Source organism: Bradyrhizobium sp. UFLA05-112 (assembly GCF_053572325.1).
On record NZ_JBANBK010000010.1, the window covers coordinates 57165 to 113845 of the forward strand.

At 64.1% G+C, this 56681-nt stretch carries 55 protein-coding genes (2 of these 55 cut by a window edge); 26 read left to right on the forward strand and 29 right to left on the reverse strand.

Going from position 1 to position 56681, the window contains the following annotated elements:
* From SO180_RS08255 to SO180_RS08275, 5 genes are all read right to left on the reverse strand, one after another.
* Window positions 1–637, reverse strand: partial view of an ABC transporter ATP-binding protein gene (locus SO180_RS08255; RefSeq protein ID WP_449378315.1) — the 5' portion only. The gene continues 236 nt to the left of window position 1, outside the view; 637 of the gene's 873 nt are visible here — the first part of the coding sequence; the start codon lies at window positions 635–637; the stop codon falls past the left edge of the window.
* Window positions 634–1500, reverse strand: coding sequence for an ABC transporter permease (locus tag SO180_RS08260; RefSeq protein ID WP_449378396.1), 867 nt, complete (start codon window positions 1498–1500; stop codon window positions 634–636). The genes SO180_RS08255 and SO180_RS08260 overlap by 4 nt, the downstream gene beginning before the upstream one ends.
* A 38-nt stretch (window positions 1501–1538) precedes the next feature.
* Window positions 1539–2960 (reverse strand): ABC transporter substrate-binding protein, encoded by a 1422-nt coding sequence (locus tag SO180_RS08265; protein ID WP_449378316.1) that lies wholly within the window; start codon window positions 2958–2960, stop codon window positions 1539–1541.
* Window positions 2961–3125: 165 nt separating this feature from the next.
* Window positions 3126–3899, reverse strand: coding sequence for a Crp/Fnr family transcriptional regulator (locus tag SO180_RS08270; protein WP_449378317.1), 774 nt, complete (start codon window positions 3897–3899; stop codon window positions 3126–3128).
* Window positions 3900–4195: 296 nt separating this feature from the next.
* Window positions 4196–4501 (reverse strand): gamma-butyrobetaine hydroxylase-like domain-containing protein, encoded by a 306-nt coding sequence (locus SO180_RS08275; protein ID WP_449378318.1) that lies wholly within the window; start codon window positions 4499–4501, stop codon window positions 4196–4198.
* A gap of 219 nt (window positions 4502–4720) precedes the next feature.
* Here SO180_RS08275 and SO180_RS08280 point away from each other — a divergent pair, with 219 nt between their 5' ends.
* From SO180_RS08280 to SO180_RS08295, 4 genes are all read left to right on the forward strand, one after another.
* A complete protein-coding gene (locus tag SO180_RS08280; RefSeq protein WP_449378319.1) occupies window positions 4721–5494 on the forward strand; it encodes a ferredoxin--NADP reductase in 774 nt (257 codons plus the stop codon).
* 104 nt (window positions 5495–5598) lie between these two features.
* Window positions 5599–7341 carry a fumarate reductase/succinate dehydrogenase flavoprotein subunit gene (locus SO180_RS08285; protein ID WP_449378320.1) on the forward strand — a complete coding sequence of 581 codons (1743 nt, stop codon included), beginning with the start codon at window positions 5599–5601 and terminating at the stop codon, window positions 7339–7341.
* Between the two features lie 34 nt (window positions 7342–7375).
* A complete protein-coding gene (locus SO180_RS08290; RefSeq protein WP_008141081.1) occupies window positions 7376–7609 on the forward strand; it encodes a 4Fe-4S dicluster domain-containing protein in 234 nt (77 codons plus the stop codon).
* Window positions 7610–7611: 2 nt separating this feature from the next.
* Window positions 7612–8589, forward strand: a complete 978-nt coding sequence (locus tag SO180_RS08295; protein ID WP_449378321.1) for a HEAT repeat domain-containing protein — start codon at window positions 7612–7614, stop codon at window positions 8587–8589.
* Between the two features lie 94 nt (window positions 8590–8683).
* Here the strand turns inward: SO180_RS08295 and SO180_RS08300 are convergent, their stop codons facing one another.
* The 20 genes from SO180_RS08300 to SO180_RS08395 form a co-directional block, all read right to left on the reverse strand.
* Window positions 8684–9310, reverse strand: a complete 627-nt coding sequence (locus SO180_RS08300) for an FMN-dependent NADH-azoreductase (protein ID WP_449378322.1) — start codon at window positions 9308–9310, stop codon at window positions 8684–8686.
* A gap of 3 nt (window positions 9311–9313) precedes the next feature.
* Complete coding sequence (locus tag SO180_RS08305; protein WP_449378323.1) at window positions 9314–10882, reverse strand: isochorismatase family protein; 1569 nt, start codon at window positions 10880–10882, stop codon at window positions 9314–9316.
* Window positions 10883–10955: 73 nt separating this feature from the next.
* Window positions 10956–11804 (reverse strand): MBL fold metallo-hydrolase, encoded by an 849-nt coding sequence (locus SO180_RS08310; RefSeq protein WP_449378324.1) that lies wholly within the window; start codon window positions 11802–11804, stop codon window positions 10956–10958.
* A gap of 40 nt (window positions 11805–11844) precedes the next feature.
* Complete coding sequence (locus SO180_RS08315) at window positions 11845–12729, reverse strand: amidohydrolase family protein (RefSeq protein WP_449378325.1); 885 nt, start codon at window positions 12727–12729, stop codon at window positions 11845–11847.
* Entirely contained in the window at window positions 12726–13847 is a 1122-nt protein-coding gene (locus SO180_RS08320; RefSeq protein ID WP_449378326.1) for a vWA domain-containing protein, read from the reverse strand. The genes SO180_RS08315 and SO180_RS08320 overlap by 4 nt, the downstream gene beginning before the upstream one ends.
* Entirely contained in the window at window positions 13844–14725 is an 882-nt protein-coding gene (locus tag SO180_RS08325; RefSeq protein WP_449378327.1) for an AAA family ATPase, read from the reverse strand. The genes SO180_RS08320 and SO180_RS08325 overlap by 4 nt, the downstream gene beginning before the upstream one ends.
* 8 nt (window positions 14726–14733) lie before the next feature.
* Window positions 14734–15756 carry a xanthine dehydrogenase family protein molybdopterin-binding subunit gene (locus SO180_RS08330; protein WP_449378328.1) on the reverse strand — a complete coding sequence of 341 codons (1023 nt, stop codon included), beginning with the start codon at window positions 15754–15756 and terminating at the stop codon, window positions 14734–14736.
* Entirely contained in the window at window positions 15757–17346 is a 1590-nt protein-coding gene (locus SO180_RS08335; protein WP_449378329.1) for a xanthine dehydrogenase family protein molybdopterin-binding subunit, read from the reverse strand. It lies immediately after the preceding gene.
* An 11-nt stretch (window positions 17347–17357) separates the two neighbouring features.
* Complete coding sequence (locus tag SO180_RS08340) at window positions 17358–17834, reverse strand: (2Fe-2S)-binding protein (protein ID WP_449378330.1); 477 nt, start codon at window positions 17832–17834, stop codon at window positions 17358–17360.
* Between the two features lie 6 nt (window positions 17835–17840).
* Window positions 17841–18659 carry an FAD binding domain-containing protein gene (locus tag SO180_RS08345; RefSeq protein WP_449378331.1) on the reverse strand — a complete coding sequence of 273 codons (819 nt, stop codon included), beginning with the start codon at window positions 18657–18659 and terminating at the stop codon, window positions 17841–17843.
* 2 nt (window positions 18660–18661) lie between these two features.
* Window positions 18662–19105: an SRPBCC family protein gene (locus SO180_RS08350; RefSeq protein WP_449378332.1), complete on the reverse strand. Its 444-nt coding sequence runs from the start codon at window positions 19103–19105 to the stop codon at window positions 18662–18664.
* Window positions 19106–19110: 5 nt separating this feature from the next.
* A complete protein-coding gene (locus SO180_RS08355) occupies window positions 19111–19548 on the reverse strand; it encodes an SRPBCC family protein (RefSeq protein WP_449378333.1) in 438 nt (145 codons plus the stop codon).
* A gap of 9 nt (window positions 19549–19557) precedes the next feature.
* A complete protein-coding gene (locus SO180_RS08360) occupies window positions 19558–22467 on the reverse strand; it encodes a flotillin family protein (RefSeq protein ID WP_449378334.1) in 2910 nt (969 codons plus the stop codon).
* 26 nt (window positions 22468–22493) lie between these two features.
* Complete coding sequence (locus SO180_RS08365; RefSeq protein ID WP_449378335.1) at window positions 22494–23327, reverse strand: phosphoenolpyruvate hydrolase family protein; 834 nt, start codon at window positions 23325–23327, stop codon at window positions 22494–22496.
* Between the two features lie 3 nt (window positions 23328–23330).
* Window positions 23331–25547 carry an ABC transporter permease gene (locus SO180_RS08370; RefSeq protein ID WP_449378336.1) on the reverse strand — a complete coding sequence of 739 codons (2217 nt, stop codon included), beginning with the start codon at window positions 25545–25547 and terminating at the stop codon, window positions 23331–23333.
* The gene (locus tag SO180_RS08375; protein ID WP_449378337.1) at window positions 25540–26322 is read right to left on the reverse strand and encodes an ABC transporter ATP-binding protein; all 783 of its coding nucleotides are present in this window, start codon (window positions 26320–26322) and stop codon (window positions 25540–25542) included. The genes SO180_RS08370 and SO180_RS08375 overlap by 8 nt, the downstream gene beginning before the upstream one ends.
* The gene (locus SO180_RS08380) at window positions 26315–27418 is read right to left on the reverse strand and encodes a branched-chain amino acid ABC transporter permease (RefSeq protein ID WP_449378338.1); all 1104 of its coding nucleotides are present in this window, start codon (window positions 27416–27418) and stop codon (window positions 26315–26317) included. Before SO180_RS08380 ends, SO180_RS08375 begins: the two co-directional genes overlap by 8 nt.
* A gap of 1 nt (window position 27419) precedes the next feature.
* Window positions 27420–28430, reverse strand: a complete 1011-nt coding sequence (locus tag SO180_RS08385; RefSeq protein WP_449378339.1) for a branched-chain amino acid ABC transporter permease — start codon at window positions 28428–28430, stop codon at window positions 27420–27422.
* Between the two features lie 195 nt (window positions 28431–28625).
* Window positions 28626–29453: a helix-turn-helix domain-containing protein gene (locus tag SO180_RS08390; RefSeq protein WP_449378340.1), complete on the reverse strand. Its 828-nt coding sequence runs from the start codon at window positions 29451–29453 to the stop codon at window positions 28626–28628.
* Window positions 29454–29580: 127 nt separating this feature from the next.
* The gene (locus tag SO180_RS08395) at window positions 29581–30831 is read right to left on the reverse strand and encodes an ABC transporter substrate-binding protein (protein WP_449378341.1); all 1251 of its coding nucleotides are present in this window, start codon (window positions 30829–30831) and stop codon (window positions 29581–29583) included.
* Window positions 30832–31171: 340 nt separating this feature from the next.
* Here SO180_RS08395 and SO180_RS08400 point away from each other — a divergent pair, with 340 nt between their 5' ends.
* Window positions 31172–32341, forward strand: coding sequence for a fumarylacetoacetate hydrolase family protein (locus tag SO180_RS08400; protein ID WP_449378342.1), 1170 nt, complete (start codon window positions 31172–31174; stop codon window positions 32339–32341).
* 120 nt (window positions 32342–32461) lie between these two features.
* Here SO180_RS08400 and SO180_RS08405 read toward each other — a convergent pair whose 3' ends face one another.
* Entirely contained in the window at window positions 32462–33601 is a 1140-nt protein-coding gene (locus SO180_RS08405) for an FAD-dependent oxidoreductase (protein WP_449378343.1), read from the reverse strand.
* Window positions 33602–33895: 294 nt separating this feature from the next.
* On the opposite strand from SO180_RS08405, the gene ytfQ reads away from it, so the two are divergent.
* The 11 genes from ytfQ (at window position 33896) to mmsB (ending at window position 46328) form a co-directional block, all read left to right on the forward strand.
* Window positions 33896–34861, forward strand: a complete 966-nt coding sequence (ytfQ, locus tag SO180_RS08410) for a galactofuranose ABC transporter, galactofuranose-binding protein YtfQ (RefSeq protein WP_449378344.1) — start codon at window positions 33896–33898, stop codon at window positions 34859–34861.
* Window positions 34862–35043: 182 nt separating this feature from the next.
* Window positions 35044–36588 (forward strand): sugar ABC transporter ATP-binding protein, encoded by a 1545-nt coding sequence (locus SO180_RS08415; RefSeq protein ID WP_449378345.1) that lies wholly within the window; start codon window positions 35044–35046, stop codon window positions 36586–36588.
* Window positions 36585–37577, forward strand: coding sequence for an ABC transporter permease (locus SO180_RS08420; protein ID WP_449378346.1), 993 nt, complete (start codon window positions 36585–36587; stop codon window positions 37575–37577). The genes SO180_RS08415 and SO180_RS08420 overlap by 4 nt, the downstream gene beginning before the upstream one ends.
* On the forward strand, window positions 37574–38554 hold the full coding sequence (gene yjfF, locus SO180_RS08425; RefSeq protein ID WP_449378347.1) for a galactofuranose ABC transporter, permease protein YjfF: 981 nt from the start codon (window positions 37574–37576) through the stop codon (window positions 38552–38554). Before SO180_RS08420 ends, yjfF begins: the two co-directional genes overlap by 4 nt.
* Window positions 38551–39321, forward strand: a complete 771-nt coding sequence (locus SO180_RS08430) for a FadR/GntR family transcriptional regulator (protein ID WP_449378348.1) — start codon at window positions 38551–38553, stop codon at window positions 39319–39321. The genes yjfF and SO180_RS08430 overlap by 4 nt, the downstream gene beginning before the upstream one ends.
* Before the next feature lie 2 nt (window positions 39322–39323).
* On the forward strand, window positions 39324–40250 hold the full coding sequence (locus tag SO180_RS08435) for a Gfo/Idh/MocA family protein (protein ID WP_449378349.1): 927 nt from the start codon (window positions 39324–39326) through the stop codon (window positions 40248–40250).
* Between the two features lie 2 nt (window positions 40251–40252).
* Complete coding sequence (locus SO180_RS08440; RefSeq protein WP_449378350.1) at window positions 40253–41329, forward strand: aldose epimerase family protein; 1077 nt, start codon at window positions 40253–40255, stop codon at window positions 41327–41329.
* The gene (locus SO180_RS08445) at window positions 41326–42207 is read left to right on the forward strand and encodes an SMP-30/gluconolactonase/LRE family protein (RefSeq protein ID WP_449378351.1); all 882 of its coding nucleotides are present in this window, start codon (window positions 41326–41328) and stop codon (window positions 42205–42207) included. The genes SO180_RS08440 and SO180_RS08445 overlap by 4 nt, the downstream gene beginning before the upstream one ends.
* A 73-nt stretch (window positions 42208–42280) precedes the next feature.
* The gene (gene chvE / locus SO180_RS08450) at window positions 42281–43354 is read left to right on the forward strand and encodes a multiple monosaccharide ABC transporter substrate-binding protein (protein ID WP_449378352.1); all 1074 of its coding nucleotides are present in this window, start codon (window positions 42281–42283) and stop codon (window positions 43352–43354) included.
* Window positions 43355–43563: 209 nt separating this feature from the next.
* A complete protein-coding gene (mmsA, locus tag SO180_RS08455; protein WP_449378353.1) occupies window positions 43564–45141 on the forward strand; it encodes a multiple monosaccharide ABC transporter ATP-binding protein in 1578 nt (525 codons plus the stop codon).
* On the forward strand, window positions 45138–46328 hold the full coding sequence (mmsB, locus tag SO180_RS08460) for a multiple monosaccharide ABC transporter permease (RefSeq protein ID WP_449378354.1): 1191 nt from the start codon (window positions 45138–45140) through the stop codon (window positions 46326–46328). Before mmsA ends, mmsB begins: the two co-directional genes overlap by 4 nt.
* 206 nt (window positions 46329–46534) lie before the next feature.
* Here the strand turns inward: mmsB and SO180_RS08465 are convergent, their stop codons facing one another.
* Together SO180_RS08465 and SO180_RS08470 are read right to left on the reverse strand one after the other, a co-directional pair.
* Window positions 46535–47347: a Crp/Fnr family transcriptional regulator gene (locus SO180_RS08465; RefSeq protein WP_449378355.1), complete on the reverse strand. Its 813-nt coding sequence runs from the start codon at window positions 47345–47347 to the stop codon at window positions 46535–46537.
* A 462-nt stretch (window positions 47348–47809) separates the two neighbouring features.
* The gene (locus SO180_RS08470) at window positions 47810–47965 is read right to left on the reverse strand and encodes a hypothetical protein (protein WP_449378356.1); all 156 of its coding nucleotides are present in this window, start codon (window positions 47963–47965) and stop codon (window positions 47810–47812) included.
* 172 nt (window positions 47966–48137) lie between these two features.
* Between SO180_RS08470 and SO180_RS08475 the strand changes: the two genes are divergently transcribed.
* The 8 genes from SO180_RS08475 (at window position 48138) to SO180_RS08510 (ending at window position 54684) form a co-directional block, all read left to right on the forward strand.
* Complete coding sequence (locus SO180_RS08475) at window positions 48138–48713, forward strand: cytochrome c oxidase subunit 3 family protein (protein ID WP_449378357.1); 576 nt, start codon at window positions 48138–48140, stop codon at window positions 48711–48713.
* The gene (locus SO180_RS08480; protein ID WP_449378358.1) at window positions 48713–48985 is read left to right on the forward strand and encodes a cytochrome C oxidase subunit IV family protein; all 273 of its coding nucleotides are present in this window, start codon (window positions 48713–48715) and stop codon (window positions 48983–48985) included. Before SO180_RS08475 ends, SO180_RS08480 begins: the two co-directional genes overlap by 1 nt.
* Before the next feature lie 101 nt (window positions 48986–49086).
* Window positions 49087–49539 carry a c-type cytochrome gene (locus SO180_RS08485; RefSeq protein ID WP_449378359.1) on the forward strand — a complete coding sequence of 151 codons (453 nt, stop codon included), beginning with the start codon at window positions 49087–49089 and terminating at the stop codon, window positions 49537–49539.
* A gap of 34 nt (window positions 49540–49573) precedes the next feature.
* Window positions 49574–50920: a cbb3-type cytochrome c oxidase subunit I gene (locus tag SO180_RS08490; RefSeq protein WP_449378360.1), complete on the forward strand. Its 1347-nt coding sequence runs from the start codon at window positions 49574–49576 to the stop codon at window positions 50918–50920.
* 58 nt (window positions 50921–50978) lie between these two features.
* Entirely contained in the window at window positions 50979–51791 is an 813-nt protein-coding gene (locus tag SO180_RS08495) for a CbbQ/NirQ/NorQ/GpvN family protein (RefSeq protein ID WP_449378361.1), read from the forward strand.
* Window positions 51792–51801: 10 nt separating this feature from the next.
* On the forward strand, window positions 51802–53715 hold the full coding sequence (locus SO180_RS08500) for a nitric oxide reductase activation protein NorD (RefSeq protein WP_449378362.1): 1914 nt from the start codon (window positions 51802–51804) through the stop codon (window positions 53713–53715).
* 145 nt (window positions 53716–53860) lie between these two features.
* Window positions 53861–54388: a hypothetical protein gene (locus SO180_RS08505; RefSeq protein ID WP_449378363.1), complete on the forward strand. Its 528-nt coding sequence runs from the start codon at window positions 53861–53863 to the stop codon at window positions 54386–54388.
* A 110-nt stretch (window positions 54389–54498) separates the two neighbouring features.
* Window positions 54499–54684, forward strand: coding sequence for a hypothetical protein (locus tag SO180_RS08510; RefSeq protein WP_449378364.1), 186 nt, complete (start codon window positions 54499–54501; stop codon window positions 54682–54684).
* A gap of 163 nt (window positions 54685–54847) precedes the next feature.
* On the opposite strand, the gene SO180_RS08515 is transcribed toward SO180_RS08510, so the two are convergent.
* Window positions 54848–55753, reverse strand: coding sequence for a transglutaminase family protein (locus tag SO180_RS08515; RefSeq protein WP_449378365.1), 906 nt, complete (start codon window positions 55751–55753; stop codon window positions 54848–54850).
* 29 nt (window positions 55754–55782) lie between these two features.
* Here SO180_RS08515 and SO180_RS08520 point away from each other — a divergent pair, with 29 nt between their 5' ends.
* Both SO180_RS08520 and SO180_RS08525 read left to right on the forward strand, forming a co-directional pair.
* Complete coding sequence (locus tag SO180_RS08520; RefSeq protein WP_449378366.1) at window positions 55783–56025, forward strand: hypothetical protein; 243 nt, start codon at window positions 55783–55785, stop codon at window positions 56023–56025.
* 409 nt (window positions 56026–56434) lie between these two features.
* A protein-coding gene (locus tag SO180_RS08525; RefSeq protein ID WP_449378367.1) for a DUF3302 domain-containing protein crosses the window boundary here: on the forward strand, window positions 56435–56681 show its 5' portion. The gene runs 209 nt beyond the window's last position; only the first 247 of its 456 coding nucleotides appear in the window; its start codon is at window positions 56435–56437; its stop codon lies beyond the right edge, outside the window.

The window sequence follows — 56681 nt, forward strand, 5'->3', positions numbered from 1 at the left end:
GGTCGGAGAGAAAGATCGCCTCGTCGATGTCGTGAGTGACGAACAGCACCGAGATCTTCAGCCTCTGCCACATGTTGGTGAGGATCTGCTGCATGATGACGCGCGTCTGTGCATCGAGCGCGCCGAATGGCTCGTCCAGCAACAGCACCTTCGGCCCCGTCGCGAGCGCGCGCACGATGCCGACGCGCTGCTTCATGCCGCCGGAGAGCTTTTCCGGATAGTGCTTCTCGAAAGCCTCGAGGCCCGCGAGCCCAAGCAACGTGCGCGCCGCGCGCTCACGCTGCGAACGCGGCATGCCGCGCATCTTCAGACCGAACTCGACGTTCTCGCGCACCGTCTTCCAGGGAAACAGCGAATATTGCTGAAACACCATGCCACGCTCGGCGCTCGGCCCGCTCACGCGCTGGCCGTCGACCGTGATGGTGCCGGTGGTGGGCTTGAGAAATCCTGCCACCGCGTTCAGGAAGGTCGACTTGCCGCATCCGGAGGGCCCGACGATCGAGACGAACTCGCCCGGCTCGACATGGATATGCGTATTGGTGACGGCCTCCACCGATCCATCGATGGTCTCGTAGCTCAGCGAAAAATTCTTGACCTCGATATGACCCTGCGGGGCGGCGGTCGCGATCTCGCTCATTTCGCCCTCCATGGCATCACCAGTTGTCCGGCGCCGCGGATCAAAAGGCTCGAGCCGAGGCCGAGCACGCCGATCGCGATCATGCCGAGCGCGATGTCGGCATATTGCACCAGCGAATAGGCTTCCCAGGTGAAATAGCCGATGCCGTATTGCCCCGAGATCATCTCGGCCGCAATTAGCGACACCCATGCGACTCCCATGCCGATTGTTAGACCAGTGAAGATATGCGGGAGCGAGGCCGGAAAGTACACGTCGCGGAAGATCGAGCGCTCGCGCGCGCCCAGGCATTGCGCCGCGCGCACCAGCACGGGATCAACCAGCGACATGCCGTGCAGCGTGTTGACCAGGATCGGGAAGAACGAACCGAGGAAGGTGATGAAGACGATGCTCTGCTCGTTGGTCGGCCACAGCATGATCGCCATCGGCACCCAAGCGATCGCCGGGATCGGCCGCAGTACTTCCGCAACCGGGAACACCACCTCATGGACCAGCTTGAAACGGCCCATGATCAGCCCGAGCGGTACGCCGACGATGGCCGCCAGCGAGAAGCCGAAGAAGATGCGCCGGCAGCTCAAGAGGATGTGCAACAGGAATTTGGGATCGTGGATTGCCTTGGTGAAGCTCGCGTAGACCGCAAGCGGCGAGGGCACGTTGGTGAAGCGCACGAAGAAGACGACGCGGTAGGTCGTGAGCAGATGCCAGACGAGCAGGAAGGCGGCGAGCGAGATCACGCCGATTGCGGTCGCACGCAACCTGTCCTGGTTGAGCCGGTACCAGCGCCCTGCCAGGGCGCCGAATGAGGATGGCGCGGAGGGCGGCGTCGTGACGGATGCGGGCTCGGTGACGGCTGCGGCTGCCGGCATGGCGTCCTCCTGATGGCGCAGGATGGCGGGACAGCTGCTCACGTCTTGCCTCCGGCGACCGCCGATTTCACGGCATCATCGAAGCCGAGCACCTTGCCGTTGATCTTGGCCGCATAGGCTTCCGCGTCCTTCTTCAGGAGAAACGGAGCCACATCGCCGTCACCGACCGCGTAGAAAGCCTGGTCGGCGAACAGCTTGATGCCGCGGGTGGTGTCGAAGACATAGGCGACGTTGATTTTCTTGCCCTTGGCCTTGAAATCGGCATAGGCGCCGAGCGTGCAGGCCGCGCTCGCGAACGGCAGGATGCCGGCCTCATCCACCCAGACCTCGCCGGCCTTGCGCGGATCTAAGATCGGCTTCCTGCAGAAGCTGTCCTCGCCGGAGATCTCGTAGTTCGTGGTGCTTGCGAGTTGCGCGTCATAATCGAGCTTCATCTCGGCATAGGCCTTGCGGATGTAGCTATCGTCGACCCACTTCTTCGGATCGAACTCCTTCATGCGGCCAAGGTTTTGCAGCACCTTGACATCTGTGGTCGCAGCCTCGATCAGCGCCGGCTTGATCGTGGGATCGGTGGTCATGTTGCCGCTCGGCCCCAAGAAGATGTAGACGACTTCCCTGCTGATGCCGGTCCACTCCTGGATCTTCTCGGCCGCAAGCTTGGGATTGTCGCGCAGCCACTGGTTGGCGGCGATGATCGCCTTCATGTAGGCGACGACGACCTCCGGATATTTCTCGGCGAAGTCGGTGCGGACGACGATGCCGTGGAAGGTCGGCAAATTGGTCTCGACGCCATCAAAGATCTTGCGCGCGAAGCCGCGGAACGGCAGCAACTCGGCGAAGGGAACAAAGTCGGCATGGGCGTCGATCTTCTTTTCCTGGAGATTGGTCGAGCCGACCTCCGGGCTTTGACTCACGAGCTGGAAGAAGTCGGGCGCATAGCCGCGGTCCTGCATCGCCTTCAGCACCATGCCGTGCGCGGCGGATCCGAAGGGCACGCTGACGAGCTTGCCCTTGAGATCGGCGAGATCGTAATAGGGCGAATCCTTGTGAACGACGATGCCGTTGCCGGAGCCGGAGAGGCTGTAGGCGGCAACGCCGATCAGCCGGCTCTTGCTTTCAGGATTGCTCTCGAAGGTGAAGCCGTTCACGATCAGTGGATAGTCGCCCATCATGCCGATCTGAAGCTTGTTCGCCATCATCGCGTTGGTGACGGGCGGGCCGGACGTGAAATTCTGCCATTCCAGCTCGAACTTGATGTTGGCGTATTTGCCGTCGGTCGGCAGATATTTTTCGAGGAGATGAAGCTGCCGGATGACGACGCCAGCGGTGACCGTATTGGTCGTGGTGTCCTGCGTGCCAATACCGAGGGTGACTGTCTCCGCCCTCGCGGGCTGCACCAGCAGGAGCGCCAGCGAAGTCACCGACATCGCGATCGAGAGCCTGGGAAGATGGCGGACCATTCTCATCCTCATTCGGTTGGATGTGCTGTGGTTGCCATGATTGGGCGAGGGGGCGGGCAGGGCAAATCCGGATTTAGCGCCGCAGTCGATTAGTTGCCGGGAAAGAGCGGTTGCATACTCCTTGGGCAGTTTTGCAGTTGAAAGCCAATTGCATGTGCATCGGTCTTAATCGGACGTCTGCCCGCGCATGTCCTCCAGGATGTCGGGGCGACAGACCACGATCTGCGAACGCTTCGTCTGAACGATTCCCTTCTCCTGCATGCGCTTCAGGCTGATCGTGACCCATTGCCGGGTCGCGCCGACCATGTGGGCGATGTCGGCATGGGTGAACGCGGCCGCGATCACCCGGCCGTCGGCGTCTTCCACGCCATAGAGCTCGACGAGGTGAAGCAAGAGATGCGCAAGGCGCTGGGTGATCGAGCGCGTTCCCAGCATCTGCGCCAGCGCCGAATAGCATTTGCCCTTGAAGGTCAGGCCTTCGATCAGGCCGATGGCGAGGTTGGGGATTTCAGCGGCCAGCGTTCGCAGCTCTTTTCCAGGAAGGTGCACGACGCTGCAATTGCTGGACGCAACGCCCGACCATTGATGCACGGTGCCTTCGAATACTTCGGGCCCGCCGACGAAATTGCCGACATGCCAGTAGGCGAGGGTGATCTCGCGGCCGAGCGGCGAGGTGTAGAAGACGCGGATGCGACCGCTCTCGATCAGCCAGATGCCATCATGCTTGCCGCCCTGGCTGAACAGCGTCTGGCCGCGGTTGAGCACCTTGCGGCGTCCCTGCTTCAGCACCAGTTCCCGCTCGCGCGGGTTCAGCTTGTCCATCAGCGGCGGCGGTCCGCCGATCCACTGCTGGTTCTCGGTGAGCAGCAGCGAGGAGCTTCCGGCAGGCCGGACCGTTGCGGGAACGGTCCCGCGAACCGCATTGGCCGCCTGCAACATCACCTGCCTCCGGATTGTTCAAACCGTTCTAAAGAGGAGCAATGTCCGTGCCAGACGGGAGAGGAAGGGGCGTTCCCACAAAATCTCGAAAACAACCCCATGCAAAGTAGCGCGGCAGCCTGGGGAGACGGTTCCGGGGCGTGCGCTTCGCGTGCGAACGGAGCTTGGGTGGGCGATCCAGTATTCTTGAGGCAGCAAAGGGTACGGATGGGCCGCGGCGTACTGGATTCCCTGCTTTCGCGGGGAATGACAGCGGAATATGTGGTCAGCGTTCACCCATCCTCGACGGAGCGTGATTAACGCTCGGCCAAATTCAGCAAATACGGCTTGGGGTAAATCCCGCGGTTGTGGCCGTCCGAGAACGAGATGTTCAGCCCGTAACCGAGGTCGCCGATCTCGGTGATGGCGATCCCCGGAAAGGCCTGGGGGAAGCGGCCGTCGAAGCGGGCGCGTGTGCAATGGGCGCATTTGCAGGAGAGGCGCAGCAGTTCGGCGGCGAGCGTGACCTCGCCGTCGCGCGTGGTGCGCACGACGAGCGTCGCACGATCGGCGCTTATTGCGTAGTCGGTCACTGTTGGCGCGGCCAGTGCAGTCATGGTCATGGCAAGTCTCCAGTCTGCTTCTAGCCAGCAAAGAATGCGTCGCGATAGCAACTAATTGCCGAGCGGACGTGACAGTCCCGAGGACAGCGTGGCTGCCTCCTCCTCGGTCATTGTCCGCGAAATGTGAAACTAATCGACCGGGAATGGCAGTTCGCCGTTGCGGGAATAGCTCCTCTCCGAAACTTTCCGCAGCATCGGGCAAGCAAGGAGAGACGAACGATGAGCGCTTTTCAGAAGGAGACGGTCCTCTCGGTCAGGCACTGGACCGAATCCCTGTTCAGCTTCACCGCGACACGCGATCCCGGCTTCCGCTTCCAGAACGGCCAGTTCGCCATGATTGGGCTCGAGGTCGACGGTCGGCCGCTGATGCGCGCCTACAGTATGGCAAGCGCCAATCACGAGGAGACGCTCGAGTTCTTCTCGATCAAGGTGCCCGACGGTCCGCTCACGTCGCGGCTCCAGAGGATCAGGGAAGGCGACATCATCCTGGTCGGTCGCAAGCCCACGGGTACCCTGATCACCGGCAATCTCATTCCGGGAAGGCGGCTGCTCCTGCTGTCCACCGGCACCGGGCTTGCGCCCTTCGCAAGCCTGATCAAGGACCCCGAAGTCTACGAGAATTACGAGACCATCGTGCTCGCCCATGGCTGCCGCCAGGTTTCCGAACTCGCCTATGGCGAGCACCTGGTCGACAGCCTGCAGGCCCGCGAATTCTTCGGTCCCCTGATCAGGGACAAGCTGATCTATTACCCGACTGTCACGCGCGAGCCGTTCCGCAATCGCGGTCGCCTCACCGACCTGATTGCGTCGAACCAACTCTTTGAGGATATCGGCCAGTCTGGTCTCGATCGCGACACGGATCGCATCATGCTGTGCGGCAGCCCGGCGATGCTGGAAGAGCTCCACGTGATGTTCAGGGATCGCGGCTTTGCCGAAGGCAGTCACAACCAGCCCGGCCACTTCGTGATCGAGAAGGCGTTCGTGGAGCGGTGAGGGGCAAATCTCTCCCCGACGACAACTAATTGCTATCGCCGGGACCCCCATCTGAACAATCTGATGTAAAGGCGCCGGACCTGCCGGCGAACCAGGAGCAAGCGATGGCACTAGATCAGATCGTCGACGGACTTTCGGAGGTTTCCTGCGATGTGCTGGTCATCGGCGGCGGCACGGCCGGCCCGATGGCGGCGCTGAAGGCGAAGCTCAAGAATCCGAAGGCCAATGTCGTCCTGCTCGAAAAGGCCAACGTGAAGCGCTCCGGCGCAATCTCGATGGGCATGGACGGGCTGAACAACGCCGTCATCCCCGGCCATGCGACGCCGGAGCAGTACACCAAGGAGATCACCATTGCGAACGACGGCATCGTCGATCAGAAGGCGGTCTATAAATACGCGCAGAGCTGTTACAAAATCATCGAGGAGCTCGACAGTTTCGGCATCCGGTTCCTGAAGAATGAGAACGGCGACTACGCCGTCAAGAAGGTGCACCACATCGGCACCTACGTGCTGCCGATGCCAAATGGCGAGACCGTGAAGAAGGCGCTGTACCGCCAGCTCCGCCGTGCCCGTATCCTGATTTCCAATCGCTACATGGCGACGCGATTGCTGAAGTCCGCCGACGGCCGCGTTGCCGGTGCGATAAGCGTCAACACGCGCACCGCCGAAATGCTCGTGATCAAGGCCAAGGCGGTGATCCTGTGCATGGGCGCCGCCGGTCGGCTCGGCCTTCCGACATCAGGCTACTTGTTCGGCACCTACGAGAACGCCGCTAATTCCGGCGACGGCTACGCCATGGCCTATCACGCTGGCGCGGCGCTCGCGAACCTCGAATGCTTCCAGATCAATCCGCTGATCAAGGACTATAACGGACCGGCCTGCGCCTATGTCGCCGGCCCGTTCGGCGCCTACACAGCCAACAATGAGGGCTCCCGTTTCATCGAATGCGATTACTGGTCCGGCCAGATGATGCTGGAGTTCTACAACGAGCTGCTGTCCGGCAAAGGTCCGGTATTCCTCCAACTCAAGCATCTCCATCCCGACACCATCTCGGAGATCGAATCCACGCTGCACAAGGTGGAGCGGCCGACGCGCGGCCTGTTCCAGCAGGGACGCGGCGTCGACTATCGTAGCGAGTCCATCGAGATGCACATCTCCGAGATCGGCTTCTGCTCCGGCCACAGTGCCTCTGGCGTGTTCGTCGACGACAATGCTCGCACCACCGTGCCGGGGCTTTATGCCGCCGGCGACATGGCGAGCGTGCCGCACAACTACATGCTGGGCGCATTCACCAACGGTTCGGTCGCCGGCATCGACGCGATGGAGTTCGCCGACAGCCACGACTTTGCGGAGTTCGATGCGAGCGAGGTGGCGAAGGAGCGCGAGCGGGTGATGGCGCCGACCACGCGCGAGGACGGCATTCCGCCGAACCAGATCGAGTACAAGACGCGGCGTCTCGTGAACGACTATCTCCAGCCGCCCAAGGTCACCCGCAAATACGAGCTCGGCATGCGCCGCCTCGCCGAGGTACGCGAGGACATGCAGGAGCGCATGATCGCCCGCAACGCGCATGAATTGCTCCGCGCGCTGGAGGTGCAGTCGATCATGGATTGCGCGGATATGGCGGCCCACGCCTCGCTCTACCGCGAGGAGAGCCGCTGGGGCCTGTACCACTGGCGCACGGACTTCCCGGAGAAGGACAACGAGAACTGGTTCTGCCACACGCTACTGTCTAAGCAGAACGGCAAGATGACCAGCGAGAAGCGTGCCGTCGAGCCCTATGTCGTGCCGATCGCCGACGAGGAGAAGGACCTCTACGACAAGCAGCGCATCCGGGCGAGCGCCTGAGCCGCCGAACAGCAACGCAACAGGAGATTTGACGATGCCTCTCGCTTCCTATCAGACCTCGGTCCCGGTGGTGGTCGACGACGCCAAATGCATTGCGGACAAGGGCTGCACGGTGTGCGTCGACGTCTGCCCGCTCGACGTGCTGCGTATCAGCGACATGACCGGCAAGGCCTACATGGCCTATGACGAGTGCTGGTACTGCATGCCCTGCGAGGCGGATTGCCCGACCGGCGCCGTTACCGTCAATATTCCCTATCTCCTGAGGTGAGCATGTCGAGCCCGTTCGAATCCTACGACGACCTCGACGACGCCGACGAGCGGCTTCAGGCCGCGGACCCCGCGGAACGCCGCGTCGCCATCATCGCGCTCGGTCATTCCGGGGATCCCGCCGCGGTCGGCCATCTCGCCAACATGGTGTCCGATCCCGATGCCGGCGTACGCCAGCAGGTCGCGATGGCGCTCGGCGAATTCGACGGGCCGGAGGCGGCGAGTGCACTCGTCAAGCTACTGGTCGACCCTGAAAGAATCGTCGCGTCGGCCGCGGCCGACAGCATGGCCGAGTTCAAGGACCCGGCCTGCGCCGACATCATCCTGCCGCTGGTGAGGCATTCCCACGCCTTCGTCCGCATGGGCGCGCTGCGTGCGCTGAAGGAGTTGCGTCGCAAGGACACGCTGAAGCCCGCGCTGGAAGCGCTCCAGGATGCTGATGCTGCCGTGCGCGTGCAGGCGATCGGCGTCATCGGCTTCCTGAAGCTCGAAGAATCGATTCCGGCACTGACCGCGCTGATCCACGATCCCGATGCCCATGTACGACGCGCCGCGGTAAGTGCGCTGGCGTTTTCGCAGATGAAACCGGCGGCCGAGACGATCATTCGCGCGCTGAAGGACGCCGACTGGATGGTCCGCGAGATGGCTGCCGACACCCTGGGTCTCAACGTCAACGGTTCACTCGCCGCCGATCAGCTCATCGCCGCGCTTGCCGACGATTTCTGGCAGGTGCGGCTGAGAGCGATCCGCAGCCTCGGCAAGATGAAGATCGAGCGCGCCGTGCGTCCGATCGGCAATTGCGTCAACCACGAGCAGGCGAATCTGCGCAAGGAAGCAGCGGCCGCACTCGGCGAGATCGCCGATCCCGAAGGGGAGGCGTACCTCGCCGTGATCGCCAACGATCCCGATCCCGACGTACGCAAGAACGCGCGCTGGGCGCTCCAGCAGATCGCGGCGAAGAAGGCGAGAGCCGGCTCGTAAGCATGGGCGTCTTCGATTCACCTCTCCCTACGGGAGAGGTGAACCTCAGTGTCCGGTTTAGTCAATTCTCGCGGCGCTGCAGCTAGAAATGACGTCAAAACCGCTTCGCCAGGTCGGCGAGGCGGCGATGGGCGCCATCGCGGGCGGCGCGGATCGGCTCGGCGGGGCCGGCCGTCGGGCCGATCGGCACGAAGCGCACGTCGTTCACGCCGATGAAGCGCAAGGCCTCGCGCAAATAGGGCGTTGCCATGTCGAGGCGGCCGCGGTTCATCCCGGTCGCATAATCGCTGCCACTCGCCAGGATGACCAGAGTCGGGCGGTCCTTGAGCAGAGGAAAATAGCCCTGCAACGGATCGAAGCGGAACGTCAGCCCCGGCTGGATGATGACGTCGAACCATTGCTTCAGCTTGTAGGGGATGCCGAAATTCCACATCGGCGTCGAGATCAGTACGCGGTCGGCGAGCGAGAAGCGTAACGCCATCCGCTCGGCTTCGGCAAAGCTGTCCCGCTGTGCATCGTTAAAGGCCTGTGCCTTCATGCGCGCATACTTCGCCTCGACGATGGGGCCGACGAACTCCGGCATGCGCTCGCGCCAGAGATCCATTACGTCGACGTCCCAGTCCGGGTGCGCCTGACGAAACCCGTCAAGGAAGACGCGCGCCCCCGCGCTCGACTCGGAGTCGGCGCGCGGCGAGCAGGACAGATGCAGGAGCTTTGCCACTGCTCATCCCAGCGCTCTGATAACGGTCTCGGCCTTGGTGACGACTGCCACGTTCTGCATGGCGAAGTTGACTGAAGCATTGTGCCAGTCGGCGTTCATGGTCGAGCAGCAGTCCTCCGGCACGATCATGAAATAGCCCTTGTCGGCACCGGTTCGCGCGGTGTGCTCGACGGACATGTTGGTCCAGGCGCCGGTGTTGATGATCATGTCACGCCCTGTCGCCTTGAGGATGGTCTCGAGCTTGGTGCCCTCCCAAGCACTCATGCGCATCTTCTCGACCACGAAATCACCGGGCCGCGGCTCGAGGCCGGAGACGGGCGCCGCGCCCCAGCTCCCGCGCACCATCGCTTTGCTGTCGACCAGCCCCTCGAACAATGGCGCGTTCAGCGTGACGCCGGGCGCACCCGGCTCGACCACGAACCAGATATGGATGATGGCAACGCCGCGCCCGCGTGCTGCTTCCGCCAGCCGGCGCACGTTTTCGATCACGTTCTGCTGACGCGCGTGCACGGGGGCGCCGGACTCGGCAAAGGCGCCACCATCCATGACGACGTCGTTCTGAAGATCCTGGATGATCATGGCGCAGCGCTGCGGATCGAGCCGCAGCTCGCCGCTGGTGAGGATCGGTGCTGCTGCCGAAGAGCTGGCACCCGCGCCGCCAGGCTTGCCGCTCATATAAGGCTCGTGCCGCGGCCCCGTTCGGGTCGGGATCGCGTAGACCGAATGAGTTGCGGTGAGATAGAGCGTGCGGAAATCCGGGCCGCCCCAGGCGAGATTGGCCACGAGCTCGGGCACCCGCACCTTGCCGAGCAACTCGCCGCGCGGCGAATAGACCCAGACGCCGCCGGGCGCGGTGACCCAGACATTGCCGTGCTGGTCGCACTTCATGCCATCGGGCAGGCCCGGCTCGAGCTCCGACTTGATGCCGCCTGCGAACACGCGCGCGTTCGACAGGGGGCCGTCTGCGTTGACATCGAACACGCGGATCAGGGCCTGCACGGTGTCATTGACGTAGAGCAGCTTCTCGTCAGGTGAGAAGCAGAGTCCATTCGGCTGATCGAACAGATTGCGCTCGACCACGAGCTGCGGCTCGCCGCCCGGCATGACACGATAGACGCCCTGGAAGCCGAGCTGCCGCGGCCGCTCGACGCCATAGACGGGCATACGTCCATACCAGGGGTCGCTGAAATAGATCGCTCCGGAGGAGTGCACGCAGACGTCGTTGGGGCTGTTGAGCTCCTGGCCCTGAAAATGGGAGGCCAGGACCTCGCGCCGTCCGTCGGCTCGTTCGCGGATCAGCGACGAGGTCGCGTGCTCGCAAACGATCAGGTTCAGCTCGGCATCATAGGTCATGCCGTTGCATTTGTTGGCGGGGCGCTTGACCTCGACGACACCGCGCCGCGCATCCCAGCGCCGGCGCACGTCGCCCGGCATGTCCGAAAACAGCAGGAAGTGATCGGCCGGATGCCAGATCGGTCCTTCCGTGAAATCGAAGCCGGTGCCGACTTGTGCCACCGGCGCGTAGGGGTCGATCAGGTTCTCGAATTCACTTCGCAAGGTGACGTGGGTCATCGGTCAATCCTCAAAGCATGATCCGGAAAAGTGCGAAGCGGTTTTCCGAAAAGATCATGCGCTACTAAGACCATCAGGCGGGGAACCAGTTACGCTGCGGCACCGACTGCACGATCGGTCCGGGCACTTGGTCATGCAGCCGTCCCACGACATTGCCGCCCTCGATCTTGGCGGGGCGGTCGTGCACTGGCAGCAGGTAGCGCGAATTGCTGAGCAGCTTCTTGATGGCCGCCTTCTCGGCGCGCTTGGTCGTGCCGTGATTGCCGGTCGTGCGGGGCTCCCAGTCGTGGATTTCGTGGAAAGGCGTGACGATCTGGTCGTTGAAATCGTAGATCACGTCGCCGCAGATGGTCGCGATGCCGTCGGCTGTGTGGACGATGATGTTCATCGAGCCTTCCGTGTGCGCGTTCGCAGCGTCGCAATAGACGCCGGGCATCAGCTCGATGGGACCGGTAATCTCGAGGTCGAGGAAGCGCAGCGCGCTCTTGGTGTGCAGACGGTCGATCAGATGCTTGATGTCGGGCGCGGGATATTGCGGGTGCATCAGGCCGGAGACCGAATATTCGAGCTCACGGCGGTTGACGACGACCGTCGTGTTCATAGGGAACAAATCGTCCTTGCCGGCGTGATCGATGTGCAGATGGGTGTGGCAGACGAAGCGGACGTCGCCCATGCGCACGCCATGTCGGGCAAGCTGATTCTCGATCATGTGCTCGTGGTACTGCAAGCCACGCATTCCCAGCGTTTCCATGATCTGGTTGGAGCGGTAGCCGGTGTCGACGACGACCGGGTAGGGGCCGCCGAGGATCAGGAAGCCGAGGGTGAGGACGCGGCGGGTGCGGCCGCAGTCGCGGCCCAGAACCAGAAAGCTCGATTCCAGCTCGATATCGCCATAGTCCAGGATCTTGATCTCCAGCGGCATTCTTTCCCCTCCCTGTCTCTGTTCGTGTGTTGCCCCTGCGCTACAGCCGATAGACGCGCATGGCGGTCATTCCAAAGATTGCCTCGCGTTGCGCGGTGCTCAGCGGTGCCGCGGCAGTGCGGAAGGCGTCGATCAACTCGCTATAGCTGGTCCACAATTTCTCGATCGGGAAATTCGATCCGAACAGGCAACGCTCGGCGCCGAAAGCCGCAACCGTGTCGGACAGCACCGCCGCGATGTGCGCGGGATCATTGCGATGGATGAAGGTGCCGAGCCCCGATAGCTTCGTCACCACGTTCGGACACGCGGCGAGGCGAGCCATTCCAGCGCGCCAGGCTGCGCGGCCCGCCGGCGAAAGATCCTCCAGCATGCCGGCGTGCTGAAGGATGAAAGTCACCTTCGGGCAAACCTCGACGAGGTTGGCTGCATCCGGCATTTGCGGCGTGAACACCTGAAGATCGAAGCTCCAGTCATAGTCAGCGAGGTATCCGATGTTGCGGCGGATCGTGGGGTCGAGACAGAGATCAGGCCGGACCGCAAAGCGGTAAAGCGGGTTATCATGCCAGTGCAGCTGCATGCGCACGCCGCGCACCAGCGGATAGCGCTTCAGGCGGTCAAGCTGCGGGCGGACTTCGTCGGCGGCGAAGTTGGCATAGGCGACGATGGCATGCGGCCAGCCGTGCTCATCGGCGGTCTGCTGCACCCAGGCAGTCTCGTCCTCAAAACGATCATTGGCCCAGTTGGTCTGAACGTAGACCGAGTGGGTGACGCCGGTGCCTTTGAGATCCTCGAGATATTCGTGAATCGGATAGTCGCGCCGGATCGGTTCGTACGGCCCGAAGATGCGGGGCTGCATGGGGCCGATCAGCCAGGGCAGATCGGCCTGGCGCCAGATGTGATGATGGCCGTCGACGATATCGGTCACGCGACTCTCCTTCGTCCCAGCGCCAGCACGTGCGCGACGATCGACGCGCTCGATCCACCGTCCACGAGATCATCGACGAAGGGCTCGATGGCGACCAGTGCTTCGGTCCGCGGGCGAAAGCCGGGGCTTGTCGCGAGGGGCGTCAGCCAGCTCACCCGCCAGGCACGCCGCGACAATCTTGCGACCGCGTCGCGCAAGCTATCGGGTTTGCCACGCTCCAGGCCGTCAGAAACGACGACCACCACCGCACCACGCGCATAGCCGCCGAAGCGCGGCACGGCAAGGAAGGCTTGCAGCGCGTCGCCGATGCGGGTGCCGCCGTCCCAATCGCTCACGAGATGCGCGGCGGCATTGAGCGCCTGCTCACGGCGCTTGACGCGTAGCGCACGGGTAACGCGGGTGAGGCGCGTGCCGAAGGTAAAAACCTCGATAGTGGGCGCGGCCTGCACCAGCGCGTGCGCGAGCTTCATGTTCTCCTCGGTACGGGCCTTCATCGAGCCGGAGACGTCGATCAGCAGCAAGAATTTTCGCGGTCGCTGCCGTCGCTTGAGGTGTCCGAGCCGCAAAATCTCGCCATCGCTGCGGACGGTGTCGCGCAAGGTTCGGCGCAAATCGGCGAAGGGACCGTGGCGCGCGCGCATGCGGCGATGGCCGCGCCGCTTGGGCAGGCGCCGCGGAGCCTCGCGCGCCAGGCGGCGCAGTGCATCGCTGCTTGATGTGACGGCGAACCGTCGTTCGACCAGAGCCTCGGCGCGCGTGGCTGTCAGCCCGGATTCGCTGGCTTCATCAGACAGCAGCGGGTCCTCGTCGCCGCGGCCTTCCTCTTGCAGCCGGACGGTCTCGTCGTCCTCACCCTCGTCGGTCCGCTCGATCACTTCGCTGCCGCGGAAGTGCAAATCGAACAGCCGGTCGAAGGTGGCGCGGCGTTCAGGCGGCGGGGCCAGCGTTGCGAGGGCAGCCTGCCGGATGTCGCCGAGGCTGCGCGGGCCGAGCAGCTCGATCGCGGCGAGGAAGGACGTGGTCTGTTCCGGCGCGACGGCGAAACCGTTGGCGCGCAGAAGCGCCACGAAGGAGATGAAGACGCGCACCGCGCGCGGCAACTGCAGTTCGGTGCTCATGCGGAAGCCTCCGCAAGCAAGGCGTCAAGTCGTGGCGAGATGAAGTGCAGGTCTTCCTCGTCCTTGAGCGCAACGCCGATCGCGCGCTTGAATGCATCCGGCCAGCGCGCGCCGCCCTTTTGAAGGAGGGTTGCGGCCTCGGCCCAGTCGACGGCCTCGGCGATCCCTGGCGCCTTGCTCAGCGGCTCGCGCCGGAGCTTGCCGACAGCGGCAACCACCGCGCGGGCCGTTGCCTCGGCGACGCTGGAGGCCCGCATCATCACGATGCGCGCCTCGCGCTCGGCGGTGGGATAGTCGATCCAGTGGTAGACGCAGCGTCGGCGCAAGGCTTCATGCAGGTCGCGTGTGCGGTTCGAGGTCAGCACCACGACGGGCCGCTCGGCCGCGCGCACCGTGCCGCGCTCGGGAATGGAGATTTGGAAGTCGGACAGGAATTCGAGCAGGAACGCCTCGAACTCCTGGTCGGCACGATCGATTTCGTCGATCAGCAGCACGGTGGAATCCGGCGCGCGCAGCGCGGCGAGCATCGGACGCTCGATCAAAAACGTCTCGCCATAGATGTCGATGCTCTCGTCGCCGGCCTGGCGGATCGCCAGCATCTGGCGCGGATAGTTCCACTCGTAGAGCGCGGCGGACGCGTCGATGCCCTCGTAGCATTGCAGGCGGATCAGCCGACGGCCGAGCACGGCGGCGATCGCCTTCGCCGCCTCGGTCTTGCCGACACCCGGCGCGCCTTCGAGCAGCAGCGGCTTGCCGAGCGCGAGGCCCAGATAGGCCGCGGTCGCGAGCCCCTCGTCGGCGAGGTAATAGGCCGCGCGCAATGCCTTCTCCAGCGCCTCCGGGCCATCGATGCCGACGATGTTGCTGCGAACGGCCATTGCAAACCTCAGCGCCGCGCCTGCGGCCGCGCGCCGCCCTGGGCCTTGATCGCGCGCAGCACTTTTTCAGGCGTGATCGGCAGATCGTCGATGCGCACGCCGACAGCGTTGAAGATCGCGTTGGCAACGGCGGGCAGCACCGGATTGGCGCACATCTCGCCGGGACCTTTGGCGCCGAACGGGCCATCGGGAGCAGGGCGCTCCAGCACGGCGATGTCGTGCGGGCAGATGTCACCAGGCCCGGGCATCGGGTACTCAACGAAGTCGCGCGGGCCGTGCACGGGATCAGGATAATAAGGTTCCGGCGTCTCGTAGAGCGCGTGGCTGACACCCATCCAGGCGCCGCCGACGAGCTGCTGCTCGACGAGGCGCGGGTTGAGCGCGCGGCCGAGCTCATAGGCCGAATCCATGCGCACCATGGCGACCTCGCCAGTTTCATCATCAACTTCGACCTCGGCGACGAGGCAGGCATGCGCATAGCAGGTCGCCGGCGACATCTCGCCGGTCTCCGGGTCGACGTCGGACAGCGGCACCAGGAAGATGCCGCGACCCGAGATGGTCTTGCCCTGCTTGAACTGCGCTGCGATCGCGACGTCCTTGGTCGAGATCGAACGGTGCGGCGCGCCCTTGACGTGGATATTGCCGCGCCCGTCGGTCTCGAGGTCGGCGGCGTTGACCTCGAGCTCCTCGGCGGCGGCCTCCATCATCACACCGCGGGCTTCGCGAGCCGCAGCCATCACGGCATTGCCGACGCGATGCGTGCCGCGCGAAGCGAACGAGCCCATGCAATGCGGGCCGGTGTCGGAGTCCGCCGTGTCGACATAGACGTCCTCGACGGGCACGCCGAGCGTCTCCGCGCAGATCTGGCGGGTCACGGATTTCATGCCCTGGCCGAGATCGATCGAGGACAGCGCTACCGTGAACTTGCCGCTGGGATTGGAATGCACCAGCGCCTGGCTGGGATCACCGCCGAGATTCATGCCGATGGGATAGTTGATCGACGCCATGCCGCGTCCGCGATGCCGGGTCATCTAGCGCCTCCTGGTGCCGAAGACGGAGGAGAAGCGGGTTGCGCCGTGCGAGGGGGCTGTCGGCCGCGGTGATGGCGGCGGTGCAGGTGGCGGCGGCTCACGCGGCGGCTCGCGGGTGACGGTGGGAGGCAGTCGGTCATAGGTCGTTCGCTGCTGCGCCGTCGCGGCGGGTCGCGCGCGAGATTCTGTTGGCGTCGGCGGAATGACGGCACGACTGCCGCCGCCGTCCTTGCGCGAGGACGCTCGCCTGAACTCTTCGCGGATCGGCCATTTGGCCTTTTCGGCTGCCACCTGCACGCACTCGATCAGCGCCGTGTTCTTCGCCTCGCGCCGATGCGCCTTCATGTCGCCGTCGCGATAGGCGTTGAGGATACGGAACTCCATCGGGTCCATGCCGACGAGATGCGCCAGCTTGTCCATCTGGCATTCGATGGCAAAATCCATCGCGGTGACGCCGAAGCCGCGCATCGCGGTCGCCGGCGTGCGGTTGGTGAAGACGCAATAGACGTCGCCATAGACGTTCGGGATGGTGTAGGGCCCGGGCAAATGCGCGGCGCACTTGACGGCTGCGTAGCTCGACAGTCGCGTATAGGCGCCGCTGTCGAAATAGGCGCGGATCTTGCGGGCGACGATGCGGCCATCGCGCATCACGCCATCCTTGATGTAGATGCGCTCGGCGCCCCGCGGCGGGCCATATTGCATCTCCTCCTCGCGCCCGAACACGTAGCGCACGGGGCGCCCTGTCAGCATCGCCCCGAGGATGGCGAGTGGTTCGGTCAGCGTATCCACCTTGCCGCCAAAGCCGCCGCCGACGGTGCCGCCGATGAAGTGGAAGGTGTTGGAGGGCACGTCCAGGATCTTGGCGCAGGTATCGACCGAGAAGAACAGCGCCTGGGTCGAGGTGTAGACGACGTAGCGGCCATTGGTGTCGGGCGCCGCGATCGCGCCGTTGGTCTCGGTCGGCGCATGCTCGATCGGCGACATCTGATAGCGCTGCTCCAGCACGTGATCGGCCGTCGCGAGCGCCGCGTCCGCATCGCCGAAGCGGAGCTTCTGATGATCGTAGACATCGTGATAAGTGAAGGTGTTCTTGGGATAGGTCTCATTGACCACGGGCGCGCCGGGCTTCAGCGCGTCCTCGACATCGAACACGGTCGGCAGCGGCTCGTAGTCGATCCGCACCTTGGCGATGGCCTCAAAGGCCTCGCGCTCACTGTCGGCAACGATGGCGACAATCGGCTCGCCCTTATAGCGAACCTTGTCGACGGCCAATGACGGCTCGTCGTCCTTGCCAAAATTGATGAGGCTCAACAGGGTGTTGAGATTGCGCGGTACGTCGGCGCCGCGGATGATCCGGCGCACGCCAGTCGAGCGCTCGGCTTCAGTCGTGTCGATGCGGCGCAGCCGCGCATGGGGGTGGGTCGAGCGGACGACTTTCAGATGCAGCATGCCTTGCAGCTTGTGATCGCCAAAGTAGGTCGAGGTGCCCGTGACGTGGCCGAGCATGTCCTGGCGCTGCGTGCCCTTGCCGATCTCCTTGAGATTGTCGTCGCGCTCGTCGGCGAAGATATCCTTGCGCAATTCCAGCATGGCAGATGTCCTCAGGCGCTGGCCCGGCCGCCCGAGGCGGCGAAAATGGCGTTGATGATCGGTTCGTAGCCGGTGCAGCGGCAGATGTTGCCGGAGATCGCTTCCACGATCTCGGCGCGGCTCGGCTGTGGATTACGGTCGAGCAGGGCCTTCGCAGCCATCAGCATGCCCGGCGTGCAGTAGCCGCATTGGGCCGCGAAATTGTCGGCGAAGGCGCGCTGGAGAGGATGTAGGCTCGGGCCTTGCTTCAAGCTGTCGAGCGTTTCAACGGAACGGCCGGCCACGGTCTCCGCCAGCGTCAGGCAGGAGAGATAAAGCTCGCCATCCACAAGCACGCTGCACGTGCCGCAGCCGCCCTGGCCGCAGCCGAATTTCGGCGTCATGTCGCCAATCAGCTCGCGCAGTGCCACCAGCAGATTGGTGCCGCCATCGACGAAGATGGCGACGTCGCGGCCGTTGTGACGAAATTGCAGGGGAGTCTTCGACATGACGGTCTATTCCTGACCCGAGAGAAGGCGACGCAAATGCACACCGACGATCTCGCGGCGATACCAGGCGCTGCCGAGTGCATTGTCGGATGGTGATGTCCCTTCGCCCGCGGCGGATGCTGCGGCGGCGATGGTAGCGGCGTCGAGCGAACGGCCCTCCAGCGCGCGCTCGGCGGCGCGCGCGCGGATCTGCGTCGGCGCCATCGATCCCAGCGCGATGCGCGCGCCGGCGATGCGGCCGCCGCTGATGGGCAGATGCGCCGCGAGGGTGATGACGGAGCCGCCCTTGGGCTTGATGCGGGCGATCTTGCGATAGCGGAAGGCCTCCGCACTTGCCGGTCGTGTACAGGAAACCGACAACACCAGCGTGCCGGCCTGACGCTCGCGCGATTGCAGGAATTCCTCGATCGGGATATCGCGCGCGCCAAAACCGCCTTGCATGGCGACGGTGGCATCGAGCGCAAGCAGGGCGACCGCGAAGTCGCCATATGGATTGGGTGCGAACAGATTGCCGCCGACCGTTCCCATGTTGCGCACTGCAGGCCCGCCGATCGAACGGGCAGGGGCGTGCAGGAAACCGAGATCGCGCTCGGCCAGAATCTTCGCAAAGGTCACGCCGGCGCCGAGCGTGACGCGCGGACCAGATGCGTCGATCCGGGACAGCGCCTGATCGTTGGCGCGCACGACGGTCGAGATCGAGATATCGCCCTCATTCAGTGCGCGCATCACGAGCGTGCCGCCGCCAAGGTAGCGCGCGCTACGGTCCGACGACAGGGCTGCGGCCGCTTCGCTGGAATTCGTAAAAGTCTTCACCGTCACAGACATGGCTACGTGGCCTCCTTCAGATGCCGGCGGATGGCCTCGAAGCCGGCCTGGTAAATGTCTTCCGCGACCTTATGGGTGATGCGGGCCGCGTCCTCGGGTTTCGTCGTGAAGCGCGATTCCCAGTGCCAGAAGGTGCGGTCGCCGTCGGTGACCGGCAGCAGGCGGACATGGGCCACGTAGTTGAACATGGGAATGGGTGTATCGAGAAGGCAGTAACTGAAGGTCTGTTCGAGATCGGAGAGCGCCAGCAACTGCTCGCGCAGCTCCGAGCCGTCCTTCAGCTTGAACCGCCTGATGCAGCCGATCTTGTCGGAGGGGTGTGCACGCTCGATCGAGGTGGTCGCGACCGCCGGATGCCAGCGGTCATGGCCGTTGAAATCGCGCAGCACGGCCCATGCAGCGTCGCTCGGCGCGTCCAGGATCGTGCTTTTGACGATATGCGGCACGGCCGTCACCCTCCGAACACCCGCTTGAGCGCGTCGAAGCCGCCCTGGAATACGCCGCCGCCGATATTGTTGACGAGCTCGGTCTCCCGCTCCGGCGCGCAGTCGAATTCGGCGGTCCACTCCATAAAGGTCTGGTCGCCGTCGGTGACCGGAGTGAGGCGCAGCGTCGCGACATAGTTCTCGACGCCCATGGGAGATTCCAGGATCGAATAGGTGCAGAACATGTCGTAGTCGGAGAGGCCGAGCAGCTTCTCGCGGATGCGGTCGCCGTTGCGCAGGCGAAAATCCCTGACGCAGCCAATTTTGTCGGAGGGGTCGCCGCCCTCGATGCGGCTCTCGGCGATTGCCGGGTGCCAGTTCGGCATGCCATTGAAGTCGCGCACCCGCGCCCAGACGCGGTCGTTACGCGCATTGACGACGGTTGAGACGTAGACGCGGGCCATGATGCGACCTCAACTCTTCTTCCGTGGGCCACGCTCGGCCGGCGGCCCACCTTCGGTGGAGGGCGCGGGCGCGGCGGCCGGCTTGTCGCCTCCACCTCCGCCGCTCTTGCGTGTGGAATCCTTGATGCCCTGCATGTCGCGGGCCTCGCGGATCAGACCCGGCATTTTGGCGAGGCTGCCGCCTTCGACGCCGATGTCGGAGAGGATGGAGTCGATCAAGGGCGCCTGGACGCGGTAGCGCAACGCCGAATCGATCACCTCGTCGGTGGCACTGCGGCCGCCATTGCCACCGCCATGGCCGCTACCGTTGAGGCCGTCGACCTGGAGGATACGGATGCCCTCGATCTTTTCCATCGGCTTGACGCTCTCGCGCACGATGCCTTCGATGCGATCGAGCAGCTTTCTGCGGAACAGCGAGTAGCGCGCTTGATCGGTCAGCACGTTCTCGGCCTCGTTCAGCATCCGCTGCGCTTCAGCCTCGACCGCGGCGCGAACACGCTCGGCCTCGGCGGCAATGCGCGTCTCCTCGGCCTGCTTCTCGGCGAGCAGCACCTCGACCGTCTTGCGCCGCTTGGCGATCTCGCTCTCCCGCGCCGTGACGACGCGTTCGGCCGCTTCCGTTGCCCGCATGCGGGCTTCCTCGGCCGCGGCGCGCGCAGCCGACTCCTCCAGCGACTTCTGATGGATGGCGATGGCCTTTTCCATCAGGACCGTCTCGACCTCCTTCTCGCGGTTCACTTCCAGCTTCCGCAGCTCGCGCTCGCGGCCGATGCGGGCTTCGTCCAGACCCCGGTCGGAGGCAATGCGGGCACGCTCGACTTCTTCGCGTGAGGCAATCTCGGCTTCCTGCAAGGATTGGACGCGCGCGACCTCGAGCTGCTCGATCGCGCGGCGGCGCTCGATACGGGCGGCTTCCAGCGCCTGCTCGCGCGAGACGTCCGTGGTTTCGACCTCCTTGCGCGCGACGATCTCGGCCTGCCTGACCTGGCGGTCGGCGTCGATGCGCTCGGACTTCTTGGTCGATAGCGCGATGACGCGATCCTCATCCGCGATCTCGATCGCCTTCTTCTGCTCGATGTTGAGCACTTCGCGCTTCTTGGAGGAGTTGATCCGCTCGGCTTCGAGCGCGAGGTCGACGCCAATGCGCTGGCGCTCGATGGCGTCGCGCCGCTTCAGCTCGGCCGCCTCCAATACGCCGGTTCGCTCGATTTCGAGCGCGCGGGTCTCACGCTCGGCCTGGATGCGCTCGGCGGCAACCGCTTTCTCCTGCGCGATGCGCGCGGCCTCGATCGCCTCGCGGGAGGCAATGTCGGCTTCCTCGACAGCGCGGTTGCGGGCAATCTCGAGTGAGCGGACCCTCTCTTCCTGGGCAATGCGGGCGGCTTCGGTGGCTTCGCGTGCAGTGACACCGGCGATATCCAGGGTCTGGTTGCGGTCGATCTCCAGCTGCCGCGTATTCTGCTCGGCGGCGATCCGCTCCGCAGCAAGTGTGCGCTCGCGTGCGATCCGCGCGGCCTCGACTGCCCGCTGCGCCTCGATCTCGGCCTCCTGGATGGTGCGCACCTGCTGGATCTCCAGCGCGCGGGTGCGTTCGTCGGACGAGATACGCTCGACATTGACAATCATGGTCTGGGCGATGCGGGCCTTTTCAGTAGCCTCGCGTGCAGCGATCTCGGCCTCATCGACGGCGCGGGTACGCTCGATCTCACGGCGCCTCGTCTCTTCCTCGTTGGCAATGCGGGCGTCGGTCACCACGCGATCCTGCTGGATGCGGGCTTTCTCGATAGCTTCACGCGCGGCGATCTCGGCTTCCTCGACGGTACGCATCCGTTCGATCTCGCGCTGGCGCACCTCGCGTTCGGAGGCGATGCGCGTCGTATCGATCGAGCGCTGGTTGGCGATCCGGGTCTTTTCGACCTCCTCGCGGGCGAGCAGCTCCTTCTCTTCGATGGTCCGGGTCCGCTCGATCTCCTTCTGGCGGGTCTCGCGCTCGGAGGCGATGCGGGCCTCGGCAATCGCCTGATCGTTGGCGATGCGGGCCTTCTCAATGGCTTCGCGCGCGGAAATCTGCGCCTGCTCCGCCTCGGTTTCGCGTAGTGCGCGCTCCCGGGCGACCTCGGTGCGCTGAAGCGCGCGGCGCATCTCGATGTCGCGTTCCTGCTCGAGGCGCGCGGTCTCGCTTTCGCGCTCGATCTCGAGGGCCTGCCGCTCGGCTTCCAGATTGCGCGAGCGAATCTTGATCATCGAGTCCTGCTCGATGTCGTTGCGCAGCTTGCGCTTGGCCTCGATGTCCTCCATCAGCCGCGTCAAGCCCTCGGCGTCGAAGCGGTTCGAGGGGTTGAAGAATTCGAGGTCAGTCTGGTCGAGATCGGTGATCGCGACCGATTCGAGTTCGAGACCGTTCTGGGCGAGGGCTTCGGCGGCGTTGGTCTTGACGCGCGCGACGTAGTCGCCGCGCCGCTCATGCATCTCCTCCATGGTCATCTCGGAAGCAACCGAGCGGATGGCGGAGATGAACTTGCCGGCCAGCAGGGCGTGGAGCTGCTCCGGCTCCATGGTGCGGCGGCCGAGCGTGGCGGCCGCGATCGAGACCGCTTCGCGGGTCGGCTGCACGCGGACGTAGAAGTCGGCCTCGATGTCGACGCGCATGCGGTCACGAGTGATCACGGCGTCCTGCCTGGAACGTATGATGCCCATTGGCAGCACGTTCATGTTGACCGGCGTGTAGTCGTGGATGAAAGGCAGCACGAAAGCGCCGCCATTGATGACCACGCGTTCGCCGAGGAAGCCGGTCCTCACGAACGACACCTCCTTGGACGAGCGGTGGTACAGCCAGTTCACGATGTAGACGCCAACCACGATGACGACGATCGCGACGATCAGCCAGAGGATCAATTCACCGACCAAAATCCCCGACATCTTTCCCTCCCTCGAACGTGTCGGCGTCAGCGCGCGCCGATCGCCTTGAATCTGCGAACCTGGTCCGTCAGCGCCCGCTCCACGGGCAGGCGCTCCATCGAGGACGCGCCGTAGAAGCCGTGGCAGCGACGGGTGTTCTTCATGATGAAATCGGCATCCGCGGGATCCGCGATCGGACCGCCATGGGCGAGCACCAGAATGTCCGGGTTGATACTGAGCGCGGCTGAGGCCCAGGTGTCGATATGCGCCGGGCAATCGGCAAGCTTTGGCGCGGTCTGCGCCCCGATCGTGCCGCCGGTCGTGAGACCGAGGTGACAGACGATGATATCGGCGCCCGCGATCGCCATCGCGGCGGCTTCCTTCTCGCTGAAGACGTAAGGCGTCGTCAGCATGTCCTTCTCGCGCGCTTTCGCGATCATGTCGATCTCCAGCGCGTAGGACATGCCGGTCTCCTCCAGATTGGCGCGAAAAATCCCGTCGATCAGCCCGACCGTCGGAAAGTTTTGCACGCCGGCAAAGCCGAGTGCCTTGAGCTGGTCCAGGAAGGCGTCCATGTCGCGGAACGGATCAGTGCCGTTGACGCCGGCGAGCACCGGTGTGTTGCTGACGACGGGCAGCACTTCGCTGGCCATTTCCAAGACGATGGCGTTGGCATCGCCGTAAGCCATGAGGCCGGCGAGCGAGCCGCGCCCGGCCATGCGATAGCGGCCGGAATTATAGATGACGATGAGATCGACACCGCCGGCCTCTTCGCACTTGGCGGAGAGGCCCGTGCCGGCGCCGCCGCCGACGATCGGCTCGCCGCGCTTTGCCATCTCGCGAAATCGCTTCAGCAGTGCCGCCCGTTCAAACCTGGCCATCGGTCACCTCACCATTCTCCGGCGCGCCCCGGTGCGTCCGAACAGGGTTTTGAACGCACTGACAATCGTGGAGGCGAACTCGGGATCGTTGATGTTGTTCTTGACGCGGATGAGCTGACGATTGCTCGTCTGTCGCACCGTGCGTTCGAGCGCACGGAACAGCGCGGCATCGGCCTCGGGGTCCCAGAACGGCCGTCCCTGCGCATCGAGCGCGGAGACGCCTCCCTCGGGAATGAAGAACCGCACCGGCCCGTCCATCTGGTTGAGCCGCTCGCCGATCCATCGCCCCATGCGCTCGTTCTCCTCGACCGTGGTCCGCATCAACGTGACTTGCGGATTGTGGACGTGGAATTTGCGGCCGCGATAGCGCTCGGGGATGGTGTCGGGCGCGCCGAAATTGACCATGTCGAGCGCGCCCGCAGAGCCGACATAGGGTACGCGGCTGCGGATGATCGCGCCGAACCGGTCCTCGGTGGCCGGAAACACGCCGCCCATCAGGAGGTCGCAGACCTCCGTCGTCGTGAGATCGATAACGCCCGCAAGCTGGCCGGACTCGACCAGCTTCTCCATCGAGCGTCCGCCGACGCCGGTGGCGTGGAAGACGAGGCATTCGAAATCATCGCGCAGATCGGCTGCGATCTTCTGCACCGCCGGAGTAGTCACGCCGAACATGGTGATGCCGATAGCGGGCAGGCTTGCGCTTGCGGCGCGCTCGTTCGCCTCGCCCTGCTCGAGACGCGCCTTGACCATGCCGCCGAGCGCGTTGGCGCCGTTGGCGAGCACCGCGCGGGAGATCGAGTTGAGGCCCTGCACGTCGGTGACTGAGTACATCATCGTGATGTCGGCCGGCCCGACATAGGGGCCGACGTCGCCGGATGCGACCGAGGAGATGATCAGCTTCGGGACGCCGACGGGAAGGGCGCGCATGCCGGGTGCAACGAGCGAGGCCGCGCCCGAGCCACCGGCCGAGATGACGCCGGCGACGTTGCCCTGGCGGCGGAGCCAGCTTGCGAAGGCGTCGGCCATCGCGGTGACGGCAAGGCCGCGGTCGGGTCCGAACACGGCCGATCCGCCACGGCCGTGGTTCAAGGCGATCTCTTGGGCGGAGACGTCGCAGCTCGTGTGCCTGCCGCTGGTGGAGACGTCGACGAGGCGCGTGCGCAGGCCGCTTTCCGCGATGATATCGCGGATGAAGCGCAGCTCAGTAGCTTTGGTGTCGAGAGTGCCGACGACGAGTACGACGGGCGGGCCGGAGGTTTGCGCCGCAACCGGTTCACGCTTGCGCCGCGCCGTTTCGTCGAGGCGCGCGACTTGCGTCGAGAGCGTGCGCGCCGCGGCCTCGATGCGGGCGATCGGAACTGGCTGCGACCAGCGCGTCGGCGGCGTCGGATTGGAGATGTAGATACGGATCGGACCACTCGGACGCGTAGGCTGCGGTGCAGCTTTTGCCTCAGAACCGGCCGCGGGAACATCGATGTCCGCCTCGAGCCCGGCATGAAGCCCAACACCAAGCAGGCGCTGCTGCAAGTCGCGGTCGGCGGCAAGGCGAACGGAATCGATGATGCGATTGATCCGGCCGTTCACCATGATCGCCACGTTGCGCGAGATCGCGGTGGCAACGCCGATGTTCTGCTCAATCACAAGCACCGACATGTCGCCGTCCTCGCCGAGCCGCAGCAGCATCTCCTCGACCTGGGCGACGATGACGGGCGCAAGACCCTCGGTCGGCTCGTCCATGATCAGGAGCTGCGGATTGGTGAGGAGGGCGCGCGAGATCGCGAGCATCTGCTGCTCACCGCCGGAAAGCTGGCCGCCGCCGTGGCCCTTGCGCTCGGCGAGTCGCGGAAACGTGTCGTAGATGCGTTCGACGGTCCAGGCACCACTGCGGATGCCGCCGGCAAGCCGCAAATGCTCGTCGACGCTGAGCGACCGCCAGAGGCGGCGTCCCTGCGGCACATAGCCGACGCCGAGGCGCGCGATATGCGCCGGCGGCCGCCGCGTGATGTCTTCGCCCCGAATACGGATCGAGCCGCCGCTCACCCGCACCAGCCCCATGATCGCCTTGCACAGCGTGGTCTTGCCCATGCCGTTGCGCCCCACAACGGAAAACACGCCGGCATCGAGCGCGAGGTCGACGCCCTGCAGGGCGTGCGAATGGCCGTAATAGACGTCGAGGCCCTTCACCTCGAGCGCCGGCGCGGAACGGCGGACCTCATTCATGGCCGCCTCCCAGATAGAGCTCCTGGACCTCGGGGTCGGACTGGATCTCCTGCGGCAGGCCCTCCTTGAAGATGCGCCCGTTGTGCATCATCGTGACGCTCTCGACGACGCGCAGCGCCACGTCCATGTCGTGCTCGATGATGATGTAGCCGATATGGGCGGGCAACGAGGTCAGGATCTCGATCAGCTCCAGCCGCTCGGTCGGCGACAGGCCCGCGGCCGGCTCGTCGAACAGCACGAAGCGCGGGGCGCCGGCGAGCGCGAGCGCTATCTCGAGCTGACGTTGCTGGCCGTGTGCGAGCTCGGCGACGCGTTGATCCCTGACGTTCGTCAGATGCACCGCCTGCACGAGATTGTCAGCGGCATGCATCAGCGCGTCATTTTGGCCCGGGCGCAGGAACGAGAAGCGCCCGCGCGAGACGCCGCGGCAGGCGAGGTAGACGTTGTCCTGCACCGTGAGGCCGGGGAACAGCGCGGAGATCTGGTAGGTCCGCCGTAGGCCGCGGCGGATGCGCTCATACGGTGGGAAGCGCGTGATGTCTTCGCCGAAGAAACGGATGGTGCCGGAGGAGGGCGGGAAATCGCCGGTGATGCAGTTGAACAGCGTGGTCTTGCCGGCGCCGTTGGAGCCGAGCACGGCGCGCCGCTCGCCGGGCCGCACGGTGATGGTGACGTCGGTCAGCGCAGCGAGCGCACCGAACAGCCGCGTCACGCCGCGCAGCTCGAGCGCTGCTCCGGCGCCGACGGTCGAGAGGCGATGGGCGACGCTATCCATGACCGGATCCTCGACTGGATCCTTGGCTACTCCGCCCACCCGGGCGCGTCGGGGTGGTGCGCTGGCGCCAGCGCTGCCACAGGCCGATGACGCCATCCGACGACCAGAAGACGATGGCGAGGAATCCGAGCCCGATCAGCAGCCGGAAACGGTTGCCGTCGAGCCCGATCTTGACCAGGAAGTCGAGCGCGAAGGTACGCAGCAGCACGAAGATCAGCGCGCCGATGTAAGGGCCGATGGGCCGCGTTATGCCGCCGACGATCGCAATGATGAGAATGTCGATGCAGGCGCCGACGCTGACCGAGCCGGGCGAGATCTGTCGGTAGTTCCAGACCTGCAACACACCGGCCAGCGCGGCGACGAAGGATGCGAAGGCGTAGGCCGCGACGCGATGGGCATTGACGTTGAAGCCGAGCGTCGCCATGCGGCGCGGATTGTCGCGCACGCCCTGCAAGGCAAGGCCGAACGGCGCCCGCGAGATGTATTCGACCGCGAAATAGCACAGCGCGGCAACGCCGAGCACGATGTAGTAGAAGGGAATATCGGCGCGCCAGTTGATGCCCCAGAAGCGCGGCGTGCCGACGTTGTTGATGCCGGTGTGGCCGTTGAAGATCGCCCAGTTCTGGTTGGTGAAGTAGTAGAAGGCGGCACCGATCGCCAGCGTGATCATGATGGTGTAGATGCCCTCGGTCCGCACCGCGAGCGCGCCGCCGAGCGTGCCGAAGGCGGTGGCGAGCGCGAGCGCCATCGGCACCGCAAGCCACCACGGCCAGCCCAGGCTGATATTGGCGTTGTCGCTGGTGCCGAACACGGCGACCATGTAGGCGGCAAAGCCCGCGACGGTGAGCTGCATCAGGCTGACCATGCCGCCATAGCCGGCGAGGAACATCAGGCTCAGCGCGATGGTGCCGAGGATCAGCGTCGTCGCAAAGATCTCGATCAGGAAGAAGCCGTTGGCGATCAGCGGCATGATCAAAAGGATGACCGCGACGATCCAGGCGGCGGGATTGTCGATCTCCGGCCAGCCACGCAATGCGGGCCGGTGCGCGCCGGAGGCGGTGCGAACGGAAACGCGTGCGTCGTGGGTGACCGACATGTCAGCGCCTCGCAAGCAGGCCTTGCGGCCGGAGCGCCAGCACCAGCACCATGATCAGGAAGGTCACGACGATCGCATAGGTCGGGATGTAGACCGAGCCGAGCTGCTCGGCGAGGCCGATGATCAACGCGCCGAGCGCCGCGCCGGGGATCGAACCCATGCCGCCAACGATCACGACGACGAGGGAGGCGAGCAGGAAGCGGATGTCCTCGCCGGGCGAGAGCGATTGAAACGTGCCACCGACGACGCCGGCGATGCCGGCAAGCCCGGCGCCCAGCGCAAACACGAGCACGAACACGACCTGGATGCGCACGCCGGTCGCGGCGAGGATGTCTCGGTCATCGACCCCGGCGCGGATGATCATGCCGATCCTGGTGCGGTTGAGCGCCAGCCACATCGCGATGCCGATCACCACGGAAGCGGCAAAGATGACGAGCCGGACCAGGGGATAGCGCAGATAGACCGGCTCGCCCGAGGATTTGAGCGCTGTGATCAGCGGCAGCTCGACAGGGCCGATCAGCCAGTTCGGGGTCTGGATTTGGTAGAAGTCGCCGCCGGCGGCCCACAGCATCAGGTCGGCAAACACGATCGAGAGCCCGATCGTCACCATGGTCTGGCGCAGATCCTGGCCCTCCATGCGGCGGAAGACGATGACCTGGAGCAGGATGCCGACCAGCGCTGTCAGGATGAAGGCGACGATGAAACTCAGGATCCACGAGCCGGTCGAGGCGCTGATGGCGTAGCCGACATAGCCACCGAACAGATAGAGCGAGCCGTGCGCGAGGTTGACGTTGCGCATCAGGCCGAAGATCAGCGTGAAGCCGCTTGCAACCAGAAAGTAGAGGCCGCCGAGCGTGATGCCGTTGAAGACGGCATTGAGGAACACCCGCTTGCGGCCGATCGCCTCTTCCAGCCCCGGCGGCCAGACTGCGAAGATCAGCCAGAGCGCGAGCGCTATCGCGATGATGACGATCAGTGCCCATGCAGGATGGCGTTCGACAAAGCGGGTCATGGCAGCCGCTCCACCGCGGGCGCGCCGCGCCGACGATCATTCCGATGCAGGTCAGACAGCCCTGAGCAGGCTGCGTACCACGCCATGGACGTGCATCTCCCTGGGCTCGCGATCCTCTGGCGGGATCGCGTTCCGCGCATCCTAGCGAGGACACAAGGAGGGCGTTTGATCGAGAGTATCTTTTCGCGCGCGGCGCTACGCGCGCAAAACCTTGGCGGCGCGGCGATAATCGGTCGGGGCCATGCCGACATTGGCAGCGAAGAAGCGGGTGAATCCGCTCTGCGAGGAGAAGCCGAGATCAAAGCCGATATCGGCGATCGGCGCTTCGCTCGCGACCAGTGCCTCCAGCGCCTGCTCCATGATCAGCGTGTTGAGGTAGAGATGCGGGGTGACGCCGGTCTGGGTCCGGAACAGCCGGTAGAAATGCGGGCGCGACAGGCCGGATTCACGCGCGATGGTGTCGAGCTCCATCTCGGCGCCCGGACTTTCCGACATCAGCTTGATGCATTTGCGCACGCGGAAGTCGGTGACGGCGCCGGCCGCCCGGGCATCGCGGGCGATCTCGGCCTGCTGCCAGCTTTCGTCGTAGCAGATATCGATCAGCCGCCTGAGCTCTGAGTCGAGGCTCGAGAGCGAGGGGGCGCCGCACACCAGCGCGGCGGTCCGTCTGATGTGCTTGTCGAGCGCCGGCGTGCGCTTGAATTGGGTGCGGCCAAAACGCAGCCGGTCGGCGCCGGGCGCATCGGGCGCGAACCACTCGGCGTTGACGTAGAGCACGAAGAAGATCGCGCCGGCGTCGAGATCGGAGGGCAGGAAATTGTGCGGTTCCCAGGGATTGACGGCGACAACGGAGGTTTCATTGAGTTGGAAACGCCCATCGCAAACGTCGATGCACGCAGGCATGCCGCCGACATGGAAGATCAGATGACCCTCGCGATGCGCGTGGATGTTGAAAGGGCGGTTCAACTGGTAGACCGTCGCCCGACCAAACCGGCCATGGAAGACGGCGAGCGCCCGGCTCATGCCATCCCCTCCCGATGTTCTGTTGTTTTGCCGTTAGCGTTCAACAACCGGGGAGAGATTGCAAGGGCGGTGAGATCCGCGCCTCGCAAATCGCTCCCCGGTCGCCGCGGTTGCGAACGTGATTGCGTCAGTACTTCTTACATTCCGGTACTGTACGGCTCGGCAGCCCGATCTTGGCAAACACCGCCGGATCGTAGCCGAGGGTCTGGTTCACGTTCGGAATCACCTTCACGACCTTCGAGAACAGCGCGCCCTTGCCGTCATCGACGACCTCAGTCACGAAGTTGGTGCCGATCGCCTGGCGGTTGGAGTCGAGCTTGATCTTGCCGTTCGGCGCGTCGATCTCGAGCTTGGCCAGCGCAGCCTTGTACTTCGACTGATTATCGCTGAGATCACCGTTGACCTGGCGCAGTGCGAGGATCAGCGCCATGGTCGAGCCGTAATAGTTGGTCGCGAGCAGCGACGGGCTCGGGAAGCGCTTGTTCGGCGGGAAGGCGTCCTGATAGTCCTTCACGAACTTCTGCCAGCCCGGATCCTCCCAGGTGTCGGCCTGGCCGCTCGCTGCCAGCGTGCCGATCAGCGCGTTCTTTGCGTTGCCCTTGGAGGACAGGATGGTCTGGTCGATCATGATCGAGCCGCCCATCAGGTGCGCCTTGCCGCCGGCCTGCTGGTACTGGTTGAGGAAGTTGACGGCGTCGGCGCCGCCCAAGCCAAGATAGATCGCATCGACATCGTCGGGGAGCGCGGCGATGACCGAGGCAAAGTCCTTGGTGCCGAGCGGCACCCATTGCCGATTGGTGACCTGTCCGCCCATGCCGCAGAATTCGAGCACGAGGCCGAACACCTGCGTGTAGATGAAGGAATAGTCTTCGCCGACCGTCGCGATCTTGCGATAGCCCTTGTTCTCATAGGCGTATTTGCCGAGGCCAACCTGCCACTGCGCGCCGTCCATGTTGTAGCGGAAGAAGTTTGGCGCGGGATCGACAAAGGTAGTTTCCTGGGCGCCGGAGGCCGCGTTGATGAAGGTCAGCTCGGGATGGGTTTTCGCGAAATTCTTCACCGCGATGCCTTCGTCGCCGGACAGCGGCGAGAGCAGGATCTGCACCTTGTCCTGCTCGATCAGCTTGCGCACGGCACGCACGGCGGAATCAGGCGTTGCATCGGTCGAGGCGATGATGAATTCGAGTTCCTTGTCGCCGACCTTCTTGCCGAGCACGTTGAGCGCCGTCTGATGGCCGCGGATGCCGTCCTCGCCGAGCACGGTGTAGGTGCCTTCGAGGGTTGCGGTGACCCCGACCTTGATCTTCTCCTGAGCCATGGCTGCGCCCGAAAGCAACAGGCTGCTCAGCGCGATAAGTCCCACACTGCCTTTCAACATTGCTCTCCTCCCTTTAGTCGTCATTTTTGTCGTCATTATTTGACGGTAGCTGGTCGGCACGACGCTCACGGTTCTTGAATGAAGGCTAACCGAACTCGGATGCAGCGCACGCGTCGGAGCCATGCGTGGCTTAACGGGCAGTCTCATTTTGAATGTTGCGTCGCAAATGGTTCCGCGGTGCAATAGGCGAAGGAATGCGGCGTGGTTGAATCGCATGCTGCCCAGTGGCGGAGCGCCCGCAAATGGTGTTTTTGGTGCTGGGGAGCGGCGCTCCTGCCGTGTCGCGCGGGTGACAACGAACGAGAAAAGGACCGATGCAATGAACTCGGAAACGGCCAGAATGACACTGACGGCGAAGGATGTTTTGCCGGAGGACGGGACGCGCGGCACGCTGGTCGGCCGCGTCTGGCTGCCGCAGGTTAATGGTCCTGCCGTGGTCGCGGTACGTAGCGACGGCGTGTTCGACATCACAGCGCGGTTTCCGACCATCAGCGCGTTGTGTGAGGAGGCCGATCCGTCAAAGGCTGTGCGCGAGACCAGGGGCGAGCGGATCGGCGATCTCGAGGCGATCGCGGCCAACACGCCGCCCGACCAGCGCGATCGGCAAAAGCCCTGGTTGCTCGCGCCGGTTGACCTTCAAACCCTGAAAGCCGCCGGCGTGACCTTTGCCGTCTCCATGCTGGAGCGCGTGATCGAGGAGCGGGCGAAGGGCAACCCGGCGTCGGCCGAAGCGATCCGGAAAGAAGTGACCCGGCTGATTGGCGACGATCTGTCTAAGCTCAAGCCCGGCTCGGACGGGGCGATGCGGCTGAAGCAGGTGCTGATCGAGCAGAACGCCTGGAGCCAGTATCTCGAGGTCGGCATCGGCCCCGATGCGGAGGTTTTCACCAAGGCGCCGGTGCTGTCGTCCGTCGGCGCCGGCATGGATGCCGGGCTGCATCCGAAATCGACCTGGAACAATCCGGAGCCGGAGCTGGTGCTGTTCGTGTCGAGCCGCGGCAAGATCGTCGGCGGTGCGCTCGGCAATGACGTGAACCTGCGCGACTTCGAAGGGCGCTCGGCGCTGCTGTTGTCGAAGGCCAAGGACAACAATGCCTCCTGCGCCATCGGCCCGCTGCTGCGGCTGTTCGACGACACCTTCTCCCTCGATGACGCACGCAAGCTGGACATCAGCCTCAGCGTGATGGGGCAGGACGGATTTGTGCTCAACGGCCATTCCTCGATCAGCAAGATCAGCCGCGATCCCACTGATCTCGTCGCGCAGACGATCGGCACCGTCCATCAATATCCTGATGGCTTCGTGCTGTTCCTCGGCACGATGTTCGCGCCGGTCGAGGATCGCGATGCGCCGGGGCAGGGGTTCACCCACAAGCACGACGACATCGTCACGATCGCAGCCCCCGCGCTCGGCAAGCTCACCAACCGCATGCGCACAAGCGACGAGTGCGAGCCCTGGAGCTTCGGCATCGGCGCGCTGATGAAGAACCTGGCGCAACGCAAGCTGATCTAAGCCAATGACGACTTCGGATCGGAGCACCGACTCGTTCGGCTCCAGGCCAGGTGTGGTTCACCACCGACACCTGGCGTTCCGACGGGCATGAGGAACAGCTGGTGAGGGCCATCCGTCCATTCAGGCGAAAGCCGAGTACCGCGACAGCCGAAAGAAGGGTTCGACATCGTACGTTGGATCGATGGCGAGGCGGGCAAGTTTTTCGCCGATAGCAGGCGCAAACTTCGCGCCGTGACCCGAACAGGGCGAGGCGACGATCAGCCGGGAATTCGGCCATCGATCGATGATGAACTCCTGGCCGTTGTCCGGTCGGTGGTCGGCTGGCAGAGTGTTGGTGTAGAGGCAGATGTCGCGATCGACGATCGGACCGGAAGCGCCCGGGACGAGCTCGGCTAGCGCTTTTCCGACCGGCAACAATTCAGCATCGGTCGCCGGCCGGTCCCAGTCGTCGGCGTCCACCTTCGGTCCATGATTATGGGGTGCCGCTTTCACGCCACGCAGTTCGAAATCCGGGAAACCATACACGACATCGTTGGGGCCGCGTTCAAGGATGAACAGTGGAAAGCGGGCGGGTGACACGGTCTCGGGTCGGATGGCCTTAAACCAACCCACGGCCTGCCGCGTCACTTCGAGAATCGGAGCGATCTTGGGCAGGGCGCGGCCGAGCCATGGGCCAAGAGTGAGGATGACCTGCCGGGCGAAAACCTCCCGGGTCTTGGTGCGCACCATGACGCCGTCCGGACGACAGTCGATCTGCGCAGCTTCCGGAAAAATCCGCGCGTCGGCGCGCGTTCGCATGATCCTGAGGGCGACTTCGGCCTTTAGAATGGCCCCACCGTCCTGCACGACCACATCCCAGTCGGCAGGTAGAGCAAATGCGGGGAATTCCCGGTTTGCCGTAGCGGCCGACCAAGTGGGATCCGCATGGCCCTTCGCTATCGCCGCAGCGCGCGAGGCCGCGACCATCGCCGATCCGGGCCGGCCGGCCTCCAGAACCGGAGACGGTATGAGAATTGTTTTGCCGGTGTCGGCCTCCAGCCGCTTCCAGCCCGCAAGGGCTGCGTCGCTCAGATCGGTATAGTTGTCATTCTCGAAGTTGAAACGTCGGAACACCCGACATGAACCGTGAGAGGAGCCGCGATTATCGCCGGGGCCAATCGGGTCGAAGCCCAGCGCATCAACGCCGGCGTTCAGCAATGCGTCGAGCGCCGCGCTGCCCATGAGGCCGAGCCCGATTACGGCGACATCGCACGTCCGCATTGCTCCACCTTCCGACCGGTGCGCACAGCGCTAACAGAGTTCAAACTATACTGAGCCCTTCGATAGGCGACTCCACATTTTCGCGTTCGTCTTTTTGTCGTGTTTGGGGGGAAAATCGCGCGTAGCGAGCGCGCGTGAAAAAATTTTGAGGATCAGTCATATAGTCAAATAATATGACTATACGGCACCAGACTTCCGTGAAATAGTGCCTCCCGCCGCCCCGAGGGGCGGTCTAGCAGGTGCCATAATACCAATTGGCATCCGAGATAAACATTTTTTTGGGAGACACGCCTGATGACCCTCAAAGCCCTCTTTGCGGCCAGCGCCACCGCCGCACTGCTGCTTTCGCTGCCGGCCAATGCCGGCCAGCTCACCATCGGTTTTTCGCAGATCGGATCGGAATCCGGATGGCGCGCCGCTGAGACCTCGGTCTCCAAGCAGGAAGCGGCCAAGCGGCAGGTCAACCTGAAGATCGCCGACGCCCAGCAAAAGCAGGAGAACCAGATCAAGGCGATCCGGTCCTTCATCGCGCAGAACGTCGATGCGATCTTTCTCGCGCCGGTCGTTTCGACTGGATGGGACGCGGTGCTGAAGGAGGCCAAGGAAGCCAAGATCCCGGTCGTGCTGCTCGACCGCGACATCGATCCGTCGGGCAAGGACCTCTATCTGACCGCGGTCACCTCGGACAGCGTGCACGAAGGTGCCGTCGCCGGCGAGTGGCTTGCCAAGACGGTCGGCGAGAAGGCCTGCAACGTCGTCGAATTGCAGGGCACCGTCGGCGCCAGCGTCGCCACCAACCGCAAGAAGGGCTTTGACTCCGTCGTCGCCAAGCATCCGAACCTGAAGGTGGTACGCAGCCAGACCGGCGACTTCACCCGCGCCAAGGGCAAGGAAGTGATGGAGAGCTTCATCAAGGCCGAAGGCGGCGGCAAGTCGATTTGCGCCGTCTATGCGCATAATGACGACATGATGGTCGGCGCGATCCAGGCCATGAAGGAAGCCGGTCTCAAGCCCGGCAAGGACGTCCTGACCGTCTCGATCGACGCGGTTCCCGACATCTTCAAGGCGATGGCCGCAGGCGAGGCCAATGCCACTGTGGAGCTGACGCCGAACATGGCTGGGCCCGCGCTCGACGTCATCGCCGCCTTCAAGGACAAGGGCACCGCTCCGCCGAAGTGGATCCAGACCGAATCGAAGCTCTACACCGCCTCCGACGATCCGCAGAAAGTCTACGACAGCAAGAAGGGCCTCGGTTACTGAGCCCTATCGTGCGCCACTGTGGCGGGCGAGCATGATCCGGAAAAGTGTGTAGCGGTTTTCCGACCAGATCATGCTCAAACTAGACGCTCCGGTGGCGCACCCCCGTTCGAAACTGCTAAGCGTGGTGAATTGGCTGGACGTCCGCAATCCCACAAGCGGACGCCGGCGGGAGTGACGTCGCAATGGAGACCGGCCCGGATTCTGCCCCTTGTCTGCTCGAGGTGCGTGGGATCAGCAAGAGTTTTGGTGCTGTGCGCGCGTTGCAGGACGTCGATTTCACGCTCCGCGCAGGCGAGATCCATGCCCTGCTCGGCGAGAACGGCGCCGGCAAGTCTACGCTGATCAAAGTGATCACCGGCGTATTCCCGCGCGATGCGGGTATCGTTCGGCTCGGCGGCGTCGAGGTTGCGCCGCGATCGTCGAAGGCGGCGCTCGAGGCAGGTATTGCCACCGTCTATCAGGAAGTAAACTTGTTGCCCAATCTGTCGGTGGCGCAGAATCTGTTTCTCGATCGGCAGCCGATGCGCTTCGGCATCGTCCGCGAAGGCGAAATGCGCCGGCGAGCAAAGGCGTTGCTTGCCGAATTCGGCCTCGACATCGATGTGGCGGCGCCTCTCGGCAGCTACTCCGTCGCGATCCAGCACGTCACTGCGATCGCCCGCGCCGTCGATTTGTCAGCGCGCGTTCTCATTCTCGACGAGCCGACTGCGAGTCTCGATCGTCATGAGGTCGACATTCTCTTCAAGATCATGCGCCAGCTTGCCGGCCGCGGCATCGGCATCGTCTTCGTCAGCCACTTCCTCGACCAGGTCTACGAGATCTCCGACCGCATAACCGTCCTGCGCAATGGCCGCCTGGTCGGCGAGCGCGAGACCGCATCACTGCCACGGCTCGACCTGATCCGCATGATGCTCGGCCGCGAGCTTGCCGAGACCACCAGCGTACGCGCGGCTGCGAGGGAGCATCAGGCGCGCGAGATCTGCGCGAGCTTCGAGAACTACGGGAAGGCTGGTCACGTCGCGCCATTCAATCTGGAGCTGCGCCATGGCGAGGTCGTGGGTCTCGCCGGCCTCCTGGGCTCGGGGAGGACCGAGACGGCGCGGCTGGTGTTCGGCGCTGAGCGTTCCGATCAGGGCCAGGCGAAAGTGGAAGGTGCCCCCGTCCGGCTGCAAACTCCGCGCGACGGCGTCCGCCACGGTTTTGGCTATTGCCCGGAGGAGCGCAAGACCGAAGGCATCGTCGCCGAGCTCACGGTGCGCGAGAACATCGTGCTCGCGCTCCAGGCCAAGCGCGGCCTCTATTTGCCGCTGTCGCGCCGCGAGCAGGATGAGATCGCCGCGCGCTTCGTAAAACTGCTGGACATTCGTCCGCCAGATCCCGAGCGTCCGGTCGGCCTGTTGTCAGGCGGTAATCAGCAAAAGGTGCTGCTGGCGCGCTGGCTCGCGACCTCGCCGCGGCTCCTTGTGCTGGACGAGCCGACCCGCGGCATCGATGTCGGCGCGCATGCCGAGATCATCCGCCTGATCCGCGAGCTCTGCGACGACGGGCTGGCGCTGCTCGTGATCTCCTCCGAGCTCGACGAGATCGTCACCTATTCGGATCGCGTCGTCGTGCTGCGCGATCGCGCCCATGTCGAGGAGCTGCAGGGCGAGGCGATCGACGTCTCCAATATCTTGGCGGCGATCGCCGCCGATGGCAGTGCCGTGGCGCAGGAGGGCAGGCCATGACCGCTCTTCTGCCGCGCCGGGGCCTTGCCCAGATCTTTGCGCTGATCGTCATCCTGGCGGTCGACCGCGCAGTCTCGCCGCAATTCTTCGATCTGCGCTTGCAGGACGGGCGGCTGTTCGGCAGCCTGATCGACGTGCTCAACCGCGGCACGCCGGTGGCGCTGCTCTCGCTCGGCATGGTGCTGGTGATCGCGACACGCGGCATCGATCTTTCGGTTGGCGCGGTCATGGCGATCTCCGGCGCGATCGCAGCGAGCTTCGCCGACAGTCATGGCTTGCCGGTAGTGCTCGCGGCTGCGCTCGGTGCGGGACTCGTCTGCGGCCTCTGGAATGGCTTCCTCGTCAGCATCCTCGGCATGCAGCCAATCGTCGCGACGCTGATCCTGATGGTTGCCGGCCGCGGCATCGCCCAGCTTATCACCGAGGGCCGCATCGTGACCTTCACCTCGCCCGATCTGGTCTGGCTCGGCAACGGCGCCATCCTCGGCGTTCCCGTGCCGGTCGTGATTGCCCTGGGGATGCTGATCCTCACCGGCGCCGTGGTGCGCGGCTCCGCACTCGGGCTCCTGATCGAGGCGACCGGCGGCAATGCGCGCGCGAGCGAGCTTGCCGGTGTCGGCACCCGCGCCATGATTTTGGCCGTCTATGTCTGGTGCGGCGTGTGCGCGGCGCTCGCCGGCGTGATCGCCGCAGCCGACATCATGGGGGCTGATGCCAACAATGCCGGTCTTTGGCTCGAGCTCGATGCAATCCTGGCCGTCGTGATCGGCGGAACCTCGCTGTTCGGCGGCCGCTTCAGCCTCTTGCTCGCCGTGCTCGGCGCGCTCATCATCCAGACGATGAACACGGGCATTCTCTTGTCGGGCTATCCCCCGGAATTCAACCTCCTGGTCAAGGCCGTGGTCGTGCTGGCGGTGCTGCTGTTGCAATCGCCGAAGCTGACCGGTATGGCCGGCATCATGGCGCGTATCCGAGGGACGAAAGCATGAAAGGCCTGTCGCCCGTCCTCATCACGGCCATCGTGCTCGTCGCGGGCTTTGTGCTTTGCGCGCTGCAATTTCCCAACATTGCCTCGACCCGCGTGGTCTGCAATCTCCTGACCGACAACGCCTTCCTCGGTATCGTTGCGACCGGCATGACCTTCGTGATCATCTCGGGCGGCATCGACCTGTCGGTCGGCTCGGTGATCGGCTTTACCACCGTGTTCGTCGCGCTTGCAATCGAGCGCTGGGGCATGCCGCCGCTGGTCGCCTTCGTGGCGATCCTGGCGCTGTCCGCGGCCTTCGGCGCGGCGATGGGCGCCGTCATCCATCTGTTCGACCTCCCGCCGTTCATCGTCACGCTGGCCGGTATGTTCCTCGCGCGTGGCGCGAGCTTCCTGCTCTCGACGGAATCGGTGCCGATCACCGCGCCGATCTATTCGACGGTCTCGGACTTTGCGCTGCGACTACCAGGGGGCGGCCGATTGACGGCGGTTGCGATCATCATGCTGGTCATCGTGATCGGCGGAGCGTTGCTGCTGCAGCTCACCCGCTTCGGCGCCAATGTCTATGCGCTTGGCGGCAGCCGGATCACGGCGAGCCTGATGGGTGTTGCCGTCGGCAAAATGACTGTTTGCATCTACATGCTTTCGAGCCTGCTTGCAGGCATCGCCGGCATCGTCTTCTCCTTCTACACCGGCGCCGGCTATTCGCTCTCGGCCGTCGGCGTCGAACTCGATACCATCGCGGCGGTGGTGATCGGCGGCGCGCTGCTCACGGGCGGGCAGGGCTCGGTGGTCGGAACGTTCCTCGGTGTCCTCATTCAGGGTCTGATCCAGACCTACATCAATTTCGACGGGACGCTGTCGAGCTGGTGGACCAAGATCGCGACCGGGGTTTTGCTGTTCGCCTTCATCGCCTTGCAGCAGGTCATGATCGCGATCGCGCGCCGGCCAGCCGTGAGATCCGCGGGAGCCACGTCATGACCTCGCGCATCGTCGTCATCCCGACGCGGCGGGCCCATTCCAACCACGCGGAAGTGTCCCGCTCGATCGGAATCGACATCATCGCGGGTCGCTATGCCGAAGGCACGCGGCTGCCTGGTGATGCCGAGCTGACCTCGATGTTCGGCGTCTCACGGCCGGTGTTGCGCGAGAGCGTGAAGACCCTCGTGGCAAAAGGTCTGCTCACCACCAAGGCGCGGGTTGGCACAGTCGTGCGCGAGCGCGGCGCCTGGAACATGTTCGATGCCGACGTGCTGGCCTGGCATCTCGACGCCGGCATCGACAAGCGCTTCCTCAACGACCTCGCCGAGATCCGTCTTGCGGTCGAGCCACGCGCGGCGATGCTCGCGGCCGCGCGGCGCTCGGAGGAGGACCTCGCCGAGCTCAAGCGCAGCATGGACCGCATGCGGCGGGAGGCCTCGGATTCCGCCGCCTTCGCCGACGCGGACCTCGCCTTGCACGTTGCCGTGGCGCGGGCATCGGGCAATCTGTTCATGCGCTCGATCGGCCATGTCATCGAAGCCGCCTTGCGCGCGTCCTTCCTGCTCAGCGCGCCGGTCGAGGTCGAGGATCGCGACACGGTGCTGCTCTGGCACCAGAAGATTGTTGATTCGATCGCGGCGGGCGACGTCGAGGCCGCCTCGGCCGCCATGGTCTTCGTCATCCACAATGGCATGAGCCGCCATGAAGGCACGGTGATCGAGACGGCGCCGGCCGAGGTGGCGCCCTCGGCTCAATCTGGAGAATAAGCGTGACGGAACTTCGCATCGCCATCGTTGGCTTCGGCAAGATCGCGCGCGACCAGCACGTCGCCGCGATCGCGGCAACGCCGGGCGCAACCCTTGCCGCCATCGCAAGCCGCAATGCTTCGCTGCCGGACCTGCCGCATTTCGCCAGCATCGAGGAGCTGCTCGCAAAGGGGCCGCCGATCGATGCGGTATCGCTGTGCACGCCGCCGCAAGTGCGGCGTGTGCAGGCCGTCGCGGCGCTTGCCGCCGGCAAGCATGTGATGCTGGAGAAGCCGCCGGGCCTCAGCCTCGGTGAGCTCGACCCGCTGGTCGCGATGGCGATGGGCGCGAAACGGACGCTGTTTGCGACCTGGCATTCGCGCTTTGCCCCCGCCGTCGAGCCGGCGCGGCAATGGCTCGCCGCGCGCAGCATCAAGTCCGTGCACATAAGCTGGAAGGAAGACGTCCGCGTCTGGCATCCGGGGCAGGGTTGGATCTGGGAGCCGGGCGGGCTCGGCGTGTTCGATCCCGGTATCAATGCGCTGTCGATCCTGACCCGCATCCTGCCGCGTCAGGTGTTCGTGACGGCGGCGGAGTTGTCCTTCCCCGCCAATCGCGAGGCGCCGATTGCGGCGAATCTGACACTCTCCGACGCAGGCGGTCTGCCGATCACGGCCGAATTCGACTTCCGACAGACCGGCCCGCAGAGCTGGGACATCGTGGCCGAGACCGATCAGGGCCGGATGATGCTTTCGGGCGGCGGCGCCCGCATGGCCGTCGATGGCAAAGTGCTTGCGGAAGAGCCGGAAGCCGAATATCGCGGGCTCTACCGGCGTTTCGTCGAGCTTGCGGCGACGGGCGAGAGCGATGTCGACCTGACGCCGTTCCGTCTCGTCGCCGACGCCTTCATGCTTGGCAAGCGCAACGTCGTCGAACTGTTCGTGGAATGATCATGGCAGGCAGCAGCATCACAAGGGGCGTCTTCGGAACTCTGCCGGATGGCCGCGCCGTCGAGCGCGTGATGCTGCGCGGGCAGGGCGGTTTCGAAGCACGCATCATCACCCATGGTGCGGTGATCCAGGCGCTGATCGCCCCCGATGCCAAGGGCGCGACCGACGACGTCGTGCTCGGCCATGACGATTTTGCGGGCTATCTCGCCGAGCGGAAGTTCTTCGGCGCGACCGTCGGGCGCTATGCCAACCGTATCGCGGACGCGCGCTTCGTGCTCGATGGCGAGACGGTGCAGCTCGCCGCCAACAACGGCCCGAACGCGCTGCATGGCGGTCTGGACGGCTTTGATCGCAAGCTCTGGCAGATCGCCGATCTCGCTGACGGCGCGGAGCCCGTGGTCACGCTCACTCATACAAGCGAGCACGGCGAAGAGGGCTACCCGGGCCGGCTCGACGTTCGTCTCACCTATCGGGTGACCGGTCCTGCCGAACTGTCGGTCGGCATGGAGGCGCGGAGCGACCGCCCGACGATCGTCAATCTCACCAACCACAGCTTCTTCAATCTGGAAGGAGCGACGTCGGGAACGCCGATCCTCGATCACAAGCTCATGGTCGCCGCCGATCATTTCCTGGCGATCGATCCAACTGCGATCCCGCTGGCCGGGCCGCCGCACGCAGTTGCCGGAACGCCGTTCGACTTCCGTGAGGCCACTGCGATTGGTGCGCGGATCCGGCAGAATGACCAGCAGTTGCGCAACGGCAGGGGCTATGACCACACGTTCTGCCTTCCGCGTGACGGCAGCTTGCGTCTCGCCGCGCGCGTGGAGGCGCCGCGCTCGGGGCGCATCATGGAGCTGTTCACGGATCAGCCGGGCTTGCAGGTTTATTCCGGCAACTACCTCGACGGCTCGGTGGCGGGCAAGGGCGGCCGGCTGTACCGACAGTCCGACGCGCTGTGCCTCGAACCGCACATCTGGCCCGATTCGCCGAACCGACCGGATTTCCCGAGCCCGCGTCTTGCGCCCGGCAGCGTTTACAAGCACCACACCGTGTATCGTTTTGGGGTGAGCTCACCATGACCGAGCAGGTGCCGACCTCTGTTCTCTGCGCCGAGCATTGCCATCTCGGCGAGGGCCCGACCTATGACGTCACCACCGATACCGCCTGGTGGTTCGACATCCGCGAAGGCCGCCTTTATGAGGCCGCTCTCGCTGGTCGCAATATTCGCGTCCATGCACTCGGCCGGATGGCAAGCGCGCTCGGCCGCATCGATGCGGAGCGGCAGCTCATCGTGGCCGAGGATGGCCTCTACATCCGCAAGCTCGCTGATGGCGCGATGACGCTCTATCGCCCGCTGGAGGCCGACAACCCGGGCACGCGGTCGAACGACGCACGCGTGCATCAATCCGGCACGTTCTGGATCGGCACCATGGGCCGCAAGGCGGAAGCGGGCGCCGGCGCGATCTACGCGCTCCATCGCGGCAAGATCTCGACGTTGTTTCCCGGCATCAGCATTCCGAACTCGATCTGCTTCTCACCGAACGGCACGATCGGATACTTCGCCGACACCGCGCGTCACGTGCTCTATCGCGTTCCGCTCAATCCGGCGACGGGGTTGCCGCGCGGCGAGCCGGAGGTGCTGCTGCGTCACACCGGCGTCGGCGGTCTCGATGGCTCGGTGGTCGATGCCGACGGGTTGATCTGGAATGCGCGCTGGGGCGGGGCCTGCGTCGACGTCTATAGTCCCGAAGGCGAGCGCTTGCGCTCGCTGGTGGTGCCGGCGCGGCAGTCGAGTTGTCCCGCCTTCATCGGGCCGGATCTGTCTCGCCTTCTTGTCACCTCGGCGTGGCAGGATATGGATGCGGCGGCACGCGCCGCCGATCCTCAGGCTGGTTGCACCTTCATCCTCGAGGCTGCCGCGCGCGGTCGCGCGGAGCCCGACGTCAAGCTCGAATAGGAGATCCAAAGCCCCACAACACACCGAGTTCTGACTACAACGACGAACGTTCTTACACCCAAGGGAGTGAACCATGCTGAAACTGAAGACGACCGTACTTGCGCTCGCATTTGCGAGCGCCGCCGCGATGGCCTCATCGGCCCCGGCATTGGCCCAGGACAAGCCGACCGTCGGCATCGCCATGCCGACAAAGTCGTCGGCCCGCTGGATCGATGACGGCAACAACATGGTCAAGGTGCTGAAAGAGCGCGGCTACAACACCGATCTGCAATATGCCGAGGACGACATTCCGAACCAGCTCTCGCAGGTCGAGAACATGGTGACGAAGGGCGCCAAGGCGCTGGTGATCGCGGCGATCGACGGCACCACGCTGTCGGACGTGCTCAAGCAGGCCAAGGCCAAGGGCATCACCGTTATCGCTTATGACCGCCTGATCCGCGGCACGCCGAACGTCGACTACTACGCGACCTTCGACAACTTCCAGGTCGGCGTGCTCCAGGCGGAATCGATCGTGCAGGGACTCGGTCTGAAGGATGGCAAGGGTCCGTTCAACATCGAGTTGTTCGGCGGCTCGCCCGACGACAACAACGCCTACTTCTTCTACAACGGCGCGATGTCGGTGCTGCAGCCTTACATCGACAGCAAGAAGCTCGTCGTCGTGTCCGGCCAGATGGGCATGGACAAGGTCGCGACCTTGCGCTGGGACGGCGCCACCGCGCAGGCCCGCATGGACAACCTGCTCAGTGCCTACTACGGCAACAAGAAGGTCAATGCCGTGTTGTCGCCGTATGACGGCCTCTCGATCGGCATCATCTCGTCACTGAAGGGCGTGGGCTACGGCAGTGCCGACCAGCCGATGCCGATCATCAGCGGCCAGGATGCCGAAGTGCCCTCGATCAAGGCGATGCTGCGCGGCGACCAGTATTCGACCATCTTCAAGGACACCCGCGACCTCGCCAAGGTGACCGCTGATATGGTCGACGCAGCGCTGGCCGGCAAGCAGGTCACGGTGAACGACACCAAGACCTACGAGAACGGCGCCAAGACCGTGCCCTCCTACCTGCTCAAGCCCGTCGTGGTCTACAAGGACAATTGGGAGAAAGTTCTGGTTGACAGCGGCTACTACAAGAAGTCGCAATTCCAGTAACGTGCTGCCTACTCCCTCTCCCCGCTTGCGGGGAGAGGGTTGGGGTGAGGGGGAGTCTCCACGAGGGTGGGATAGATGGTGTCGTGGAGACTCCCCCTCACCCGAAATCCGCGCTAAGCGCGCATTTCGATCTCTCCCCGCGTCCGCCATTGCTGAAGCTTTGGCGGATAGGCACGGGGAGAAGTGAACTAAAGACGGGACACGAAGCCATGACGGCAATGTTGGAAATGCGCGGCGTCAGCAAGAGCTTTGCGGGCGTGCAGGCGCTGCGTGACGTCAATTTCTCGGTCGAGCCCGGGCAGATTCATGCCCTGGTCGGCGAGAACGGCGCCGGAAAATCCACACTGATGAAGGTGTTGAGTGGGGTCTATCCCCACGGCAGCTACGAGGGAACCATCGTCTTCGAGGGCGAGGAACGCCGCTTCCGCGACATCAATGATTCCGAGGCGCTCGGCATCATCATTATCCACCAGGAGCTGGCGCTGATCCCATTGATGTCGATTGCGGAGAATATCTTTCTTTCGCATCCGCCGTCACAACTTGGCGTCATCGACCGCGACGAGGTCTACCGCCGGACCCGGGAACTCCTGGCCCAGGTCGGCCTGAAGGAGTCGCCGGACACGCTGATCACCGATCTCGGCGTCGGCAAACAGCAGCTCGTCGAGATCGCCAAGGCGCTCTCTAAGCGCGTGCGGATGCTGATCCTGGACGAGCCGACCGCCAGCTTGAACGAGGCCGACAGCGCTGCGCTGCTCGAGCGCCTGATGCAATTTCGCGAGCAGGGCATCGGCTCGGTCCTGATCTCCCACAAGCTGAACGAAGTCGCCAAGGTTGCCGACCACATCACGGTGCTGCGCGACGGACGCACGGTGGATGGCATCGACTGCCGGACCGAGCAGGTCCAGGAGGACCGCATCATCCGCAGCATGGTCAACCGCGATCTCGCCCACCGCTTCCCCGAGCGCAGCGCCAAGATCGGGGAGCCCGTCCTCAAGGTTGAGAACTGGTCGGTTTATCACCCGATCCATCCTGAGCGACAGGTCATCAAGAACGTCAATTTCGGTGTGCGGCGCGGCGAGGTCGTCGGGATCGCCGGGCTGATGGGGGCAGGGCGCACCGAATTCGCCATGAGCCTGTTCGGCCGCTCCTGGGGCACCAACATCACCGGCCGCATTCGCCTCGAGGGCAACGAGATCGTTCTGCCGAGCGTGGCGGCGGCGATCGATGCCGGCCTTGCCTATGTCACCGAGGACCGCAAGCAGCTCGGGTTGATCCTGGCCGACGACGTCCGCAAGAATATTACGCTGGCCAGCCTCGACCAAGTTGCCCCCGGCAAGGTGATCGACGACATTGCCGAGCTGAAGGTGGCAAGCGACTACCGTAACCGGATGCGTATCCGCTGCTCCGACGTCTACCAGGAGACCGGCCAGCTCTCGGGTGGCAACCAGCAAAAGGTCGTGCTGTCGAAATGGCTGATGACCGACCCCAAGGTTTTGATCCTGGACGAGCCGACGAGGGGTATCGACGTCGGTGCGAAATATGAGATTTACTGTATCATCAACGAGCTGGCGGAGGCCGGCCGGGGCGTCGTGGTGATCTCCTCGGAGATGCCGGAGCTGCTCGGCATCTGCGACCGCATCTGCGTCATGAACGACGGCGCTTTCGTCGGTGAGTTTGCGGGCCATGAGGCGACGCAGGAGAAGATCATGCGCGCCATCATGCGCAATGAGAGAAGCAATGGAAACGGCGTGCCTGAGGCCGCGGAGATGGGAGGAATGCAGCCATGACCGACAAGACGGTTTCGCTGCCTGAGGAGCGCCGGCACGCGGGCTTCATCAAGAATAATTTGCGCAACTACGGCATGCTGATGTCGCTGGTCGCGATCATGCTGTTCTTCCAGATCATGACCGGCGGCACGTTGCTACAGCCGCTCAATCTCACCAATCTGGTGCTGCAGAACAGCTACATCGTCATCATGGCGCTGGGCATGTTGCTCGTGATCGTGACCGGACATATCGATCTGTCGGTCGGCTCGGTTGCAGGGTTCGTCGGCGCCGTGGCCGCGCTGCTGATGGTGAGCTACAAGGTCGACTACACCGTTGCCTTCATCGCTTGCCTGCTGTTGGGCGCGGCGATCGGTGCCGCGCAGGGCTATTGGGTCGCCTATTTCGGTATCCCGTCCTTCATCGTGACGCTGGCCGGCATGCTCGTTTTCAAGGGCCTGGCGCTTGCGGTGTTGCAGGGCCAGTCGCTCGGGCCGTTTCCGTCGACGTTCCAGAAGTTGTCCTCGGGCTTCATTCCGGAAATGCTGCCTGAGGCCGGCACGCTGCACCCGACCTCGATGCTGATCGGCGCGGTGCTGGCCCTCGGACTGGTCTATGCCAGCGCCAAGAGCCGTTCGCGCGAGCAATCGCACGGCATCGAGGTCGAGCCTTACGCGTTCTTCCTGGGCAAGAGCGTCGTGCTGGCCTGCGCGGTGCTCTATTTCACCTACCTGATCGCGACCTATCGCGGACTGCCGAACGTGCTGGTGATCATGAGCGCCTTGATCGCGCTCTATGGCTTCGTCACCCGGCGCACCGTGATCGGACGGCAGATCTATGCGGTTGGTGGCAATGCCAAGGCGGCCAAGCTTTCGGGCATCAAGACCGAGCGGCTGACCTTCTTCACCTTCGTCAACATGGGCGTGCTGGCCGCACTCGCCGGCCTCGTCTTCGCCGCGCGGCTCAACACCGCAACGCCGAAAGCGGGCCTTGGCTTTGAGCTCGACGTCATCGCCGCCTGCTTCATCGGCGGCGCTTCGGCCTATGGTGGCGTGGGCCGCGTCGGCGGTGCCGTGGTCGGCGCCATGATCATGGGCGTGATGAACAACGGCATGTCCATCCTCGGCATCGGCATCGATTACCAGCAGGTCATCAAGGGCCTGGTGCTGCTCGGTGCGGTCTGCATCGACGTGTACAATCAGCGGCGGTAGCCAATTCGACGGTGCCGCAGGGTGGGAAAGGCGCGCAAGCGCCGTGCCCACCGTCTTCTCTTTACGTCGCGCAGAAGTGGTGGGCACGCTTCGCTTTTGCCCACCCTGCATCTTCGTCTATTCTGCGCAATGTCGTGGACACGCCAACGGGCACGCGTTCGCGCGACCTGATTGCTATGTTGGGCTGATCCGATAGAGAACGTGCTTTATTTTCTCTCTCGCGAAGCGGCTCTGGGTTCAGCACCCACTTCGTCGAAGGCGATACTGGAGCATTCCCGGAATGGCGCAAAGGCAGCTTGCGGCGCCGACAATTCCTGGCAATACATCCGATCGATCTTCTGCTGCATGAGCGCATAGCAGTCGCATGCCGCCCTCTCCAGCCGCGCCCGGTGGATCTCCACGAAGCCGCGTCGGTCGGACGGGATGGCGCCCGCAGCGCGGAGCTTGCTCATCGTCAGAGTGACGGTCGTCCGCCGCACCCCGAGCAATTGCGCAAGCGCCTCCTGCGTCACGGGAAGAAGATCATCGGGAACGCGGTCGTGCAGTTGCAGTAGCCACCGCGCCATGCGGCCGTCCACTCGGTGCAGCGCGTTGCAGGCGGCTACGTGCTGGAGCTGCAACAGCAGCGCGCGGGCGTGGACCTGCACGACATGTCTGATGGCTGCGCTGCGCGCGCAGGCAGCCCGGAACTTCGCGGCTGATATCAGCGAGGCCGTGCCCGCCAGGCGTGCAGTCGCCGTGACGGATGAATGTGAGGGACCGAGTACGGAGAACGAGGCCAAAGCACCTTCCCGTCCCATCAACGTGGTTGCGACCGTTTGCCCGTCGGGCATATCGAGCATGAAGGCGATCGCGCCGCTGTGGGGAAAATAAACCGGGTCGAGTTCATCGCCCGTCCGCACCAGAACGGCATCGGCTTCGAAGGAGACTTTCTGGAAGTGGGGCGTAAGCAAGCCCAAATCCTCGGGCGGCAACGCCGCCAGAAGCCGATTCCCAATGCCGGTGCGGTGAACGGTCACGATGCCTCTTGGTGAACGAGCAACCCAGGAACGACGCTGGCTAGCATCCACGAAAGTGAGGTCGAGTCAACGCAGCGCGCGCCGGCATGGGTGGTTTCGCGTGAGCGGCAGCCCCGAAGCGGACCACACGGAGTGGTCGAGGCAAAGGCAATCAAAAACGCAGTATACAAGGTTTCGATTCCATAAAATCCGATTATTCGAAATTGAAATGCCGAACGCTATTCATCCAAACAGAGCCATTGCTCGAGATCAAGCACGGGTAATTGCGGGGCTGTGCGGTTTTCGCCGAGCAAACGCCAGCTTGAGCACTTTGCCCGCTCGCCACTTTTCAGCCTGGCGACTGCCGACGCGGTGATCGACCGGTGTTGGTTTGGCGACTGCCCTGGCCGGCATATCAGGCCGATTTCGCTCTCCAATGTCCGTCATGCCACCGCGTCCAAAGCTGGATGAGGAACCGACGTTCTACTGCGTCAGGAACAGCACCACCGCGATCGCGACCGATAGACAGACCGCAGATGCGGTCGCCGCCGTCGACAGCACGCCCATCCGCCGGAGCGCCGCCGCGAACAGGATAATGATAGGGGTTGCGGTCATCAGACCAAGTTGCGCCTCGCTCATGTTGGCCTTCGCGAAAATGATGAAACCTCGACGGTCACTCTACCGACCGCCGCCATCACGGAGGTTGCGACGGCGCAAACAGCGCGAAGGCTGACTGCGGTTTGTCCGCCGACAAATTACGACGCGCCGATGCGCGATATTGCTTGCCGGCGTCGCGCTTTGCGGAGATCAGATGTCGGCAGCGGACTACGAGCAGCAGGGAAGTGGCTGGGGAATCCTCGAGGATCTGCCCGGTGATCCCATGATCTGGGTGTTGATCTTCAGCGAGCTCGCTGCCTTCGGGCTGTTCCTGGGCGCCTTCGCAATCGCCCGGCTCGTGCAGCCGGCGCTGTTCGCCTCCGGGCAGGCGGCGCTCGATTCGGGGCTTGCCGGCATGAACACCCTGGTCCTGGTGAGCAGCGGCTGGGCAGCCGCGCGCGGTACGCTTGCGGCGCGGAACGGGGCGAGGCGGACGGCGCGCCGTTGGCTGCTCGGTGCCATGGCGCTTGGCGGAGTCTTCATTGCGATCAAGCTAATGGAGTATGCGAAGGAGATCGGACGCGGCATCGGTCTCGAAACCAGCCCATTCTTCACGCTGTATTTCCTCCTGACCGGTTTTCACCTTCTGCATGTTGGCCTCGGCATCGTGATCCTCGCGGTGGTCTGCCGGCGTGCCGAAGTTGTGAGCGTCGAGACAGGAGCCGCATTCTGGCACATGGTCGACCTGGTCTGGATCGTCATGTTCCCGATCGTCTATCTGGTGCGGTGATGAATCGTCTCGACGTGACTCGGCTCGACGTGACTTGGGCCGTGCTGATCGGGCTTACGATCGCAACCGTCCTGGTGCCCTGGCTCGTGCCGGGCGCGCTCTTCGCCAACGCCGTGGTGCTCGTCCTGGCCGCAGTCAAGGGCCACCGGATCGTGCTCGACTATCTCGACTTGCGCGCGGCGCCGGCGCCGTGGCGCGGCCTGGTCAGCACCTGGATCGCCATCCTCGTGCTGTTTGCCTGGCTCGCTTCCGCAGCCGTCGCCCTGATCTGATCGTCGCGCTCATTGCGCCGCAACAAAGAGCCGCGGTGCCCAATCGGCAAAATATCGTCACCCGCATTTCTCGACAGGACTCAACTCGGAAAGGATTGGCAATGGCTGAACGCCTGACCAAGTCGGCCGCTCGAAACGTCTTCTACGGCGGATCGGCCTTTTTCTTCGCCATCTTCATTGGGCTGACGGCGCACAGCCACTACTACATGGTCACAAGCTCGACCGATGCCGCCACGCTGACGTCGTCAGTCGCCCGCGGCAAGCACGTCTGGGAGAAGAATTCCTGCATCAACTGCCACACCCTTTTGGGCGAGGGCGCCTATTTCGCCCCCGAGGTTGGCAATGTCTGGGATCGGTGGGGCGGCAAGGAGGACCCGGCCGGCGCGCGCGAGACGCTGAAGGCCTGGATGCAGGCGCAGCCGTCCGGTGCGCCTGGCCGCCGGCAGATGCCGCAGTTCAACCTCACCGACCAGGAGCTCAACGATCTCGCCGACTTCCTGCAATGGACCAGCACGATCAAGCGCCAGGATTGGCCGCCGAACAAGGCGGGCTGAGCGCCGCGACAACATTCCAAATGAGAGCACATCGATGAAATATCAGACCCAGAAAGTCGCGATGCTGTATTTCTACGGCGCGCTGACACTATTCCTCGCCCAGGTCGCGTTCGGCGTCCTTGCCGGGACCATCTATGTCCTGCCCAACACCTTGTCCGTCATCCTGCCGTTCAACATCGTCAGGATGATCCACACCAACGCGCTGATCGTGTGGTCGCTGATCGGTTTCATGGGCGCGACCTACTTCCTGCTGCCCGAGGAAACCGAGACCGAGCTGTTCAGCCCGCTGCTGGCAAAGATCCAGTTCTGGATGTTCTTCGGCGCGGCGGGTGTGGCCGTCGTCGGCTATCTCTTTCACTATCACGAAGGCCGCGAATTCCTCGAGCAACCCTTCATCATCAAGGTCGGCATCGTCGTCGTCTGCCTGATGTTCCTGTTCAACGTGACGATGACGGCGCTCAAGGGACGCAAGACGACGGTTACCAACATTCTGCTGTTCGGCCTGTGGGGCGTTGCGATCTTCTTCCTGTTCGCCTTCTACAACCCGGCCAATCTCGCGGTCGACAAGATGTACTGGTGGTACATCGTGCACCTCTGGGTCGAAGGCGTGTGGGAGCTGATCATGGCCTCCGTGCTCGCCTTCCTGATGATCAAGCTCAACGGCATCGACCGCGAGGTGGTCGAGAAATGGCTCTACGTCATCATCGGCCTGGCCCTGTTCTCGGGTATCTTGGGCACCGGCCACCATTTCTACTGGATCGGCGCGCCCGGCTACTGGCAATGGATCGGCTCGCTGTTCTCCACGCTGGAAGTCGCGCCCTTCTTCACCATGGTGATCTTCACCGTGCAGATGACATGGAAAGCCGGCCGCAAGCATCCGAACCGCGCTGCGCTGTTGTGGTCGGTCGGCTGCTCGGTGATGGCGTTCCTGGGGGCCGGCGTCTGGGGCTTCCTGCACACGCTGTCCTCGGTGAACTACTACACCCACGGCACCCAGGTGACCGCAGCGCACGGGCATCTCGCCTTCTTCGGCGCCTATGTGATGCTGAATCTTGCGGTGATGGCCTATGCGATCCCGCAGCTCAGGGAGCGTGCGCCTTACAACCAATGGCTCAGCATGGCGAGCTTCTGGATCATGTGCACGGCGATGATGGTGATGACCTTCGCACTGACCTTTGCCGGCGTGATCCAGGTTCACCTCCAGCGCGTGCTCGGCCAGAGCTACATGGACGTGCAGGACCAGATCGCGGTGTTCTATTGGGTCCGGCTTGGCTCCGGCGCGTTCGTGGCGATCTCCGCGCTGATGTTCGTGTGGGCGGTGCTGGTGCCTCGCCGCGAGAAGCAGGCGGTCATCCCCGGCGCGCTGCAACCCGCCGAATAGGCGCGACGGCGGCCGCGCAAGTCGCGGCCGCTCGTCAAAGTGAACTCGGAGAGAGACCATGAAACCTGCACTCCATGCCGTGACGGCGCCGGCGCCCGAGCTTCCGGCCTATGTTCCGAGCGGCAATGAATGCGCGCTGTTCGAGCACGCCTGGCGTCATCGCCTGCCGGTTCTGCTGAAGGGACCGACCGGCTGCGGAAAGACGCGCTTTGTCACCCATATGGCGGCGCGGCTGGGTTTGCCGCTTCATACCGTCGCCTGTCACGACGATCTCACCGCCGCCGATCTCACCGGCCGCTATCTTCTCAGGGGCGGTGACACCGTGTGGACCGACGGTCCGCTGACCCGAGCGGTGCGGGAAGGCGGCATCTGCTATCTCGACGAGGTGGTGGAAGCGCGCAAGGACGTCACCGTCGTCCTGCATCCGCTTACCGATGACCGCCGCATCCTTCCGCTCGAGCGCACCGGCGAAGAGCTTGTCGCGCCCGCGAGCTTCATGCTGGTGGTCTCCTACAACCCCGGCTACCAGACCCTCTTGAAAGCGCTGAAGCCGTCGACGCGGCAGCGCTTCGTCGCCATCGAGTTCGGCTTTCTGCCGGCGGAGCAGGAGATCGCGGTGGTTTCCGTCGAAAGCGGGCTTGCGCCCGACCGTGTGCGGCCGCTGGTTCAGCTCGCGGCTCGGCTGCGGGCTCTCAGAGGACACGACCTGGAGGAGGGCGTCTCGACCCGGCTGGTCGTCTATTGTGCGACTTTGATTGCGGCCGGGGCCTCGATCGCCGATGCCGTGCTGGCGGGCATGATCGAGCCGCTCACCGACGATGCCGATGTCAAGGCCGCGCTGCTCGACGTTGCGCGTGCCGTGATCGCGTGAGGGGAAGCCGATGCTCGACTTTCTCGAGCTGGAAGAGACGGTCGGCCGCGCCTGGCATCGCCTGGTCGGCGGCACCGCGAGCTATCCGGTCCATGCCGAGCATGCGGTCTCGCTTGCGGACGTGCGCACGCGGATCGCCGTGATGTTTCGCGCGCTCGGCGGCGAGGCCGGCGTGCAGATCGCAAGCGCCGGCGCCCGCCGGTCCGGGCATCGGCTCGGATGGCGCCAGCGCATCGGGCTCGGTGATGAGCGCCTGGAGCAACCGGGGCGTGACGCCGCAACCATCTTTCTGCCTGACAGCGTCGCGATTTTCGAAGACCGCGCGCTGAATGCGTCGCTCTATCGATGGCTCGCCGCCTGGTTCGCGACCGCGCCGGCCGAAGTGATCGACGAGGTCGATCCGCTGCGGCGCGATCTCTTGATGCTGCGGCGGGCAGGTGAAACGGCGGTGTTGGTGCTCGTGCAGTTTCCCGGACTGGCTGACGACTACGCGCAGCTTGCCGCGGCAACGGCGCTGGCGCGTCCGCGCCGGCCACTGCCGCGCATCGAACAGGAGATGGAAGAGACCGTGCTCGCCTTGCTCGGCGCGCGTCAGCCGCCTTCAGGCAAGCTATGGAAGGCCATGGCCGGCACGGGCGCACTGCCAGCATGGGCGCCACCGGGATATCGCTCCATTTTGCCATGCCCGCTGTGGGGCGATTGCTGGATGCGCGAGCTCTCCTCCGCGGGCGCAAGCGATGACGTGTATGCACAGGGCGCAGACCCGGCACCAGTGGATGATCGCAAGCGCTTCGCCGTCCGCGAGCGCGACGAGGATGCGGACCGCCGCGATCCCTTCGTGCTCAACCGCTTCGAAAAGATCCTCTCGATGGCCGAGATGGTCAACGTCAATCGGCCCGCCGACGACAGCGAGGACGAGGACGCGCAGAAGGCGGCCGACGATCTCGACGAAATTGCACTCGGGCGCCGCAGCGGCCAGCCCGCAACCCGGCTCAAATTCGATCTCGACCTGCCGCCGGAGGCACTCGACGCGTCGCGGCTGAACGCGGACCTCACCTATCCTGAGTGGGATTATCGCAGCGGAACCTATCTGCCCAATCATTGCCGCGTGCTTGCCGCTGCGGCGTCCGAGACCGGCGAGAGCTGGGCGCCGGATGAGACCATGCGCAGCCACATTCGGCAGGTGAGGCGCCGGTTCGAAGTCTTGCGGCCGCGTCACGAATTGATGCGTGCGCAGGCCGACGGACACGATCTCGATCTCGACGCGCTGGTGCGCGCGCGCTGTGATCTTCGCGCCGGCAGCGGCGCGCTTGATCGCATCCATGTTGCGATGCGGCCGCAGGGCCATGATCTCGCCGTCACGCTGCTGGTCGACGTCTCGCTATCGACGGATGCGTGGGTCGATGGTCACCGCGTGCTCGACGTCGAGATGGAGGCGCTTCTGGCGCTCGCGCATGGACTTTCGGCTTGCGGTGATCACCACAGCATCCTGACATTCACCTCGCGTCGTCGCTCCTGGGTACGGCTCGAGACGATCAAGGCGTTCGACGAGCCGATGAGCGGGGCAGTGGAGCGCCGGATCGGGGCGCTGAAGCCCGGCTATTACACCCGCATCGGCGCGGCGGTCCGCCATGCCGCGGCCGGCCTCGCCCGCCAGCCGCAGCGCAAGAAGCTGCTGCTCGTCCTGACCGACGGCAAGCCGAACGACATCGACCACTACGAAGGGCGGTTCGCAATCGAGGACACCCGCAAGTCCGTGCAGGAAGCGCGCCGCCTCGGCATTGCCGCGTTCGGCGTAACGGTCGATGCGACGGCGCAATCCTATTTTCCGACCCTGTTCGGGCGGGGCGGTTACGCGATCGTCGGCAACATCCGCCGGCTGCCTGGGGCACTGCCGGCAATCTACCGGCAGGTAGCGCATTAAGGCCGGGGAAAGCCGCAGCAGGTGCGTCAGTGTTGCTGCCCTGTGGACGCAGGAAATCTCGCGAGGAAACGTTGATCTACCGCAACGCGCGCGTCGATCGCGAGAGCGCATCGTTCCAACGGGCAGGAAACCGTGGAGCCAATCCATGAACCAGATGAGTTTGAGAAAAATTGCAATAGCGACCTCGACCTTCGCGTGCGCGACATTGCTCTCCTTCAGCTGGTCTGAGCAACGCGGCGTCTCGCTGTCGATCGAGAGTGCCCAGGCGCGAGTCGGTCGTCCGTTGACGCCGGTGAGCGTTGCGGGTGTTGCACGCCGGCAAAACCGGCGGGCTGCGTACGGGTATGGTGCAGGAGCTGTCGGCGCCGGTCTCGCAGGCGCTGCGGCAGTCGGCACAGCGGCCGCGGTTGCCGCCACCTCGCCCGGATGGGGCTCACCCGGATGGGGCTATTATGGCAATAGGCCTTACGTCGGTAGCGGGGCTTTGGCCGCCAACGCCTACTATGGCGGCGCGATCCAAACCAGTCCGTTCTACCTGCAAAGGGCCTACCCTGCGAATGGCCCTTGGTATGTCGCTAACGATTGGGCTGGCTACAAGGCGCGCTACGGAATCGTCTGCGATCCAGGCAGCCTGATCAAAGGTGATGACGGCCTGATGCACGTCTGTCAGTAGGCCGTCCGCGAGCGACACGGGGCGGCTCGAGAGCTGCCCCGATCGCACCAGGCTTGACGAACGTCGCGGTGGAAAACTCGCTAGCGCGGCGATGGGAAAAGAGGGCTCCCATGCCAGACCCTGCGGAAGTCATTCAGGCGGCTATTCGCTCCGCGTTTGTCAGTTATCCAAAGGAGGACGATCCCGACTGGAGGAGTCCATCCTGGATCAGGCCAGCGGAATGTTCGCATCTGACGAAGGTGATCATGCACGAGCTGGACACCAGCGGTTTTGCGATCGTGAAGAAGTCGGGCTGAGCACTCAATTGGACGGTACAATGCGCCCGCGTTGCTGACGCAGAGCGATGCAGCGAACGGCTTTCGTCCGCGTCGAGGTCAGTGCGATTCGATGAGAGCAAGGACCGATTGACGCGGAGAGCGATCGATGAAGGAGGCGCGCTGGGCTCTGTGGGCTTCGTCTCTATTCTTCAGATTGATCGGTGACCTCAGCAAGTTTTCGGACAGCGACGTATACTGACATGCCGAGATAATCGCCGGCGTCGCCGACCCACGACCCGGCGAGCGGCACGGCTTGGCCCGGATGTCGGGCGACCGCCACTTGGATAAGGTCGAAGCCGGCGTTGATGTGATTGGTCGGATCATAATTCATCCAGCCAGCCCCGGGTAAAAACACCTGAACCCAGGCGTGGGTCGCCCCCGAACCAATCATCCCCACGTCGCCTCCGTCCAGCGCCGCATCATAGATGTAACCACTAACGAAGCGGGCTGCGAACCCGAGCCGGCGCAACGCCCCAATCATGAGCCAGGCATAGTCGCGGCAGGTTCCTGATTTCGAACGCAAAGTTGCCGTGGGAGCCAAGGTGCCCTCCGTCTCCCGCGATTCGTAGGTGAATGTATCGCGGAACGCGTCGAGCATCCCTTTCAAGACGTCGCTGGTTTGCGCGCGGCCATTGGCGACGAAGTCCCTGGCCCAAGTTACGACTTCAAGGTCGGGATCCCCCGTATGCGGGCGCATGAAGCCGACAAGGTCGGTCCATTCGTCTTGCGTGTATTGCACCGGTACGAGTTCGGCCCTTCGTTCCAAGTGGAATTGCTCAATGCCTTTGGCCCCAAAATGGATGCCTTGAAACTCGAACGTAAAGGTCAATTCCTTGCCGGGCTCGTCGAGTTCGATCTCCGTCAGATTGTTGGAAAGGCCGTCGCTGATCCAGCGGATGCGGGACGAAAGAGTGGTCTTTGCAGACCAGCTTATCAATCGCCCGCGTGCAGCGGGTCTCGGCAGGAACATGGCGCGATGCGTACCGAACGCCACCGGTTTTGCGTAGCTGTAGGTGGTGGTGTGTTTGATCTCGAAGAGAAGGGCCATTGCTCCTCCGAGCCAAATCGTTTGATCACATGTACGTGCCGCGCTCGGCTTTCGCCAGTTACCTTAAGGAAAGCGATCCCGAATGGAGGAGCCCATCCTGGATCGGGCCGTCGGAATGTTCGCATCTGGCCAACATGATCATGCGCGAATTGAACATCAACGGCTTCAACATCGCGAAGAAGCTGGGCCTGCGCGTAGGCTTTACTGCACAATGTACCCAAGGCGTCTGCCGCAAAGCGGCGCCGCGTTTGAGGCGCAGTCCGACTCGTTGAACTGGTCTGCGCGTTCGTGCGAACCGGGCGCGCATGAGTTAAAGATCCACCAGATACGAAAAGGCGACGATCAACCCCACGGTCCCGAGAAGGACGGCAAGGCCCACCCATTTTTCGAAGGCCCGTGAGTGAGTGGAACGTCTGGGTTCGTCGTTGGGCTCGAAAAGCATGAGAAGTCTCCGCTCTCTTGATGCCGTTCGCACTGGGAGCTTTGCCCTAGGATCTGACCATGCCGCAACAACGCAACCAAATGCGGTTAACCGCATCTTGACCTTGATCTGAATCAACGGTCGCGGACGCTGAACTGATGCGATGTTGATCGAGGTCAATCGATGGCAGGCGATCTGGCGCGGCATTTTCGCGCAGATCACCAGTCAGTGGTGCTTACGCAACCGTTTCTGGGCCGCTCATGGAAGATCCCTTTCTCAATTACTTCGCGCTTGGCCTGCTGTTTTTTGTCATCATCGTGCTGGTCTACGGCATCATCGCGATCCATGACATTCCGGCACGCATCGCCAAGGCCCGCCATCACCCGCATGAAGATGCCATCCATGCTGCCGGCTGGATCAGCCTGTTCATGCTGCATTTGCTGTGGCCATTCCTATGGATTTGGGCGATGGCCTACAAACCGGATCGCGGCTGGGGCTTCAGTCACA

Bases quoted from the DNA above. Each gene is read 5' to 3' on its own strand.
- SO180_RS08260 (WP_449378396.1), bottom strand. From the start codon at position 1,500: ATGCCGGCAGCCGCAGCCGTCACCGAGCCCGCATCCGTCACGACGCCG.
- SO180_RS08265 (WP_449378316.1), bottom strand. From the start codon at position 2,960: ATGGTCCGCCATCTTCCCAGGCTCTCGATCGCGATGTCGGTGACTTCG.
- SO180_RS08270 (WP_449378317.1), bottom strand. From the start codon at position 3,899: ATGTTGCAGGCGGCCAATGCGGTTCGCGGGACCGTTCCCGCAACGGTC.
- SO180_RS08275 (WP_449378318.1), bottom strand. From the start codon at position 4,501: ATGACCATGACTGCACTGGCCGCGCCAACAGTGACCGACTACGCAATA.
- SO180_RS08280 (WP_449378319.1), top strand. From the start codon at position 4,721: ATGAGCGCTTTTCAGAAGGAGACGGTCCTCTCGGTCAGGCACTGGACC.
- SO180_RS08285 (WP_449378320.1), top strand. From the start codon at position 5,599: ATGGCACTAGATCAGATCGTCGACGGACTTTCGGAGGTTTCCTGCGAT.
- SO180_RS08290 (WP_008141081.1), top strand. From the start codon at position 7,376: ATGCCTCTCGCTTCCTATCAGACCTCGGTCCCGGTGGTGGTCGACGAC.
- SO180_RS08295 (WP_449378321.1), top strand. From the start codon at position 7,612: ATGTCGAGCCCGTTCGAATCCTACGACGACCTCGACGACGCCGACGAG.
- SO180_RS08305 (WP_449378323.1), bottom strand. From the start codon at position 10,882: ATGACCCACGTCACCTTGCGAAGTGAATTCGAGAACCTGATCGACCCC.
- SO180_RS08310 (WP_449378324.1), bottom strand. From the start codon at position 11,804: ATGCCGCTGGAGATCAAGATCCTGGACTATGGCGATATCGAGCTGGAA.
- SO180_RS08320 (WP_449378326.1), bottom strand. From the start codon at position 13,847: ATGAGCACCGAACTGCAGTTGCCGCGCGCGGTGCGCGTCTTCATCTCC.
- SO180_RS08325 (WP_449378327.1), bottom strand. From the start codon at position 14,725: ATGGCCGTTCGCAGCAACATCGTCGGCATCGATGGCCCGGAGGCGCTG.
- SO180_RS08330 (WP_449378328.1), bottom strand. From the start codon at position 15,756: ATGACCCGGCATCGCGGACGCGGCATGGCGTCGATCAACTATCCCATC.
- SO180_RS08335 (WP_449378329.1), bottom strand. From the start codon at position 17,346: ATGCTGGAATTGCGCAAGGATATCTTCGCCGACGAGCGCGACGACAAT.
- SO180_RS08340 (WP_449378330.1), bottom strand. From the start codon at position 17,834: ATGTCGAAGACTCCCCTGCAATTTCGTCACAACGGCCGCGACGTCGCC.
- SO180_RS08345 (WP_449378331.1), bottom strand. From the start codon at position 18,659: ATGTCTGTGACGGTGAAGACTTTTACGAATTCCAGCGAAGCGGCCGCA.
- SO180_RS08355 (WP_449378333.1), bottom strand. From the start codon at position 19,548: ATGGCCCGCGTCTACGTCTCAACCGTCGTCAATGCGCGTAACGACCGC.
- SO180_RS08360 (WP_449378334.1), bottom strand. From the start codon at position 22,467: ATGTCGGGGATTTTGGTCGGTGAATTGATCCTCTGGCTGATCGTCGCG.
- SO180_RS08365 (WP_449378335.1), bottom strand. From the start codon at position 23,327: ATGGCCAGGTTTGAACGGGCGGCACTGCTGAAGCGATTTCGCGAGATG.
- SO180_RS08370 (WP_449378336.1), bottom strand. From the start codon at position 25,547: ATGAATGAGGTCCGCCGTTCCGCGCCGGCGCTCGAGGTGAAGGGCCTC.
- SO180_RS08375 (WP_449378337.1), bottom strand. From the start codon at position 26,322: ATGGATAGCGTCGCCCATCGCCTCTCGACCGTCGGCGCCGGAGCAGCG.
- SO180_RS08380 (WP_449378338.1), bottom strand. From the start codon at position 27,418: ATGTCGGTCACCCACGACGCACGCGTTTCCGTTCGCACCGCCTCCGGC.
- SO180_RS08385 (WP_449378339.1), bottom strand. From the start codon at position 28,430: ATGACCCGCTTTGTCGAACGCCATCCTGCATGGGCACTGATCGTCATC.
- SO180_RS08390 (WP_449378340.1), bottom strand. From the start codon at position 29,453: ATGAGCCGGGCGCTCGCCGTCTTCCATGGCCGGTTTGGTCGGGCGACG.
- SO180_RS08395 (WP_449378341.1), bottom strand. From the start codon at position 30,831: ATGTTGAAAGGCAGTGTGGGACTTATCGCGCTGAGCAGCCTGTTGCTT.
- SO180_RS08400 (WP_449378342.1), top strand. From the start codon at position 31,172: ATGACACTGACGGCGAAGGATGTTTTGCCGGAGGACGGGACGCGCGGC.
- SO180_RS08405 (WP_449378343.1), bottom strand. From the start codon at position 33,601: ATGCGGACGTGCGATGTCGCCGTAATCGGGCTCGGCCTCATGGGCAGC.
- ytfQ (WP_449378344.1), top strand. From the start codon at position 33,896: ATGACCCTCAAAGCCCTCTTTGCGGCCAGCGCCACCGCCGCACTGCTG.
- SO180_RS08415 (WP_449378345.1), top strand. From the start codon at position 35,044: ATGGAGACCGGCCCGGATTCTGCCCCTTGTCTGCTCGAGGTGCGTGGG.
- SO180_RS08420 (WP_449378346.1), top strand. From the start codon at position 36,585: ATGACCGCTCTTCTGCCGCGCCGGGGCCTTGCCCAGATCTTTGCGCTG.
- yjfF (WP_449378347.1), top strand. From the start codon at position 37,574: ATGAAAGGCCTGTCGCCCGTCCTCATCACGGCCATCGTGCTCGTCGCG.
- SO180_RS08430 (WP_449378348.1), top strand. From the start codon at position 38,551: ATGACCTCGCGCATCGTCGTCATCCCGACGCGGCGGGCCCATTCCAAC.
- SO180_RS08440 (WP_449378350.1), top strand. From the start codon at position 40,253: ATGGCAGGCAGCAGCATCACAAGGGGCGTCTTCGGAACTCTGCCGGAT.
- SO180_RS08445 (WP_449378351.1), top strand. From the start codon at position 41,326: ATGACCGAGCAGGTGCCGACCTCTGTTCTCTGCGCCGAGCATTGCCAT.
- chvE (WP_449378352.1), top strand. From the start codon at position 42,281: ATGCTGAAACTGAAGACGACCGTACTTGCGCTCGCATTTGCGAGCGCC.
- mmsA (WP_449378353.1), top strand. From the start codon at position 43,564: ATGACGGCAATGTTGGAAATGCGCGGCGTCAGCAAGAGCTTTGCGGGC.
- mmsB (WP_449378354.1), top strand. From the start codon at position 45,138: ATGACCGACAAGACGGTTTCGCTGCCTGAGGAGCGCCGGCACGCGGGC.
- SO180_RS08470 (WP_449378356.1), bottom strand. From the start codon at position 47,965: ATGAGCGAGGCGCAACTTGGTCTGATGACCGCAACCCCTATCATTATC.
- SO180_RS08475 (WP_449378357.1), top strand. From the start codon at position 48,138: ATGTCGGCAGCGGACTACGAGCAGCAGGGAAGTGGCTGGGGAATCCTC.
- SO180_RS08480 (WP_449378358.1), top strand. From the start codon at position 48,713: ATGAATCGTCTCGACGTGACTCGGCTCGACGTGACTTGGGCCGTGCTG.
- SO180_RS08485 (WP_449378359.1), top strand. From the start codon at position 49,087: ATGGCTGAACGCCTGACCAAGTCGGCCGCTCGAAACGTCTTCTACGGC.
- SO180_RS08490 (WP_449378360.1), top strand. From the start codon at position 49,574: ATGAAATATCAGACCCAGAAAGTCGCGATGCTGTATTTCTACGGCGCG.
- SO180_RS08495 (WP_449378361.1), top strand. From the start codon at position 50,979: ATGAAACCTGCACTCCATGCCGTGACGGCGCCGGCGCCCGAGCTTCCG.
- SO180_RS08500 (WP_449378362.1), top strand. From the start codon at position 51,802: ATGCTCGACTTTCTCGAGCTGGAAGAGACGGTCGGCCGCGCCTGGCAT.
- SO180_RS08505 (WP_449378363.1), top strand. From the start codon at position 53,861: ATGAACCAGATGAGTTTGAGAAAAATTGCAATAGCGACCTCGACCTTC.
- SO180_RS08510 (WP_449378364.1), top strand. From the start codon at position 54,499: ATGCCAGACCCTGCGGAAGTCATTCAGGCGGCTATTCGCTCCGCGTTT.
- SO180_RS08515 (WP_449378365.1), bottom strand. From the start codon at position 55,753: ATGGCCCTTCTCTTCGAGATCAAACACACCACCACCTACAGCTACGCA.
- SO180_RS08520 (WP_449378366.1), top strand. From the start codon at position 55,783: ATGTACGTGCCGCGCTCGGCTTTCGCCAGTTACCTTAAGGAAAGCGAT.